The organism is Leptothrix mechoopdaensis (SeqCode), assembly GCF_053893855.1.
Window position 1 is genome coordinate 4649847 of sequence record NZ_CM132699.1, and the last position, 57671, is coordinate 4707517.

At 70.6% G+C, this 57671-nt stretch carries 49 protein-coding genes (2 of these 49 cut by a window edge); 40 read left to right on the forward strand and 9 right to left on the reverse strand.

The window, feature by feature from the left end:
• The 3 genes from upp to ACWA7K_RS20340 form a co-directional block, all read left to right on the forward strand.
• A protein-coding gene (gene upp / locus ACWA7K_RS20330; protein WP_456168887.1) for a uracil phosphoribosyltransferase crosses the window boundary here: on the forward strand, positions 1-298 show its 3' portion. Its footprint begins 278 nt before the window's first position; only the last 298 of its 576 coding nucleotides appear in the window; its start codon lies beyond the left edge, outside the window; its stop codon occupies positions 296-298.
• A 1105-nt stretch (positions 299-1403) separates the two neighbouring features.
• Complete coding sequence (locus tag ACWA7K_RS20335) at positions 1404-3002, forward strand: GGDEF domain-containing protein (RefSeq protein WP_456163719.1); 1599 nt, start codon at positions 1404-1406, stop codon at positions 3000-3002.
• Between the two features lie 164 nt (positions 3003-3166).
• Entirely contained in the window at positions 3167-3787 is a 621-nt protein-coding gene (locus tag ACWA7K_RS20340; protein WP_456163721.1) for a glutathione S-transferase N-terminal domain-containing protein, read from the forward strand.
• Positions 3788-3816: 29 nt separating this feature from the next.
• Here the strand turns inward: ACWA7K_RS20340 and ACWA7K_RS20345 are convergent, their stop codons facing one another.
• The gene (locus tag ACWA7K_RS20345; RefSeq protein ID WP_456163723.1) at positions 3817-4413 is read right to left on the reverse strand and encodes a hypothetical protein; all 597 of its coding nucleotides are present in this window, start codon (positions 4411-4413) and stop codon (positions 3817-3819) included.
• A 286-nt stretch (positions 4414-4699) separates the two neighbouring features.
• Between ACWA7K_RS20345 and metX the strand changes: the two genes are divergently transcribed.
• The 15 genes from metX (at position 4700) to ACWA7K_RS20420 (ending at position 27040) form a co-directional block, all read left to right on the forward strand.
• Complete coding sequence (gene metX / locus ACWA7K_RS20350; protein ID WP_456163725.1) at positions 4700-5833, forward strand: homoserine O-succinyltransferase MetX; 1134 nt, start codon at positions 4700-4702, stop codon at positions 5831-5833.
• Complete coding sequence (gene metW / locus ACWA7K_RS20355; protein WP_456163727.1) at positions 5830-6414, forward strand: methionine biosynthesis protein MetW; 585 nt, start codon at positions 5830-5832, stop codon at positions 6412-6414. The genes metX and metW overlap by 4 nt, the downstream gene beginning before the upstream one ends.
• Positions 6415-6669: 255 nt before the next feature.
• Positions 6670-7278: a hypothetical protein gene (locus ACWA7K_RS20360; RefSeq protein ID WP_456163729.1), complete on the forward strand. Its 609-nt coding sequence runs from the start codon at positions 6670-6672 to the stop codon at positions 7276-7278.
• Positions 7275-8771 (forward strand): M20 family metallopeptidase, encoded by a 1497-nt coding sequence (locus ACWA7K_RS20365; protein ID WP_456163731.1) that lies wholly within the window; start codon positions 7275-7277, stop codon positions 8769-8771. The genes ACWA7K_RS20360 and ACWA7K_RS20365 overlap by 4 nt, the downstream gene beginning before the upstream one ends.
• Positions 8772-8775: 4 nt before the next feature.
• Positions 8776-10251, forward strand: a complete 1476-nt coding sequence (locus ACWA7K_RS20370; RefSeq protein ID WP_456163733.1) for a hypothetical protein — start codon at positions 8776-8778, stop codon at positions 10249-10251.
• 115 nt (positions 10252-10366) lie between these two features.
• Positions 10367-10948 (forward strand): NnrU family protein, encoded by a 582-nt coding sequence (locus ACWA7K_RS20375; RefSeq protein ID WP_456163735.1) that lies wholly within the window; start codon positions 10367-10369, stop codon positions 10946-10948.
• Between the two features lie 19 nt (positions 10949-10967).
• Positions 10968-13031 carry an ATP-dependent helicase gene (locus ACWA7K_RS20380; RefSeq protein WP_456210241.1) on the forward strand — a complete coding sequence of 688 codons (2064 nt, stop codon included), beginning with the start codon at positions 10968-10970 and terminating at the stop codon, positions 13029-13031.
• Between the two features lie 349 nt (positions 13032-13380).
• Positions 13381-15255: a S8 family peptidase gene (locus tag ACWA7K_RS20385; protein ID WP_456163739.1), complete on the forward strand. Its 1875-nt coding sequence runs from the start codon at positions 13381-13383 to the stop codon at positions 15253-15255.
• 297 nt (positions 15256-15552) lie between these two features.
• The gene (locus tag ACWA7K_RS20390) at positions 15553-17403 is read left to right on the forward strand and encodes a S8 family peptidase (RefSeq protein ID WP_456210243.1); all 1851 of its coding nucleotides are present in this window, start codon (positions 15553-15555) and stop codon (positions 17401-17403) included.
• A 278-nt stretch (positions 17404-17681) separates the two neighbouring features.
• Complete coding sequence (locus ACWA7K_RS20395; RefSeq protein ID WP_456168889.1) at positions 17682-18824, forward strand: S8 family serine peptidase; 1143 nt, start codon at positions 17682-17684, stop codon at positions 18822-18824.
• Between the two features lie 192 nt (positions 18825-19016).
• Positions 19017-20909, forward strand: a complete 1893-nt coding sequence (locus ACWA7K_RS20400) for a S8 family peptidase (protein ID WP_456163743.1) — start codon at positions 19017-19019, stop codon at positions 20907-20909.
• A gap of 116 nt (positions 20910-21025) precedes the next feature.
• Positions 21026-21349 (forward strand): preprotein translocase subunit YajC, encoded by a 324-nt coding sequence (gene yajC, locus ACWA7K_RS20405; RefSeq protein ID WP_456163745.1) that lies wholly within the window; start codon positions 21026-21028, stop codon positions 21347-21349.
• Between the two features lie 110 nt (positions 21350-21459).
• Positions 21460-23358 (forward strand): protein translocase subunit SecD, encoded by a 1899-nt coding sequence (gene secD, locus ACWA7K_RS20410; protein ID WP_456163747.1) that lies wholly within the window; start codon positions 21460-21462, stop codon positions 23356-23358.
• 24 nt (positions 23359-23382) lie between these two features.
• Entirely contained in the window at positions 23383-24420 is a 1038-nt protein-coding gene (gene secF, locus ACWA7K_RS20415; protein WP_456163749.1) for a protein translocase subunit SecF, read from the forward strand.
• Positions 24421-24472: 52 nt separating this feature from the next.
• Entirely contained in the window at positions 24473-27040 is a 2568-nt protein-coding gene (locus ACWA7K_RS20420; RefSeq protein ID WP_456210245.1) for a DUF1631 family protein, read from the forward strand.
• Positions 27041-27052: 12 nt separating this feature from the next.
• Here ACWA7K_RS20420 and ACWA7K_RS20425 read toward each other — a convergent pair whose 3' ends face one another.
• From ACWA7K_RS20425 to ACWA7K_RS20435, 3 genes are all read right to left on the reverse strand, one after another.
• Positions 27053-27505: a DUF494 family protein gene (locus ACWA7K_RS20425; RefSeq protein ID WP_456163751.1), complete on the reverse strand. Its 453-nt coding sequence runs from the start codon at positions 27503-27505 to the stop codon at positions 27053-27055.
• Positions 27506-27592: 87 nt separating this feature from the next.
• The gene (dprA, locus tag ACWA7K_RS20430; protein WP_456163753.1) at positions 27593-28747 is read right to left on the reverse strand and encodes a DNA-processing protein DprA; all 1155 of its coding nucleotides are present in this window, start codon (positions 28745-28747) and stop codon (positions 27593-27595) included.
• 37 nt (positions 28748-28784) lie between these two features.
• The gene (locus ACWA7K_RS20435) at positions 28785-29978 is read right to left on the reverse strand and encodes a LysM peptidoglycan-binding domain-containing protein (RefSeq protein ID WP_456163755.1); all 1194 of its coding nucleotides are present in this window, start codon (positions 29976-29978) and stop codon (positions 28785-28787) included.
• 249 nt (positions 29979-30227) lie between these two features.
• Between ACWA7K_RS20435 and def the strand changes: the two genes are divergently transcribed.
• The 11 genes from def (at position 30228) to ACWA7K_RS20490 (ending at position 42530) form a co-directional block, all read left to right on the forward strand.
• Positions 30228-30743: a peptide deformylase gene (gene def, locus ACWA7K_RS20440; RefSeq protein WP_456163757.1), complete on the forward strand. Its 516-nt coding sequence runs from the start codon at positions 30228-30230 to the stop codon at positions 30741-30743.
• A gap of 35 nt (positions 30744-30778) precedes the next feature.
• A complete protein-coding gene (fmt, locus tag ACWA7K_RS20445; RefSeq protein WP_456168891.1) occupies positions 30779-31747 on the forward strand; it encodes a methionyl-tRNA formyltransferase in 969 nt (322 codons plus the stop codon).
• A gap of 91 nt (positions 31748-31838) precedes the next feature.
• A complete protein-coding gene (locus ACWA7K_RS20450; RefSeq protein WP_456163759.1) occupies positions 31839-32342 on the forward strand; it encodes a hypothetical protein in 504 nt (167 codons plus the stop codon).
• Between the two features lie 93 nt (positions 32343-32435).
• On the forward strand, positions 32436-33212 hold the full coding sequence (locus ACWA7K_RS20455) for an AzlC family ABC transporter permease (protein ID WP_456163761.1): 777 nt from the start codon (positions 32436-32438) through the stop codon (positions 33210-33212).
• Between the two features lie 30 nt (positions 33213-33242).
• Positions 33243-33572, forward strand: coding sequence for an AzlD domain-containing protein (locus ACWA7K_RS20460; RefSeq protein WP_456163762.1), 330 nt, complete (start codon positions 33243-33245; stop codon positions 33570-33572).
• A 112-nt stretch (positions 33573-33684) separates the two neighbouring features.
• Positions 33685-34878 carry a phosphoglycerate kinase gene (locus tag ACWA7K_RS20465; protein WP_456163763.1) on the forward strand — a complete coding sequence of 398 codons (1194 nt, stop codon included), beginning with the start codon at positions 33685-33687 and terminating at the stop codon, positions 34876-34878.
• 173 nt (positions 34879-35051) lie between these two features.
• Positions 35052-37346, forward strand: coding sequence for an NADP-dependent malic enzyme (locus tag ACWA7K_RS20470; protein WP_456163765.1), 2295 nt, complete (start codon positions 35052-35054; stop codon positions 37344-37346).
• A 155-nt stretch (positions 37347-37501) separates the two neighbouring features.
• Entirely contained in the window at positions 37502-38932 is a 1431-nt protein-coding gene (gene pyk / locus ACWA7K_RS20475) for a pyruvate kinase (RefSeq protein ID WP_456163767.1), read from the forward strand.
• Positions 38933-39232: 300 nt separating this feature from the next.
• A complete protein-coding gene (fba, locus tag ACWA7K_RS20480; protein ID WP_456163768.1) occupies positions 39233-40297 on the forward strand; it encodes a class II fructose-bisphosphate aldolase in 1065 nt (354 codons plus the stop codon).
• Between the two features lie 113 nt (positions 40298-40410).
• On the forward strand, positions 40411-41349 hold the full coding sequence (locus tag ACWA7K_RS20485; protein ID WP_456210247.1) for a phosphoribosylaminoimidazolesuccinocarboxamide synthase: 939 nt from the start codon (positions 40411-40413) through the stop codon (positions 41347-41349).
• A gap of 44 nt (positions 41350-41393) precedes the next feature.
• Positions 41394-42530, forward strand: a complete 1137-nt coding sequence (locus tag ACWA7K_RS20490) for a hypothetical protein (RefSeq protein WP_456163772.1) — start codon at positions 41394-41396, stop codon at positions 42528-42530.
• A 25-nt stretch (positions 42531-42555) separates the two neighbouring features.
• On the opposite strand, the gene ACWA7K_RS20495 is transcribed toward ACWA7K_RS20490, so the two are convergent.
• Complete coding sequence (locus ACWA7K_RS20495; protein WP_456163773.1) at positions 42556-43497, reverse strand: tetratricopeptide repeat protein; 942 nt, start codon at positions 43495-43497, stop codon at positions 42556-42558.
• Between the two features lie 186 nt (positions 43498-43683).
• Between ACWA7K_RS20495 and purE the strand changes: the two genes are divergently transcribed.
• From purE to ACWA7K_RS20515, 4 genes are read left to right on the forward strand one after another with little or no spacing between them, the layout of a single operon-like run.
• Positions 43684-44145, forward strand: a complete 462-nt coding sequence (gene purE, locus ACWA7K_RS20500) for a 5-(carboxyamino)imidazole ribonucleotide mutase (protein ID WP_456168893.1) — start codon at positions 43684-43686, stop codon at positions 44143-44145.
• Positions 44145-45320 (forward strand): 5-(carboxyamino)imidazole ribonucleotide synthase, encoded by a 1176-nt coding sequence (locus tag ACWA7K_RS20505; protein ID WP_456163774.1) that lies wholly within the window; start codon positions 44145-44147, stop codon positions 45318-45320. Before purE ends, ACWA7K_RS20505 begins: the two co-directional genes overlap by 1 nt.
• Positions 45321-45346: 26 nt before the next feature.
• Positions 45347-46402, forward strand: coding sequence for an L-threonylcarbamoyladenylate synthase (locus ACWA7K_RS20510; protein ID WP_456163776.1), 1056 nt, complete (start codon positions 45347-45349; stop codon positions 46400-46402).
• A gap of 45 nt (positions 46403-46447) precedes the next feature.
• A complete protein-coding gene (locus ACWA7K_RS20515; RefSeq protein ID WP_456163777.1) occupies positions 46448-47458 on the forward strand; it encodes a hypothetical protein in 1011 nt (336 codons plus the stop codon).
• Between the two features lie 7 nt (positions 47459-47465).
• On the opposite strand, the gene dacB is transcribed toward ACWA7K_RS20515, so the two are convergent.
• The gene (gene dacB / locus ACWA7K_RS20520) at positions 47466-48911 is read right to left on the reverse strand and encodes a D-alanyl-D-alanine carboxypeptidase/D-alanyl-D-alanine endopeptidase (protein WP_456163778.1); all 1446 of its coding nucleotides are present in this window, start codon (positions 48909-48911) and stop codon (positions 47466-47468) included.
• A 102-nt stretch (positions 48912-49013) separates the two neighbouring features.
• Here dacB and tsaB point away from each other — a divergent pair, with 102 nt between their 5' ends.
• From tsaB to ACWA7K_RS20535, 3 genes are read left to right on the forward strand one after another with little or no spacing between them, the layout of a single operon-like run.
• On the forward strand, positions 49014-49742 hold the full coding sequence (gene tsaB, locus ACWA7K_RS20525; protein WP_456163779.1) for a tRNA (adenosine(37)-N6)-threonylcarbamoyltransferase complex dimerization subunit type 1 TsaB: 729 nt from the start codon (positions 49014-49016) through the stop codon (positions 49740-49742).
• A gap of 7 nt (positions 49743-49749) precedes the next feature.
• Entirely contained in the window at positions 49750-50295 is a 546-nt protein-coding gene (gene rimI, locus ACWA7K_RS20530; protein WP_456163781.1) for a ribosomal protein S18-alanine N-acetyltransferase, read from the forward strand.
• Positions 50282-51082, forward strand: coding sequence for a uracil-DNA glycosylase (locus ACWA7K_RS20535; RefSeq protein WP_456163783.1), 801 nt, complete (start codon positions 50282-50284; stop codon positions 51080-51082). Before rimI ends, ACWA7K_RS20535 begins: the two co-directional genes overlap by 14 nt.
• Here ACWA7K_RS20535 and hemB read toward each other — a convergent pair whose 3' ends face one another.
• A complete protein-coding gene (gene hemB / locus ACWA7K_RS20540) occupies positions 51083-52093 on the reverse strand; it encodes a porphobilinogen synthase (protein ID WP_456163785.1) in 1011 nt (336 codons plus the stop codon).
• Between the two features lie 353 nt (positions 52094-52446).
• Between hemB and ACWA7K_RS20545 the strand changes: the two genes are divergently transcribed.
• Positions 52447-53649 (forward strand): ISL3 family transposase, encoded by a 1203-nt coding sequence (locus ACWA7K_RS20545; RefSeq protein WP_456168895.1) that lies wholly within the window; start codon positions 52447-52449, stop codon positions 53647-53649.
• Positions 53650-53746: 97 nt separating this feature from the next.
• Here the strand turns inward: ACWA7K_RS20545 and ACWA7K_RS20550 are convergent, their stop codons facing one another.
• Positions 53747-54553, reverse strand: coding sequence for a DUF2726 domain-containing protein (locus ACWA7K_RS20550; protein WP_456163787.1), 807 nt, complete (start codon positions 54551-54553; stop codon positions 53747-53749).
• A gap of 130 nt (positions 54554-54683) precedes the next feature.
• A complete protein-coding gene (gene ffh, locus ACWA7K_RS20555; RefSeq protein ID WP_456163789.1) occupies positions 54684-56063 on the reverse strand; it encodes a signal recognition particle protein in 1380 nt (459 codons plus the stop codon).
• A gap of 99 nt (positions 56064-56162) precedes the next feature.
• Between ffh and ACWA7K_RS20560 the strand changes: the two genes are divergently transcribed.
• The 3 genes in view from ACWA7K_RS20560 to ACWA7K_RS20570 are tightly spaced (at most 15 nt apart) and all read left to right on the forward strand, a layout consistent with a single transcriptional unit that may run on beyond the window.
• Positions 56163-57008, forward strand: a complete 846-nt coding sequence (locus ACWA7K_RS20560; protein WP_456210249.1) for a cytochrome C assembly family protein — start codon at positions 56163-56165, stop codon at positions 57006-57008.
• Positions 57005-57277, forward strand: a complete 273-nt coding sequence (locus ACWA7K_RS20565) for a PP0621 family protein (RefSeq protein WP_456163792.1) — start codon at positions 57005-57007, stop codon at positions 57275-57277. The genes ACWA7K_RS20560 and ACWA7K_RS20565 overlap by 4 nt, the downstream gene beginning before the upstream one ends.
• A gap of 15 nt (positions 57278-57292) precedes the next feature.
• A protein-coding gene (locus tag ACWA7K_RS20570) for an ATP-binding protein (RefSeq protein ID WP_456163794.1) crosses the window boundary here: on the forward strand, positions 57293-57671 show its 5' portion. 1847 nt of this gene lie beyond the right edge of the window; 379 of the gene's 2226 nt are visible here — the first part of the coding sequence; the start codon lies at positions 57293-57295; its stop codon lies off the right edge, out of view.

The following is a 57671-nucleotide window of genomic DNA, read 5'->3' on the forward strand; positions in this document are numbered from 1 at the left end:
CGTCGAGTACTACTTCAAGATGCCCGGCGACATGCACGAGCGCGATGCCATCGTGCTCGACCCGATGCTGGCGACCGGCAACTCGGCCGCCGCCGCGGTCGAACGGTTGAAGGAGACGCGGCCGCGATCGATCCGGTTCGTCAGCCTGCTGGCGGCGCCGGAAGGCCTGTCACGCTTCCACGCCCACCATCCCGACGTGCCGGTCTACACGGCGGCGATCGACCGGCAACTCAACGACCACGGCTACATCGTGCCGGGCCTGGGCGACGCGGGCGACCGCATGTTCGGCACGCGCTGACCGCGTCTGCCGGTCGGCGCCGACCAGCTCCCGCGGGTGCTGCAAGCCGGCGCCTGCCAGATGGGCGCGCAGCCCTGCGCGAAGGCTGGCCAGCTGATCGGCCGATGGCGCGCCGCTCAGGCGACACCAGTCGGCCCCCGCCGCCAGCGACCGGACGATGTCCTCGACCGTGCCGTGGTGCCCGGCGCAGCCGACGCGGATGCGCTCGCGCAGGCCGACGCCGGCCAGCGTGTCGTGCACCCGCCGCAGGTCGTCCAGGTCGGACGACGTGGGTGCCGATGACGTTGCCGATGCCGAAGCCGTCTCGACGACGATGAAATCCGGCACGACCCGCGTCACCTGCATGGCCTTGACCAGCGCGAACCAGGCCTTGGGCTGGCGCATCGGGGCCGAGAGCCCGGTCGGCTTGCCGCCCGACAGCCGGCGCAGTCGTTCGATCGACAGCATCAGCTCCAGCGAGGTCCCGCACGGCACCGGTTCGTGTTCCGCCGACCCTTGCCAGGGACGCAGCTCGATCATCCCGACCGGACGGCTGGCGGCACGTTCGGCATAACGCTGCAGGTCGAACCGGCCGTGTGCATCGCGGCAGGCCTGGTCGTGGGCGTCGAGCGTCCAGACCGACGGGCCCGTGGCGGCGGTTTCCCCGCGCCATTCGATCACCGGAACCTCGAACGGATGACGGCAGGCCGATGGCGCGCCGATCCGGGTCCGGAAACCGCAGTCGACCGCTGCCTGGCCGGCATGTGGTGACGGCGCGATTGCCGGCCGCGACGGGGTCGACCGGCCGGCGGCCCGTCGCAACAGGGATCGGACCGGCAGCAGGCGGTCCAGCGTCAACAGCCAGGCGGGCATCGCGGGCTCCGGCAGTGGAGGGTGCAGTCGATCCTAGGACCCCGATCCGGCCGGCCAACGTGGCAACAACAGGGTGCGGGTGGCGCTGTTCGTGGCCGAACGGCTGTGGCGTGAAACCCTTCTTGTTACGGCTTCGAACGCCTTGAATGAAAAAACTGCGCAGCAGTTCGCGGACCCATCCGGGCACCCCTGCGGATACTGCAACGCAGTTTTCAAGACGACACACGCCGAGACACCCACCGGGCCCGCCGCCATGTACCGACTCCTCAGCCTCGACGAACTCGACACCGCCTGCGTCGCGCAATGGCGCCAGGGCGCGGTGGAGCGATGCCGCAGCACGGCGCTGATGCTGCGCGGGCGGGCGCAGGACGTCGGCGACCTGCTGCACGAGGGGCGCGCCGAGATGCATCTGGCGCAATGCGCCCAGCGTGAGGCCCGGTACCGCACCGCGATCAGCCATGCGCGTCGGGCGATCGGGCTGGCGCGGCATGAACGCGATGTGGCGCTCGAGATCGAGGCGCTGTCGGTGCTGGCCGCCTCGGCCGCCGTCTCCGGACAGGAAACGGCCGCCGATGAGGCCGGCCAGCTGGCGCGTCGACTGGCCCGCCAGATGGCCGAGCCGCTGGTGACGGTGCAGGCCTGCGACAGCCTGGGCATCGCCCAGCTCTGGATGGAGCAGGCCGAGGCCGCCCGTCAGAGCCTGGCGCAAGGCATCGCGCTGGCGCGCGAATCCGGTCGGGTCGACTGGGAAAGCCACCTGATGATCCACGCCGCCTTCGCCGAGGCGATGTTGCTGGCGCGTGGCTGGGACCTGGCGCAGGGCCTGCCCTCGCTGGCGCGGCGTCGTCAGGTCGAGGTCGCCCACCAGGCCGCGTTGTCGCGCTGCGAGGCGGCGCCGGGCGTCATGGCCGCAGGCACCCAGCGCAGCGGGCGCTTCCTGCTGGCCTGGGTCGACTTCATGCTGGCGATCTGGCGTGGCGAGCCGGCCGATGCCGAAGCCGACCTGCAACGTCTGCAGGCCCTGCTGCCCCAGGAGCGCGCCTGGATGGGCGGCCTGATGCGCTGGGCCCAGGTGGTGCATGCGCTGGCCCTGCGCGAGAACGCCCGTGCCGAAGCCCAGGCGCGGCTGCTGATCGAGACGGCGCACGACATGGGGCACCAGCCGCTGACCGACATCGGTCGGCGTTGCTGGCTGCTGGCGCAGAGCCGGCTCGGCCGCTTCAACCCGATGGAGCTGGCGACGCTGCGACTCGGCGTGCGGCCGGCGGACGAGCCGCTGTCCGGACAGACCGAGGACATGCTCGATTTCGAGCTGCGCATGCGCGATCTCGCCCTGCGCGACGCCGCCCAGATGCCGGTCTGGCGACGCGAGGACAGCCTGACCGGGCTGGCCAGCCGCGACCACTTCCAGTCGCAGACCGAAGAGCTGCTGCAACGCACCGACCCGACCCGCGCGCAGGTTTCGGTGCTGGTGCTGGCGCTTGATCCGGGCCAGGTGCTGGCGGCCCATCACAGCCCGCTGGTGCGCGACCGGGTGCTGTGCACGCTGGCCGCGCTGATGCGGCAGGTGCTGCGCGCGGGCGATCTGCCGGCGCGCTGGAGTCACGACGAGCTGGCCGCGCTGCTGCACCGGGCCAGCGGCGAGGACGTCGCCCGGGTCTGCGAACGCATCCAGACGGCGGTGCGCGAGCACGACTGGTCGACCATCGCAAGCGGGCTGGACGTGCGGGTCTGCCTGGGCCATGCCAGCGCCCGTGTCGGCGACACGCTCGACGCGCTGATGCGGCGCTGCGAGTCGTCGCGCTTCGCCAGCCTGCGGCGCGAGTACCGCAAGGTCGTGCACGCGGCCTGAGCAGCCCGGGCGCTGCCTGCCACAAACCGGCTCCCGATGGCGGTTGGCCGCGAGAGGTGTCGCGTGCCTGCCGCTGCGCCGCCGACCGGGACACGGCCGGAAAGGCCGATGGATAGAATGAATTCTCGAGGTCCGGACCGCCGGATCCACCTGCCGTACCCGCCATGAGACTCATCGCTTCGCTGACCAGCCCCTATGCCCGCAAGGTGCGCATCGTGCTGGCCGAGAAGAAGCTCGACTACAAGCTCGAGCTCGACGACCCGTGGTCCGCCACCCCCGCCGTCATCGCCCACAACCCGCTCGGCAAGGTCCCTTGCCTCCTGTTGGAGGGCGGTGATGCGCTCTACGACTCGCGGGTCATCGTCGAATATGTCGACACCCTCTCGCCGCTGGGTCGCCTGATCCCCGAACGGGGCCGCGAACGCGCCGAGGTGCGGACCTGGGAAGCGCTGGCCGATGGCGTGCTGGACGCCGCCGTCGCCGCCCGCATGGAAAGTGTCTGGCCGAAGCGCGAGGCCCATCAGCGCAGTTCCGCCTGGATCGAGCGCCAGAGGGCCAAGATCGACGTGTCGGTCGCGGCCATGGCCGATCACCTGCAGGACAAGGCGTGGTTCTGCGGCCTGCACCTGTCGCTGGCCGACATCGCGATCGGCTGCGCGCTGGGTTACCTGGACTTCCGTTTCCCGGACGTGAACTGGCGCGAGCGCCACCCCGGCCTCGTCCGCCTGATGGACAAGCTGAGCCAGCGCCCGAGCTTCGTCCAGACCCTGCCGCCGACGACCTGACCGGACCAGCCCTGACGCGTCAGGCCTCGTCAGGCCGGACGTGTCAGCGGCGCCGACATCGGCAGCACCAGCTCGACCTGCAGCTGCTGGCCTTCCTGGGCGATGTCCAGTTGCGCGCCCAGCCGCGTGCAGAGCTGTCGCAAGCGCCGTTCGCAGCGTGGATGGGGGCTGGCGCGCGTTGCCAGTCTCAGGCGCAGATGAGCGCCGGTCTCGCCGTCCAGGCGGTCCAGGTCGACCCGCACGATCGTGTCCGCCCGTGGCTCATGGCCCGCGAGCAGCTGCACGGCGGCATCGAGGGTCCGGTGCAGCAGGTCGGCCTGCGGCTCGCTCAACCGGGCATCGCGCACCGCCATCTCGACGTGTCCGGACCAGTCTCCCGGCAACCGTGCGCCGGCCACCTGCGAAGTGCCCAGTCGCGCCGGGACGACGACCCGCTGGCGAACCTGCAGGTTCGAGGCCCGGCACATCGCCAGCGCGACCAGCAGCAGCGTGGTCAACACCAGCGCCGCCTGCGCCCAGCCGTCCTCGCTGCGCAGACGGGCCAGCAACGGCAACCCGATGCCGAGCGCGAGCACCGCCGCCACGACCGGCAGGCGCGGGCGGTTCGTGCGCAGCAAGGAGGACACGGGGCAGGGCTTCAAGGCTGTGGAATCTGCGGCGGAAGTCGGTGCAAACCTGCATGAAATTGTCCCGTCGCCGTCAGGGGCCGCACACCCCAGGGACACGGGGGCGCCGGGCGCCTTCCCGCACGCGCAAAACCCAGGCGGCGAGGCCGGCAGGCCGGCGTTAAACTGCCTGCAGCGCCGATTTGGTCCGGCTTGCGGGCGCTCTAGAAATTCCGCTAAAGGGGGACACCCGCGAACCCGGTGTCCGCTTCGAGGCGGCGCCGGGTTTTTTTGTGGATCGGGATCGATGCAGACACTCGGGCACGTGACGCCCCAGACCATGGCCTTCGACGAGCCGCTGCCGCTGCGCAGCGGCGCGACGCTCGGGCCCTACGAGCTGGTCTACGAGACCTACGGCACGCTCAACGCCGACCGCAGCAACGCGGTGCTGGTGTGCCACGCGCTCAACGCCAGCCACCACGTCGCCGGCACCTATGCGGGGCAGGACCGCAGCCAGGGCTGGTGGGACAACCTGGTCGGGCCGGGCAAGCCGCTGGACACCAACCGCTTCTTCGTCATCGGCGTCAACAACCCGGGTTCGTGTTTCGGCTCCACCGGACCGACCCACCGGAACCCGGCCACCGGTCAGCCCTATGGCGCCGACTTCCCGGTCGTCACGGTCGAGGACTGGGTCGACGCGCAGGCCCGCCTGATCGACCGGCTCGGCATCGGCCAGCTGGCGGCGGTGATGGGCGGCAGCCTGGGCGGCATGCAGGCGCTGAGCTGGACGCTGCGCCACCCGGATCGCGTGCGGCATGCGCTGGTGATCGCCAGCGCGCCCAACCTGTCGGCCCAGAACATCGCCTTCAACGAGGTCGCGCGGCGCGCCATCGTCACCGACCCCGACTTCCACGGCGGCCACTTCTACGCCCACGGCGTCGTGCCCAAGCGCGGGCTGACGGTGGCCCGGATGATCGGCCACATCACCTACCTGTCGGACGACTCGATGGAAGAGAAGTTCGGCCGCGCACTGCGTGCCGCCGAACTGGCCTACAGCACGCAGCAGATCGAGTTCCAGATCGAGAGCTACCTGCGCTACCAGGGCGACAAGTTCAGCGAGTACTTCGACGCCAACACCTACCTGCTGATCACGCGTGCGCTCGACTACTTCGACCCGGCCGGCGAGTTCGGCGGCAACCTCAGCGCCGCGCTGGCGCGGGCCCGCGCGAAGTTCCTGGTCGTGAGCTTCACGACCGACTGGCGCTTCTCGCCGCAGCGCTCGCGCGAGATCGTCAAGGCGCTGGTCGACAACCGCCACGACGTCAGCTACGCCGAGATCGCCGCGCCGCACGGCCACGACGCCTTCCTGCTCGACGATCCGCGCTACCACGCGGTCGTGCGCAGCCGCTACGACCGCATCGCCCAGGAGATCGGGGCATGACCCGGCGCCAGACCCTCGACACGATCGCCCGCCTGGTGCCCGAAGGCAGCCGCGTGCTGGACCTCGGCTGCGGCGGCGGCGCGCTGCTGGCGCTGCTGCAGCGCGAGCGCGGCTGTACCGGCTATGGCGTGGAACTCGACGACGCCAAGCTGCACGACTGCGTCCAGCGCGGCGTCAACGTGCTGCAGCTGAACCTGGAAGAGGGCCTGGCCCTGTTCGAGGACAACAGCTTCGACGTCGTCCTGCAGCTCGACACGCTGCAGAACCTGCGCAACACCGAGGCGATGCTGCGCGAGACCGCACGGGTCGGCCGCATCGGCATCGTCTCGTTCCCGAACTTCGCGCACTGGCCCAACCGCCTGTCGGTGCTGCGCGGGCGCATGCCGGTCACCAAGACGCTGCCTTACCAGTGGTACGACACGCCCAACATCCGCGTGGGCACCTACGCCGATTTCGAGGTGCTGGCCGAGCAATGCGGCCTGCGCATCCTCGAATCCTTCGGCCTGCACGAGGGCCGCGTCGTCACGCGCCACCCGAACCTGATGGCCAGCACGGCGGTGTTCAAGTTCCAGCGCGGCTGAAGCCGCCGCGTTCGTTACCGGGTGTTTCGGCCGGTCGCCGGCTGCAAGCGCAGCGCAATCGGTTGATGGGCCGGAAAGGCCGATGGGCACGGGCTTGTCGCGCGATCGGATGCCTGCGAACGGTGGCTGGAAAGTTCCCGATCTGGCAAATCCGCGCGTCGTTTACGGCTTGATACAGGCGCTTCGTGCGGTCCGGCACACGATGACGCCAAGCTGACGCGATGCCGCTTCGCGTCGAACACCGGAGAGTCCCTCATGGTTCGTCACCTGCTGTCCCAGACCGCCGATGCCGCCCGCGAAGTCGCCCGTGTCGGCCACGCCTCACCCGAGGCGGCCGGTACCGCCATCCCCTGGCGCAGCTGGCTGACCGGCTGCATGGCGGTCGTGATGCTGGCGGCCGGGGCGGTCCGGGTCGAGGCCTACGAACAGCGGCGTCGCAGCAGTCACGGCGACGCCGCGCGGACGATCGAGCGCCTGAAGAGCGCCGCCGGCGTTCACGGCCTCGCGGTCGTCGCCGTGATCCCGATGCCCGGGCACGCCGACCTGGTCGTGCTGGGGCCGCATCCGGGCGAGACCGCCGTCGTCCAGCACGACCACGTCCACGAGGCGTCCCACGAACTGGCCTTGCCGCTGGCGCTGCATGTGCGGCCGACCGAGGACGGCCACGCCGAGATCAGCTTCCACGACCTGGGCCTGCCCGGCGCGCAGACCCTGCCGGGCGAGCTGCGCGATGGCCTGGCGGTGTTGCCGGCCCTGGTCGGCACGGCGCTCGCCGAGGGTGATCGCGGGGCGCACGGGCCGGCACGGCGTCTAGACTGGTCCTCCGGACGGCCGCATGGCGCTGTCCCGAGGACCCCCGCATGAGCCACGTCATCGACCGCGCCCCGGCGCTCGACCTGTCGCGCCTGGCGCGCGAGCTGTCCCTGACCTGGGACGCCGACATCCTGCCCGAGCTGCGCGACTACATCGCCGTGCCGGCCAAGAGCCCCATGTTCGACCCGCAGTGGTCCGAACACGGCCACCTCGACACGGTGGTGCGGCGCGCGGCGGCCTGGGCCGAATCGCGCCGCGTGCGCGGGCTGAAGCTGGAGGTCGTGCGGCTGAACGACGCTGCCGGCCGGCCCCGCACGCCGGTCATCTTCTTCGAGGTCCCCGCGACCCGCGCCGAACCGGCCGGCTCGGCTGCGCCGACCGTGCTGATGTACGGCCACCTGGACAAGCAGCCCGAGTTCACCGGCTGGCGCCACGATCTCGGTCCGTGGACGCCCAAGGTCGACGACGACCGGCTGTATGGCCGAGGCGGCGCCGACGACGGCTACGCGATCTACGCCAGCATCGCGGCGATCGAGGCGATCCAGGCCCAGGGTGTGGGCCATCCGCGCCTGGTCGGCCTGATCGAGACCTGCGAGGAAAGCGGTTCGCACGACCTGCCGCCGTATCTCGATGCGCTGCGCGACCGGCTGGGCGAGGTCAGCCTCGTCGTCTGCCTCGATTCCGGCGCCGGCAACTACGACCAGCTGTGGCTGACCACCAGCCTGCGCGGCAACGTCACCGGCACGCTGCGCGTCGAGGTGATCGAGGAGGGCGTGCATTCCGGCGAGGCCAGCGGCGTCGTGCCGTCGAGCTTCCGCGTGCTGCGCCAGGTGCTGGACCGGCTCGAGGACAGCCACACCGGCCGCCTGCTGCCGGCCAGCCTGCATGCCGAGATCCCGCCCGAGCGCATCGCCCAGGCGCGCGCGGCGGCCGGCCGGCTGGGGGATGCCGTCTGGAAGGGCCTGCCCTGGTCCTGCGGGCTGGACGGCAACCCCGTGCTGCCGACCACCACCGACCCGGTCGAGGCGCTGCTCAACCGCACCTGGCGCCCGACCCTGTCGGTGACCGGCGCCGAAGGCTTCCCGGCCATCGCCAGCGCCGGCAACGTGCTGCGGCCGTGGAGCGCCTTCAAGCTCAGCCTGCGCCTGCCGCCGACGGTCGACGGGCCGGCCGCCGGGCGCGAGCTCAAGCGGCTGCTGGAGCTCGATCCGCCCTACAACGCCCGCGTCACCTTCGTGCCCGATGGCCGCGCCGGTGCCGAAGGGGCCACCGGCTGGGACGCGCCGAGCCTGCAGCCGTGGCTGGAACGCAGCCTGGAATCGGCCTCGCAGGCCCACTTCGGCGCGCCGCTCGGCTACATCGGCCAGGGCGGCACGATCCCGCTGATGAACCTGCTGGCGCAGGGCTTCCCGAAGGCGCAGATGCTGGTCTGCGGCGTGCTCGGCCCGAAGAGCAACGCACACGGCCCGAACGAGTTCCTGCACCTGCCCTATGCCCGGCGCCTGACGGCGGCGGTGGCGCAGGTGATCGCCGAACACCCCTGACGGGATGCGCTCGCTGAACCGCGCGCTGGCCTGGTCGGCCGCGCTGGCGCTGGGCGTGTCGACCGCCTGGGCAGCCGCGGCCGCCGAGATCCCGACCCGCAGCAGCCTGGGCTTCGAGCGTGTGACCTTGCCAGGCGGCGAGGGCATGGGCCTGCTGTCCGGTGCGCTGCTGTTCGAGACGGCCGACGGGCTGTGGGCCGGCCCTGCCGTCCACGGCGCGGCCAGCGGCCGGCGCGGCGGCCTGTTCGTCGGCGGGGTGCAGGTCGAACGCGACTGGCGCCTGGGCCAGGGCCGGACCCTGACGGCTGGCCTCTACGCCGGTGGCGGCGGTGGCGCGGCGGCACCGGTCGGCGGCGGGCTGATGCTGCGGCCGGCGCTGACGCTGTGGCAACGCACCGGCCCGGGCTGGCAGATCGGCTTGAGCGGCTCGCAAGTCTCTTTCCCCAGCGGCGACATCCGCAGCCGCCAGTTCGGCGTGGCGCTGGCCTGGGACGGTGCCTTCCGTCACCTCGGCCCGACCGGTGACGAGGTGCTCGCGCCCGGCCAGCGCAGCGGCCTGGGGCTGGACCGCATGGCCGGTACCTGGCTGGACGTCTCGATCGCGACGGCGGCCGGCCCGCGCCGCCGCATCGGCCTGCTGGGCGCGCGGGCCGAGCGGCTCGACGCCGACAGCGGCCTGAGCTGGGGCATCGAGTCGGCCGCCGCCGCACGCGGCGATGCCGCCGGCTACATGGAGATCCTCGCCAGCGCCGCCGCCAGCATCGCGCCGCTGCCGCAGCTCGCGCCGTCGCTGCGCGGCAGCGTGCGCCTGTCGGCCGGTCTGGGCGGCGGTGGTTCGGTGCCGACCGGTGGCGGGCCGATCGGCCGGGTCGTCGCCGGCCTGCAGGCGAGCCCGGCCGACGGCTGGCATGCGGGGGTCGAGGCGGGTGTGCTGCGCGGGCTGGACAGCCCCTTGCGTGCGCGCGTCGCCGGGGCCTGGCTGGCCTTCGACCTGGAGCGCCTGGGCGCCGCCGCGAGCCTGCCGCCCGGACCGCCGGTCCGCACCGACGCCTCCGCCGCGCTGCTGCACTACACCGGCGTGCGCCGCAACGACGGCCGCACGCTGGCGCTGGACACGATCGGGCTGAAGCTCAACCGCTACCTCGGCGAGCACCTGTACCTGAGCGGCCAGGCGCACAGCGCCTTTGCCGGCCAGGCCGGCGCGTTCTCGATCGGGCTGATCGGTGCGGGCCTGTCGGCGCGTCCGGCACCCGGCTGGCAGATCGGTGCCGAGGCGCTGGCCGGTGCGGCCGGCGGTGGCGGTGTCGCGACTGGCGGTGGCCTGCTGCTGCAAGGCATCGCCTGGGCCGGCTGGCAGCCGGACGGCGCGACCGGTGAATGGCGCGCCGGCATCGGTCAGGCGCGTGGCCGGCAAGGGGGCGTGTCGACGCCGGTGGTCGAACTCGGCTGGGCCCGGCGCTTCGAGCTGGGCGGGCGCTGAGACGCCGTCTGCATCCGGCTCGACCAGCGACAGGGACGGCACGAAGCGACTGCCATCGGGCTGGCCCGACAATGCGCGCCTTCGGCCGCGCGGGTGGCCGCTGGAGCTACGAGCCATGACGATCCTGATCCTCGGAATGCTGCTGTTTCTCGGTGCCCATTCGGTGCGCATCGTGGCCGACGACTGGCGTGCGCGCCAGATCGCCCGGCTGGGCGAAGGTGCCTGGAAGGGCGGCTACACGGTGGTCTCGCTGCTCGGCTTCGGCCTGATCATCTGGGGCTACGGGCTGGCGCGGCTCGAACCCGTGGCGCTGTGGACACCCTGGATCGGCGGGCGTCACCTCGCGGCGCTGCTGACGCTGATCGCCTTCGTGCTGCTGGTGGCCGCCTACGTGCCGGGCAACGCGATCAAGGCGCGGCTGGGGCATCCGATGGTGCTGGCCGTCAAGGTCTGGGCGCTGGCCCACCTGCTGGCCAACCACACCTTGGCCGACCTGGTGCTGTTCGGCGGTTTCCTGGTCTGGGCCGTGCTGGACTTCCGCAGCGCGCGTCGCCGTCCGGCTGCCGCGCCGGTGGCCACCAGCGGCTTGCGCACCGCCCTGGTGGTGGTCATCGGGCTGCTGGCCTGGGCCGGCTTCGCGATGTGGGCGCATGGCGCCTGGATCGGCGTGCGCCCGTTCGGCGGCGCAGCGGCCTGACGGCATCGTCCAGCGGAACATGGCCGAAGCCCCGTCGACCCTCAACCCCGCCCAGATGGAGGCGGTCAACCACCTAGCCACGCCCTGTCTGGTGCTGGCCGGGGCCGGTTCGGGCAAGACGCGCGTCATCACCCAGAAGATCGCCCGGCTGCTGCAGGTGGGCCTGCGGCCCGAGCAGATCGCCGCCATCACCTTCACCAACAAGGCCGCGCAGGAGATGCGCGAGCGGGCCCGCCAGCTGGTCGGCGCGCGGGCGGCGCAGAAGCTGGTGATCGCGACCTTCCACTCGCTGGGCGTGCGCATGCTGCGCGAGGACGGCGAGGCGCTCGGGCTGAAGCCGCAGTTCTCGATCCTCGATGCCGACGACGTGCTGGGCGTGCTGCGTGATGCCGGCGGCACCACCGACGCGGCCGTGGCGCGGCGCTGGCAATGGACCATCAGCCTGTGGAAGAACCAGGGCCTGACCTGGGAACAGGCCGAGGCTGCTGCCAAGGACGCCGACGAGGTCCAGGCCGCGCGCGTCATGAAGCTCTACCACGAGCGCCTGTCGGCCTACCAGGCGGTCGATTTCGACGACCTGATCGGCCTGCCGCTCAAGCTGCTGCTGACGGTCGACGCGGCGCGGCTGAAGTGGCAGACCCAGCTGCGCCACGTGCTGGTCGACGAGTACCAGGACACCAACGCGACGCAGTACGAGATGCTCAAGGCGATCGTCGGCCCCGACGGCGTCTTCACGGCGGTGGGCGACGACGACCAGAGCATCTACGGCTGGCGCGGCGCGACGATCGAGAACCTCAAGCGCCTGCCGCAGGACTACCCCAAGCTCAAGGTCATCCCGCTGGAGCAGAACTACCGCTCGACCGGCGCGATCCTGAACGCGGCCAACAACGTCATCGCGCTGAACCCGAAGATCTTCCAGAAGAAGCTGTGGAGCGAGTTCGGCGAGGGCGAGCCGGTGCGGGTCATCCAGTGCGACCAGGAGGAGCACGAGGCCGAACGCGCGGTGGCGCGCATCCAGGGCATCCGCGCCAACGCGACCGGCGCCTACACCGGCACGACCGAGTGGCGCGACTTCGCCATCCTCTACCGGGCCAACCACCAGAGCCGCAAGCTCGAGGAGGCGCTGCGCAAGGCCCAGATTCCCTACAAGGTCTCGGGCGGCCAGAGCTTCTTCGACCGCGCCGAGATCAAGGACCTCTGCGCCTGGCTGCGCCTGCTGGTCAACCAGGACGACGACCCGGCCTTCCTGCGCGCGGTCACCACGCCCAAGCGCGGCATTGGCCACACGACGCTCGGTGCGCTGGGCGAGTTCGCCGGCAAGTGGAAGGTCAGCCTGTTCGAGGCGCTGTTCCAGGAGTCGCTGGCCGCCGTGCTGGGCGCCAAGGCGATCGGCTCGCTGCACGAGTTCGGTCGCTACGTGAACGACCTGCAGCACAGCGCCCGCCACACCGTCGGCGGCGAGGCCGCCAAGCCGATGCTGATGGCCTGGCTGAAGGAGATCGGCTACGAGCAGTTCCTCTACGACGGCGAGGAAAACGAGAAGGTCGCCGCCGCGCGCTGGAACAACGTCATCGACTTCGTCGACTGGATCGCGCGCCGCTGCGGCGGCCAGATCGAGAACGACGGCGGCGTCACGACCGAGACCGAGCGCAAGAGCGTGCTCGACATCGCGCAGTCGATCAGCGTGATCCTGAGCCTGGCCGAACGCGGCGAGGACCAGAACATGGTCACGCTGTCGACGCTGCACGCCAGCAAGGGCCTGGAGTGGCCGCACGTCGTGCTGGTCGGCGTCAACGAGGGCACGCTGCCCTTCAAGCGCGACGAGGAGGACATGACGGTCGAGCGGCTCGAAGAGGAGCGCCGCCTCATGTACGTGGGCATCACCCGCGCCCGCCGCACCCTGCTGGTCAGCACCCTGCTGCGCCAGAAACGCGGACGCGAGATCCGCAAGGCGATTCCCAGCCGCTTCATCGCCGAGATGAAGCTCGACGAGCGCACCGCGCGCGAAGACCCGCGCGAGAAGCTCAAGGCGCTGCGCGCCGAGTTCGCCGCCCGCGCGGCGCAGGCCGCCAAGCCGGTCTGAACGTCATCGACAAACGGTCGACAGACCCGTTCTTGTCCAAGACCCTTTGAGATTCAGGGTCTTGCGGCCATCCCGACGGCCGGTTCCCCCAACTTTTTTTTCGTGACCCATTTCCGCCCCAGGCGGGGATTGGGTGGGTGGTCACCCGTCTTTTCCGGCGTTGAGGCAGATCAAGTCCATGCGATCTTCCACTCTGGGCGCAACGTGGGTGACAGCGGTGGGTCATTTGCTTCAAGTTGTTCCCAGTTGGGTGTAATGGCCGAAACAGGCCGTGAATCCGTCTCACTTCATGGCTTGATTCGTCATAAAGGTGGGATAAAGTCCCATCCAACAAAACGAGGGACCCACCATGAATGCGACTTTCTTCACGAACAGCGGCCGACTGACTTCGGCTGGCTGGGTGCTGGCACCCGTCGCAGCGTGGGCCGTCGCCGGGCTGCTGGCGACGCCGGCGCAGGCCTTCCAGTCGGATGACGCGGCTCGACAGACGCCGCGCAGCGCCCGCATCGCGGTGGCCGAGCCGGAGGCCGAAACCGACCGCCTGATCGTCAAGTACCGCAGCGCCGCCAACCGCGACGACCTGAGCGTGCGGGCCCAGGACGGCCTGCGCGTGGCCGGCAACCGGGCCGGCCTGCTGCTGGAGCGGGTGCGCGGGCATTCGTCGGGCGGGCATGTGGTGAAGGCGAACCGCAAGCTCAAGATCTCCGAGATGCGCCGTCTGGCCGACGACCTGCGCAACGGCGATGCCGACATCGAATACGTCGAACCGGACCGGATGCTGCAGGCCCAGTTCCTGCCGAACGATCCGCAGTTCGGCACCCAGTGGCACTACACCGACACGGTGGCCGGCATCCGCCTGCCGGCTGCCTGGGACAAGAGCACCGGCGCGGGTGTGCGCGTGGCCGTCATCGACACCGGCGTGCGCCCCCATGCCGACCTGGCCGCCAACCTGCTGCCGGGCTACGACTTCATCACCGACAAGGTCGTCGCCAACGACGGCAACGGCCGTGACAGCGACCCGTCCGATCCGGGCGACTGGCGCGTGGCCGGCGAGTGCGGCACCTCCTCGCCGGCCGCCAACAGCAGCTGGCATGGCACGCACGTGGCCGGCACGATCGCCGCCGTCACGAACAACGGCACCGGCGTGGCGGGTGTCGCCTACGGCGCCAAGGTCGTGCCGGTGCGCGTGCTGGGCAAGTGCGGCGGCTACACCTCGGACATCGCCGACGCGATCGTCTGGGCCTCGGGCGGCACCGTCACCGGCGTGCCGGCCAACCCCTACCCGGCGCGGGTGCTGAACCTGTCGCTGGGCGGACTCGGGGCCTGTGACGTGACGACCCAGAACGCCATCAACAGCGCCCGCAGCCGCGGTGCGGTGGTGGTCGTCGCGGCCGGCAACGCCGGCACCGACGCGGGGCTCTACAGCCCGTCGAGCTGCAGCGGCGTGATCGTCGTCTCGGCCGTGGGCCGCACCGGCGCCCTGGCGTCCTACTCGAACTTCGGCGCGGCGGTCGACGTGGCGGCGCCGGGCGGCGACGGCACCGACACGATCCTGTCGACCCTGAACACCGGCACCACCAAGCCCGGCACCGACACCTATTCCGGCTATCGCGGCACGTCGATGGCGACGCCGCACGTCGCCGGTGTCGTCGCGCTGATGCTGGCGCGCAATGCGGCGCTGACGCCTGACCAGGTCGAGACGCGCCTGAAGAGCAGCGCGGCAGCGCGCGGCTTCCCTCTCGGCTGCTCGCAGTGCGGGACCGGCATCGTCGACGCCAGCGCCGCGATCGACGCCGCCCTGGGCATCGCGACGCCGACGCCCACGCCGACCCCGACCCCGACCCCGACGACCACCACCAACGTCGCCGAGGTCGAACCCAACGAGACGCTGGCGACGGCGCAGTCGGTCACCGGCAACCCGGTGCAGGTCAACGCCAGCCTGGGCAGCCTGACCGACATGGACCACTTCAAGTTCACGATCGCCGCCGGCAAGACCCTGGCCCTGACGCTGCAACCGGGCGCCAACTCCGACTTCGACCTGCAGGTCTACAACAGCGGCGGGACGATGGTCGCGCAGAGCAACAACGGCACCGGCACGGCCGACTCGGTCACGCTGCTGAACTCCGGCACGGCCGCCATCACCGTCGTTGCCCGGATCGTCTACTACAGCGGCAACGTCGGCGCGACCACCGGCGGCGCCTACACGCTGAAGGCGAGCCAGTGACGCCCTGACGCGCACCGGGCGGCTGTCGGCCGCCTGACCCTGGACCCCTGAACCGGCCCGTCGCGCCCTGCGCGACGGGCCTTTTCTCTTTTTGTCCGCCGATGTCGTGCGACGCCGTCGATATTTCCCAAGCGATATTCAGCTTGAATGGTTTTCAAACCCCGCCAATACTGGATTGGCAGGGGTTTCAGAGGTTTTCTCTGTTCCCTTGTGGGTGTTTTGTTCCATCTCTTCTTCGGGTATGTCTGAAGGGGTTTGATGGACATACGTCAATCCATGACCTTCAAGGCAACAATGATGAATAAAACTTCTCCCTATTCTGGTCATCCGCGGCACGGCGGCCGCTGGAAGGCGGTCGTCTTCGCCCTGTCGATGCTGGCGCTGGGCCATGCCGAGGCGGTGCAGCGTGGCGGCCCGACCGCGAACCCGGCGAGTCCCCAGGCAACCTCCCAGGCGAGCCTCCAGGCGGAGGGCGGGCTGTCCGACCGGCTGATCATCAAGATGCGCGACGGCGCAGCGGCGGCCGTTCCGGATCCGAGTTCCCGTGTCGGCGTGAACGTGGCCAGCAACCGGGCCGGCATCCGCATGTCCCGGCTGCGAGGCATGGCCGGCAATGGCGCGCACGTCATGAAACTCGACCGTCGCCTCGACATGGCGTCGCTGCAGAAACTGGCCGACGAGATCAAGGCGTCCGACAGCGCGATCGAATATGTCGAACCCGACCGGCTGATGCAGCCGCAGTGGTTACCCAACGACCCGATGCTGGCGCAGCAGTGGAATCTCACCGAGGCGGTCGCCGGCCTGAACCTGACGTCCGCCTGGGATCTGGGCACCGGCGCCGGCGTGGTCGTCGCGGTGATCGACACCGGCGTGCGTCCGCATGCCGACCTGGTGGCCAACCTGCTGCCGGGTTACGACTTCATCAGCTCGACCGCCATCTCGAACGACGGTGACGGCCGCGATGCCGACGCCAGCGACCCGGGCGACTGGAACGCCGCCGGCGACTGCGGCACCGGCAGCACGCCGAGCCCCAGCAGCTGGCACGGCACGCACGTCGCCGGCACGATTGCCGCCGTGGCGAACAACGGCATCGGCGTGGCCGGCGTTGCGCCGGGCGCGCGCATCCTGCCGCTGAGGGTGATTGGCCGCTGCGGCGGCTACACGTCCGACATCGCCGACGCGATCGTCTGGGCGGTCGGCGGAGCGGTGCCGGGCCTGCCGGTCAACCCGAACCCGGCCAAGGTCCTGAACCTGTCGCTGGGCATGGCGCGTTCGTGTGAACTGGTGACGCTGGGCGCAATCGGTGTGGCGCGCCTGAAGGGCGCCGTGGTGGTGGTGTCGGCCGGCAATTCGGCCGCCGACGTCTCCGGCTTCAGTCCGGCGGGCTGCCCGGGCGTGATCTCGGTCGCGGCCGTCGACCGCAAGGGCGCACGCGCCTGGTATTCGAACTACGGCGCCTCGGTGGCGGTCGCCGCGCCGGGCGGTGACAGCGTCGAGGAGATCCTCTCGACCTGGAACCTGGGTGCCGCAGGGCCGGCCGCCGACGGCTATCACGCCTACAGCGGCACGTCGATGGCCGCGCCGCACGTGGCCGGCGTGGTCGCGCTGATGCTGGGTCGCAACCCGACGCTGAACTCGGTCGAGGTCGAGCAGCTGCTGAAGACGAGCGCCGCGGCCCGCGGCTTCCCGGTCGCCTGCAGCCAGTGCGGCGCCGGCATCGTCGATGCCCGCCGGGCGATCGAGGCGGCCGGCGGCACGGCCACGCCGCCGGCACCCGGCGTCACGGCGGTCGCCGAAGTCGAGTCCAACGACACGATGGCCAAGGCCCAGACGCTGACGGCCTTGCCGGTCCAGGTCAACGGCACGATCGCGTCGTGGACCGACGTCGACCACTACCGCGTGGTCGTCCCGTCCGGCAAGACGCTGACCGCGTCGCTGACGTCGAATGGCGCGTCCGACTACGACCTGCTGGCCGTCGACACCGGCGGCTTCCGCTTGGCGCAAAGCATCCTCGGCAAGGGCAAGGTCGACACCGTGCGCCTGTCCAACACCAGCGCGAACCCGAAGACGATGGTGCTGCGGGTCTACCGCTTCATCGGCCTGACCGGCTCGGCCGGCACGTACTCGCTGGTGGTCTCGCAGGACTGACCTGAGCGATCTGTGCAACACCCGCCGACGTGGCCGCGACCGCGTCGGCGTACCGGCATCACCTGCCGGTTCCCGACAAGGAACTTCGATGAACAAGCGATCTGCCCGATCCCGGGGCCTGTCCCGGGACGCGGTGACGTGCGGCCGCCGGATGCTGGCGGCCTTCAGCCGACCTGCGCGCCAACCTGCTGCCGGGCTACGACTTCGTCAGCTCGGTCGAGAAGGCCAACGATGGTGACGGCCGCGATGCCGATGCCAGCGACCCGGGCTACTGGACCCTGGACGGCCAGTGCGGCGAAGGAGTCAAGGGTGGCGACAGCCGCTGGCATGGCACGCACGTCGCCGGCACGATCGCCGCGTCGACCCACAACGGCATCGGCGTGGCCGGGGTTGCACCGGGTGCCCGCATCCTGCCGGTCCGCGTGATGGGCCGGTGTGGCGGCTACACCTCGGACATCCTCGATGCGATCGTCTGGGCGACCGGCGGCACGGTTGCAGGCGTGCCGGTCAACCCGAACCCGGCCCAGGTGCTCAACCTCTCGCTGGGCGGCGCCGGCCTGTGCGACCTGAGCTGGCAGAACGCGCTCAACATCGCCCGCAGCAACGGCGCGGTGGTGGTGGTGTCGGCGGGCAATGCGAGCGTCGATGCGGCCCGCTTCACGCCAGCCTCTTGCAAGGGCGTGGTCTCGGTGGCGGCGACCGGTGGTTTCGGCGCGCGAGCGTCGTACTCCAATTTCGGCGCGTCGGTCACGCTGGCAGCACCCGGCGGCGACGGCGACTTCGGCGTCCTGTCGACGCTCAACACGGGCACGACCACGCCGAAGGCCGATACCTATGGCACCCGCCGGGGCACCTCGATGGCGGCTCCGCACGTGGCAGGCGTGGTCGCGCTGATGCGGGGCCGCAACCCGTCGCTGACGCCCGACCAGATCGAGGCGCTGCTGAAGTCGGGTGCCGCCACGCACGGCTTCCCGTTCGGCTGCAGCCAGTGCGGCAGCGGCATCGTCGACGCGCGGCGTGCGATCGAGGCGGCAGCTGCGGCGGCCGCGTCGATCCCGGCCGTCGCGGAAGTCGAACCCGACGACACGTTCGCCACCGCCCAGGCGGTGTCGGCCCTGCCGGTCCAGCTCAAGGGCACGATCGACTCGGCCAGCGACATCGACCACTACCGGGTGACCGTGCCGGTCGGCAAGACGCTGGTCGCCACGCTGGCCCCCAACGAGTCTGCCGATCTCGACCTGCAGGCCTGCACCAGCGGCGGCATCCTGCTGGCGAAGAGCGCGCTCGGCACCGGTCTGGTCGAACGTCTGCGGTTGCCCAACGTGCTGGCCCAGCCCATGACGCTGGTGTTGCGCGTGACCCGCTTCAGCGGTCCGACCGGCACGGCAGGTGCCTATGCGCTGACGCTCGCCGTCGAGTGACGAGAGGTCCGGCCTGTCGCATCCGCAGGCCGTCCACCCACCGGAACGCAAGACATGTGCGGGCGCGTGACGGGTGCATCGAGCCGTGACCGTCCGGCGGTCACAGTCGCATCACCTCGTTTCAGGCCTCAAGTTCCGGGTCGGACCTGTCGAAGATGCAGATCACACCGCTTCTGCCCGTGAGGTCTGCCCATGAACGCCGCGTCCCTGTCGAAGAACCCGATGAACTGGAGAGGGGTGCTGCGCGACTGGTTGATCGGCATCGCGATCGGCTTGCTGCTGCTGGCCGCCGGTGGCGCCTGGGCCATGCAGCGCGAGGGCAACGGGCTGGCCACGCGCGCGTCCGCCTTGTCTGCCGCTGCAGCGGCGGCGGACGAAGGGCCGCCGTCCGACCGGCTGATCATCAAGCTGCGGGATGCGCAGGCCGGCATCGTCGACCCGAGCGGTCGGACCGGCGTGCGGGTGGCCGGCAACCGCGCCGGTGTCCGCCTGTCGCGCCTGCGTGGCATGGCGCAGCCCGGGGGGCATGTGCTGCAGCTGGACCGCCGCCTCGGCGCGGCGGCGCTGCGCCAGCTGGCCGACGACATCCGCAACGGTGACAGCGCCGTCGAATACGTCGAGCCTGACCGCATCCTGCTGCCGCAATGGCTGCCCAACGACCCGCAGCTGGCCAGCCAGTGGGACTTCACCGAGGCGACCGCCGGCATCAACCTGCCGACCGCCTGGGACCTGGGCACCGGCACCGGCATCGTGGTGGCCGTGATCGACACCGGCGTGCGCCCGCATGCCGACCTGGTGGCCAAGCTCGTGCCTGGCTACGACTTCATCAGCATGACCACGGTGTCGAACGACGGCGACGGCCGCGATGCCGATGCCAGCGATCCGGGCGACTGGAACGCCGCAGGCGCCTGCGGCACCGGCAGTGCGGCCAGCAACAGCAGCTGGCACGGCACGCACGTGGCCGGCACGATTGCCGCATCCACCAACAACGGCGTTGGCGTCGCGGGCGTCGCGCCGGACGCGCGCATCCTGCCGCTGCGGGTGCTGGGCCGCTGCGGTGGCTACACCTCGGACATCGCCGATGCGATCGTCTGGGCGGCCGGTGGCACCGTCACCGGCGTGCCGGCGAACCCGAATCCGGCCAAGGTCCTGAACCTGTCGCTGGGCGGCCGCGGGGCCTGTGACCTGACGACGCAGAACGCGATTAACGCCGCCCGGGCGCGCGGCGCGGTGGTGGTGGTGGCGGCCGGCAACTCGGCGGCGGACGCATCGGGCTTCTCGCCGGCGTCCTGTGCCGGCGTGATCTCGGTGGCGGCGGTGGGCCGCACCGGCGCACGCGCGTCCTATTCGAACTTCGGCGCCTCGGTCGACGTGGCCGCGCCGGGGGGTGACGGCGCCAACGGCATCCTGTCGACCCTGAACGCCGGCACGACCACCCCGGGCGCCGACACCTACCGCAGCTACATGGGCACCTCGATGGCCGCGCCGCACGTGGCCGGCGTGGTGGCGCTGATGCGCGCCCGCAACCCGGCGCTGACGCCCGACCAGGTCGAGACGCTGCTGAAGTCGAGCGCCGCCGCACGGGGCTTCCCGGTCGCCTGCAGCCAGTGCGGTGCCGGCATCGTCGATGCCCGACGCGCGATGGAAGCGGCCGGCGGGACCGCCACGACGCCCACGCCGACGCCGACCCCCACGCCTACGCCGACGCCGACGCCCACGGTCACCCAGGTCGCCGAGGTCGAGGCCAACAACACGATCGCCACCGCGCAGAAGCTGACGGTCTACCCGTCGCTGGTCAAGGCCACGATCGGTTCGACCACCGACACCGACTTCTTCAACGTCGTCATCCCGGCCGGCAAGACCCTGGCGGTGGCGATGACGCCCAACGCCAGTTCCGACTACGACCTGCTGGCCTACAGCACCGGCGGCGCCTTGCTGGCCTCCAGCGTGGCCGGCACCGGCCAGGTCGACCGGCTGAGCGTGCGCAATGGCGGCACCGCCGCGCTCACGCTGGTGCTGCGGGTGGTGCGCTACACCGGCCTGACCGGGACGACCGGCACCTACACGCTGTCGTTGTCGATGTGATGCCGGCCTGCGGGCCATGACACCGCCCCTGCGGGGGTGGGCAAGGGTTTGGCGGCCCCGGACGGGGCTGCGACCTACAATCGAGCGCTTTGTGTCCTGCTCGAGGAGCCCAGAAGGTGTTCATTTCCAATGCGTTTGCGCAAGCCCCCGCCGCGGCCCCCGCTGGCGGCTCGTCCCTGATGAGCCTGCTGCCCCTGGTGCTGATGTTCGTGGTGCTCTATTTCGTCATGATCCGCCCGCAGCAGAAGCGCCAGAAGGAGCACCGCGCGATGATCGACGCGCTCGCCAAGGGCGACGAGGTCGTGACCGCCGGCGGTCTGCTGGGCAAGGTCACCAAGGTCGGCGAGACCTACATCTCGATCGAACTGGCCACCGGCGTCGAGGCGCAGTGCCAGCGCAGCTCGATCGTCCAGGTCCTGCCCAAGGGCACCCTCAAGTAAGACGCTGACGCCTCCCGGGCCTCTCCGGCCCGGGCGTCACACCCAGGCCCGCCACCGGGCCTCCTGCCCGCGCCTGCCGCATCCGGGGCCCCCGCTCCGAGGATCCGACGATGAACCGTTATCCCCTGTGGAAGTACCTGATCCTGGCCTTCGCGGTCGTGATCGGGCTGCTCTACACCTTGCCCAACTTCTTCGGCGAGGCGCCTGCGGTGCAGGTGTCCAGCGGCAAGGCGACGATCAAGGTCGACGCCGACCTGGTCCCGCGCGTGCGCCAGGCGCTCGAGGGCGCCGGCCTCAAGCCTGACTTCGTCCAGCTGGAAGGCACGTCGGTGCGGGCCCGCTTCGGCGACACCGACACCCAGCTGAAGGCCCGTGACGCGGTGGTGCGTGCGCTGAACCCGGATCCGGCCGATCCCGGCTACATCGTCGCGCTGAACCTGGTGTCGCGTTCGCCGCAGTGGCTGACCTCGCTGCGCGCGCTGCCGATGTACCTGGGTCTGGACCTGCGCGGTGGCGTGCACTTCCTGATGCAGGTCGACATGCGCGCGGCGCTGACCAAGAAGGCCGAGTCGCTGACCGGCGACCTGCGCACGCTGCTGCGCGACAAGAACATCCGCCACGCCGGCATCGTGCGCAACGGCGAGACCGTCGAGGTCCGCCTGCGCGATGCCGAAGGCCTGGGCCGCGCCACCACCGAGCTGCGCACCGCGCTGCCCGACCTGACCTGGGTCGAGACCAACACCGGCAGCGAGTTCAAGCTGGCCGGCACGCTCAAGCCCGAGGCCGCCCGCAAGGTCCAGGAACAGGCGCTGCAGCAGAACATCAACACGCTGCACAACCGCATCAACGAGCTGGGCGTGGCCGAGCCGGTGATCCAGCAGCAGGGCGTCGACCGCGTGGTCGTGCAGCTGCCGGGCGTGCAGGACGTCGCCAAGGCCAAGGACATCATCGGCCGCACGGCGACGCTCGAGATCCGGCTGGTCGACGAAAGCACCGAGGCCCAGGCCGCCGCCACCGGCGCTGGCGCCGTCCCCTTCGGCACCGAGCGCTACAACGAGCGCGGCGGCCGCCCGATCATCGTCAAGCGCCAGGTCATCCTGACCGGCGAGAACCTGACCGACGCGCAGGCCGGCTTCGACGAGAACCAGCAACCCGCCGTGCACCTGACGCTCGACGCCCGCGGCGCGCGGATCTTCCGCGACATCACGCGCGAGAACATCAACAAGCGCATGGCCATCCTGCTGTTCGAGAAGGGCAAGGGCGAGGTCGTGACCGCACCGGTGATCCGCACCGAGATCGGTGGCGGACGGGTGCAGATCTCCGGCGCGATGACGCCGGTGGAGTCGGCCGACACCGCGCTGCTGCTGCGCGCCGGTTCGCTGGCCGCGCCGATGGAGATCATCGAGGAACGCCTGATCGGCCCCAGCCTGGGCGCCGAGAACATCGCCAAGGGCTTCGACAGCGTGCTGTACGGCTTCATCGCGATCGCGATCTTCATGTGCGCGTATTACCTGCTGTTCGGCGTCTTCTCGACGCTGGCGCTGGGCGTGAACCTGCTGCTGCTGGTGGCGATCCTGTCGATGCTGCAGGCCACGCTGACCCTGCCGGGCTTCGCCGCCATCGCGCTGGTGCTGGGCATGGCGATCGACGCGAACGTGCTGATCAATGAACGCGTGCGCGAGGAACTGCGCAGCGGCGCCTCGCCGCAGACCGCCATCCACGCCGGCTACGAACGTGCTTGGGCGACCATCCTGGACTCGAACGTCACCACGCTGATCGCCGGTGTCGCGCTGCTGGCCTTCGGTTCCGGCCCGGTGCGCGGCTTCGCGGTCGTGCACTGCCTGGGCATCCTGACGTCGATGTTCTCGGCGGTGATGTTCTCGCGTGGCCTGGTGAACCTCTGGTACGGCCGCAAGAAGAAGCTGGCCAAGGTCTCGATCGGCCAGGTCTGGCGCCCGGAAGGCGACGCCACCCGTCCCGACGAAACCCCCAAGGCCGAACAGGCCTGAACGCGGTCGCACGCAGGAGCATCCATGGAATTCTTCCGTTTCCGCCGCGACATCCCGTTCATGCGGCATGCGCTGGTCTTCAACCTCATCTCCTTCCTGACCTTCGCGGCAGCGGTGTTCTTCCTGATCACGCGCGGCCTGCACCTGTCGATCGAGTTCACCGGCGGCACGGTCATCGAGACCGAATACGCCCAGAGCGCCGACATCGCCCGGGTCCGCTCGACGGTCGAGGCGATGAACCTCGGCGAGGTCCAGGTGCAGAAGTTCGGTACCTCGCGCGACGTGCTGATCCGCCTGCCGCTGCGTGAAGGCGTCAAGCAGAACGAACTGGTCGGCAAGGTCTTCGTCGCGCTGTGCGCCGCCGAGCAGGGCAAGGTCTCGACGCGCCAGGTCACCACCGAGAAGGGCGAGCAGATCAGCCGCGAGGTCTGCGAGGCGGCCGGCGCCGAGCCGGTCAAGCTCTCGCGCAGCGAGTTCGTCGGCCCGCAGGTCGGCAAGGAACTGGCTCAGGACGGCGCCAAGGCACTGGGCTTCGTGATCGTCGGGATCATGATCTACCTGGCCTTCCGCTTCGAGTGGAAGTTCGCGGTGGCGGCCATCATCGCCAACCTGCACGACGTCATCATCATCCTGGGCTTCTTCGCCTACTTCCAGTGGGAGTTCTCGCTGTCGGTGCTGGCGGCGGTGCTGGCGGTGCTGGGCTACTCGGTCAACGAGTCGGTCGTCATCTTCGACCGGATCCGCGAGGCCTTCCGCAAGTACCGCAAGATGAGCACGGTCGAGGTGATCAACCACGCGATCACCAGCACGATGAGCCGGACCATCATCACGCACGGCTCGACCCAGATGATGGTGCTGTCGATGCTGATGTTCGGCGGCCCGACGCTGTTCTATTTCGCGCTCGCGCTGACGATCGGCATCTGCTTCGGCATCTATTCGTCGGTCTTCGTGGCCGCCGCGATCGCGATGTGGCTGGGCGTCAAGCGCGAGGACCTCGTGGCCGCGGGCGGGACGCGCAAGGATCACGATCCGAACGATCCGAATGCCGGTGCCGTGGTCTGATGCTGGTGTAGAGTTCCTCTAACCCAACCAGCCGAGCGCGTCGTCCCGATCCATGGCGCCTGCCATCCATTCACCGGCTCTCGCCTCGCAGGCCCGACGGTTCTATTTCGAGCTGCTGCTGCGCGAGTTGCCTCGTGCCATCAAGGCGGTGCACCAGGCCGCGCGCGAGCAGATGAGCCAGAGCGGCTCGCCCGAGCTGCTTTCGCGTCGGCGTGACCTCGTGCTGGATCTGCCGCGTCTGGCGCCGCGCTGGCATCAGGTGATGGTGCAGTCGCTGCGCAACGCGGTGACGCCGCCGCCGCCCGGCACGCCCCGCTCGATGACCACGCACAACGCGACCAAGGCCAGCGAGCTGGCACTGGTCGACGACGACACGATCGAGCTGGAGATCGTCGCCTCGCGCATGGCGCTGGCGATCATGGACAAGGTGTCCTGGGAGTTCTCCGACCTGCGCTATCGCATGTCGGCGCTGGAGCGCCGCGAGGAGCTCGATGCGGGCGACATCCTGCGGCCCAACGTCGTCGCGCGCGCCGCGATCGACGGCTGGCGCGCCGCCGGCCTGTCGCTCGAGAACTGGCGCACCGCGCAGTCCCAGCTGCACGACGAGTTCGGCGCGCTGGTGCATGAGGGCTACCACGAGACCAACCGCTGGCTGATCGGGCAGGGCGTCTGCACGGACGTCAACCTGCGTCCCTTCATCCGTCGTGCGCTCGGGTCCAGCAGTGCGCTGGCCAGCCAGACGGGCTGCGACACGACCGGCTCGGGGGCGCCGCTGTCACCACAGGGGACGCCCAGCACCGTCTCGCCGACAACGCCGGCCGCGCCGCCCCCCGGTGGCCCGCCCGGCCAGCGGTATCCGACGCCGACCGGTGTCACGAAGGACAAGGACAAGTTCCAGCCGACGCCCGAGACCGCCCACCTGTTCGCGCCGACCGTGGTCGCCGGCCTGCCGCCGCAAGGCCGGCCGCAGGGGCCCAGTTCGACCAGTCCGGGCAACCTCTCGGCGGCCGGTGCCAGTTCGGGGCGTGGCGACATCCACGAGGAAACGCGCCTGATGACCCGCTCGCCGGGCCTGTCGCGGTCCTATGAGCAGGCCGAGGTCGTGCTCGGGCGGCTGAACCAGTTCGTGTCCCGCCAGGTGCCCGAGTTCAACCGTTCGACCATCCAGCAGCCGCATCCGGCGTCGCCGGGGCTGCGCGCGGCGATCCACGATGCCCAGGTGGCGGTGCGGCAGCGTTTCGACGCCGGATCCGCGCCGATGGGTGTTGGCGGCGTGCCGCCCGGCACCGGCCAGCCGCCCGTGCTGGGCACGTCGCAGATGGTCAGCGCCCCGGCGCTCTTGCAGGAACTCCAGCAGCGCAAGCAGGCGCTGAAGCAGGCAGCGACCACGCCAGTCGAGCGCGCGACGATCGAGATCGTCGCGCTGATGTTCCAGAGCCTGCTGACCGAGGAACGCATCCCGACCTCGATCCGCGTCTGGTTCGCCCGCCTGCAGATGCCGGTGCTGCGCGTGGCCGTTGCCGAACCCGACTTCTTCGCCACCACCGACCACCCTGCGCGCAAGCTGATCGACCGCATGGGCGCCTGCGTGATGGGCTTCGAGGTGGGCAGCGCCGGTGTCAGCGACGAGCTCGAGAAGGAGATCAAGCGCGTCGTGCAGGTCGTCGAGGCCTACCCCGACACCGGTCGGCGGGTGTTCCAGACCGTGCTGACCGAGTTCGAGCGTTTCCTCGAGAACTACTTCAAGACCACCCACGCGGCGGCGAGCAAGGGCGTGAGCCTGGCCCAGCAGATCGAGCAGCGCGAGACGCTCGCCATCCAGTACACGATCGAGCTGCGCAAGATGCTCAACGAGGTGCCCGTGCACGACGGCGTGCGCGAGTTCCTCTTCCATGTCTGGGCCGATGTGCTGGCGACCACCGGCGTCAAGGCCGGCCAGGGCAGCGACGCGACCAAGCAGATGCAGCGCGCCGCAGCCGACCTGATCTGGCTGGCCAGCGCCAAGGTCTCGCGCGAGGAGCGCTCCGAGGCCATCCGCCGCCTGCCGCCGCTGCTGAAGAAGCTGCGCGAGGGCATGGCTTCGGCCGGCGTCCCGCAGGCCAAGCAGGACGAGTACATCCAGGCACTGAACAACTCGCTGGCGGCGGCCTTCTCGGCCCGCACCGCGACCATCCCGTCCGAGCGGCTCGACGAGCTGATGATGCAGATGGAGACGCTGGAGGAGTTGCTGCCCGACGCCGATCACATCGAGATCGACGAGTCGATGGTGCGCGACCTGTCGGGCCAGGACGAGGGCGATCTCGAGGTCGTGGCCGAAGGCGGCTCGATGCCGACGCCGGCAATGCTGGCCTGGACCGCCGAGCTGCAGGTGGGCGCCTGGTTCAAGCTCGACTACCGCGGTCGGGTCGACCCGGTCCAGCTGGCCTGGCAGGGCCTGCGCAAGCAGCTGGCGATGTTCGTGACGCCGACCGGCCGCGGGATCATGTTCCAGAAGCACCGACTCGCCGCGTTCCTGCAGGCCGGCCTGCTCGTGCCGGTCGAGGAAGAGTCGCTGACGGTGCGCGCCACCCGCAGCGCCCTGGCCAAGCTCGACGCCGATCCGACGCGGCTGCTGCAGTAGCGCTTCGGCGCTTCAGTGGATCAGCCGGTCCTCGGCATCGACGAACAGCTCGTCGAGGATCAGCGCATCGGGCTCCTCGCCCAGGCTCCAGAACACCATCAGCACGATGATCTTCAGGTCTTCGAGCGGGACCGGTGCGCCGTCCAGCGCCATCGCGCGGTCGACGACGATCTCGCGCATCGACGGTGGCAGCACGCCGGCCGATTCGAGGAAGCTCAGGAAGGAGATCGACGCGACGCCCAGATGCTCCTGCTCGTTGGGCAGGTAGACGCGCACCGACAGGTCGTGCTGGTTGGCGACGTAGGACTCGGCGACGCTGGCCAGCCCGTCTAGCCAGGTCAGCGCATCGGCGATTTCCTCGCTCTCGAAACCCACCGCGCTGAGCTTCTTCGACAGTTGCTCATGGTCCGGGCAAGCGTCCGGACGCCAGTAGTTTTCGTACAGGTACACGAGCACGTCGAACATGGATTGACTATACCCCAGCGATTTCTGCAGGCTTGTGGTGCCACCCGTGTGCGGGATCACGCCGGACGCCTCGGCGTGGTTGCCGGTTCAGGCTGAGGCGCGGCGCTGGAAGACGCCGCCCGGCAGGCGCAGGACGTCGCCGCCCAGTTCGAGCTCCAGCAGCCGCACCGCCAGCGTCGACGCGCTCCAGCCGGTGCGTGCCTGCAGCACGTCCAGCGTGGCCGGACTCCAGCCGAGGGCCGCGAGCAGCGGATCCTCCGTGTCGTCTCCGGCCGGGGCGGGCAGGGCGGTGTCGACCGGTTCTGCGACGTCGCGTGGCGTTGGCGACGGGGCGGTGAGGTGCAGTTCTTCCAGCACGTCCTCCAGGCTCTCGACCAGCTTGGCGCCGTGGCGGATCAGTGCGTGGCAGCCGCGCGACTGGGGGTTGTGGATCGACCCCGGGATCGCGAAGACCTCGCGCCCGGCCTCGACCGATAGCCGCGCGGTCAGCAGCGAACCCGAACGCACCGCCGCCTCGACCACCAGCGTGCCGAGTGCCAGCGTGGCGATCAGCCGGTTGCGCTGCGGGAAGTGGGCCGGCAGGGGTGAGGTGCCGAGCGGCATCTCGCTGATCAGGAGACCTTGTTGTGCGATCCGCCGTGCCAGGTCCAGGTGCGAGCGCGGGTAGACGCGGTCCAGCCCGCTGCCCGGCACCGCGATGGTCCGGGCCAGTCCGGTCAGCGCGCCTTCGTGGGCCGCGCCGTCCACGCCGATCGCCAGTCCGGACACGACGGTCAGCCCGGCCTCGCTGGCCGCCGCCGCGAAACCGTGGGCGTGCGCGAGACCGTCCGGCGTCGGGTGCCGGGTGCCGACGATGGCCAGCATCGGCCGTTGCAGCAGCGACAGGTCACCCTCGGCATGGACCAGCAGTGGCGGGTCGGCGCTGTCGAGCCATCCGCGTGGGTAGTGGCCGGCCTGATCCAGCGTCAGGATGTGGCGATCCGGCGCGGCGTGCAGCCAGGCCCAGGTCGTCTCGACCCGTTGGGCCAGCCCGGGTACCGCGGCGTGCAGCCCGGCGGCCAGCGGCTTGCCGACCTGCGCGGCGAGTGCCTCGAATGGCGCTTCGCGAACGGCTCCCGGGCTGCCGAAGGTCGCCAGCAACCGGCGCGCGGCCGTGCGGCCGATGCCCGGGGTTTCGAGCAGATGAAGCCAGTCGGCAAGTTCCGACCGGTCTGGCTTGGGTAAGGCGTCGGGGAGGTTCATGGCGCGGGTTCCGGGGAGGCCGTCCGCGCCATGCGCGTCAGGGTTGCGAGATGCGGTCGCCTCGGCGCACCGGCGTCTCGGACGCCAGGATCAGGCCATAGGACACCCGCTCGAAGACGCGGAAGACGTAGATGTGGCCGTTGCGCTCGTCGGGCAGGCGCACGGCGGTGCGTTGTTCGTCTTCCCGATCGCGCACCGTGCTGCCGGCGCGCCAGATGCTCAGCACGTGGCCGGGCTCGACGCCGCCGCTGCGGCCGCGGTTGATCGCGATGATCTGGTTCTGACCCGCCTGCAGGCCTTCGCCGTAGACCGACACGACGCTGGCGTCCAGCGGCGAGCTCGGTGCGTGCGGGACATGCCGGCCGTCGTCGCGCGGCTGGGGTGCCGTCAGGCGATCACCGACACCTGCCTCCTGTCGCAGCGTCTTCAGGCTGACGGTGGCCGGCACGATCTCGGGGCTGCCGTCGGCCTGGGTGCGCTGCTCGCCGGGTTGCAGGTATTCGGCGGTGCCGACGTAGGCGGCCTCGAAGCCCAGCACCTCGCCGGTCTGCGGATCGGTCAGCGGCTGGGCGCGGCGGAAGATCTGCCAGTCGCGCCTCGGTGCCATCTCGCCACGCACGTAGGCCACGTCGCCGCGGCCCAGCAGCACGCGGCCTTCACGCCCGGCGACGATGCGCGGCGCGTCGGCCAGCTCGTTGGTGTCGAGCACGACCGCGTCGGTCAGGAAGGGCTGGATCAGCGTCAGGTTGATCGCGCCGATCGGGCCGCGGTCCATCGCCGTCTCGCGGGCGCGCGGCGACAGCTTGTCGGTGCCGCCGCTGCCGTCGAGCAGGCGCCCGACCTGCAGCTGCGCCCGGCCGCCGCTCTTGACCAGCACCAGCATCTGGCCGGGGTAGATCAGGTGCGGGTTGCGGATCGCGTCGAGGTTCATGCCCCACAGCTCGGGCCAGCGCCACGGGCTGCGCAGGAACAGGCTGGAGATGTCCCACAGCGTGTCGCCACGCTTGACGGTGTAGCTGTCGGGCGCGTTCGGCGCCAGTTCGCTGAGCGGCACGCCGCCCTGGGCCACCTTCTGCGCGGTGCCGCGCTGGGCGTTCGTGACGGGATAATTGGGTTCGGCGGCCTGGCCGGTGGCCGTGCCGGCGAGCAGTGCCAGACCGGTCAATGCCGCCGCCAGCGGGCCGGGGGACGCGAACCGAAGGCGGGAAACCGTGGCGTGACGCAGAAACATGGACCGCTGCTCCGTGGATGCTGAATCGGCAGTCTGCCGGCGTTGGAGGGGATGCGATGCCATCCTCTGCAGGCGGCCCGGCCTTGCGCGAAAATCTTCATTCAGTTTCATAAATTCTGCCTGTAAACCCTTGATGCCGCAACGAAAACGGGCTGTCAGCCGGTATCTGCCGGTGACCGTCGACAGCCCCTTCGTCGTGCCCCATCAACACCCCTGCGGCGACGACTGGCGCCGCCGTTGCGAGTCACCATGAGCCTGCTGCCCATCTTGCGCTATCCCGATGCGCGCCTGAACAAGATCGCCAAGCCGGTGGCGGAGGTCGACGACCGCATCCGCCGGCTGGTCGACGACATGTTCGAGACCATGTACGCCTCGCGCGGCATCGGCCTGGCCGCGACCCAGGTCGACGTGCACGAGCGGGTCATCGTCATCGACACCTCGGAAGACCGTTCCGAGCCGCGCGTGCTGATCAACCCGAAGCTGGTCGCCGTCAGCGACGAGATGATGGTCGGTGACGAGGGCTGCCTGTCGGTGCCGACCATCTACGACAAAGTCGAGCGCCACGCCCGCGTCACCGTCGAGGCGCTCGACCGCGACGGCAGGACCTACCGCTTCGAGGCCGAGGACCTGCTGGCCGTCTGCGTCCAGCACGAGATGGATCACCTGATGGGCAAGGTCTTCGTCGAGTACCTGTCGGCGCTCAAGCGCAATCGCATCCGCAGCAAGATGATCAAGCGCTCGCGCGACGACGAGCCGGTGGCATGACGGGAGCCGCCGACCACGCCGTGACCACCACCGGCCTGCGTGTCGCCTACGCCGGCACGCCCGAGTTCGCCGCCGCCGCGCTGGCCGCCATCCTGGCCGCCGGCCACACGGTTCCACTGGTGCTGACCCAGCCCGATCGCCCGGCCGGCCGGGGCATGAAGCTGCAGGCCTCGCCGGTCAAGCAGCTGGCGCTGCAGCACGGCGTGCCGGTCGCCCAGCCCGTCAGCCTGAAGCTCGACGGCCGTCACCCGGCCGATGCCGCCGCCGCCCGCGACGCCCTGCTGGCCGCCGCGCCCGACGTGCTGGTGGTGGCCGCCTACGGCCTGATCCTGCCGACCTGGGTGCTCGAACTGCCGCGCCTGGGCTGCCTGAACATCCATGCGTCGCTGTTGCCGCGCTGGCGCGGTGCGGCGCCGATCCACCGGGCGATCGAGGCCGGCGATGCCGCCACCGGCATCACGATCATGCAGATGGACGCCGGCCTGGACACCGGCCCGATGCTGCTGCGTGCCGAGACCGCCATCCGCCCGGACGACACCACCGCGACGCTGCACGACCGGCTGGCCGCGCAGGGCGCCACGCTGGTGCTGCAGGCGCTGGACGACGCGGCGCGCGGCCGGCTGCAGCCGGTGGTCCAGCCGACCGACGGCGTGACCTACGCCCACAAGATCGAGAAGGCCGAGGCCGCGATCGACTGGCGCCAGCCCGCCGCCGAGATCGAGCGCCGTGTGCGCGCCTTCGACCCTTTCCCGGGGGCGACCTGCCTGCTGCCGGCCGACGGCGGCGCCGAGACGCTCAAGGTCTGGTCGGCCCGGCTGGCCGATGCCGGTGTGCCGGCCGCTGCGCCGGGAACGGTGGTGGCGGTGGAGCCCGACGGCCTCTGCGTGGCCTGTGGCGACGGCGCGCTGTGGCTGGTCAAGCTGCAGCGGCCGGGCGGCAAGCGCGTCTCGGCGCGTGAATTCCTGCAGGCGCGACCGCTGCCGGTGGGCACCGCGCTGGGCTGAAGCCCGTTCAATCGCTCGAAAAGCGGGGTCCGCCTCAAGCGGGGCCGGCGCCGGTCGATAGCACGGGGGAGACTTCCTCCCCGAGCCGACCATGCGCCGTTTCCTCACCCTCTTCTCCCTGCTCCTGGCCGCCGGCCTGATGGTCGGCTGCGATGCCCTCGGCATCGAGAGCGGCACCGCCACCGCCGCCCGCAAGGAGGCCGACGGCATGGCCATCGGCAGTGCCTGCCGCCACGCCTTGCGGGCGATCGAGGACTGCTACACGCTCAACCCGAAGGCGACCAAGGCGGCGGTCTACGCCGGCTGGCGCGAGATGGACGAGTACATGCGCGAGAACAAGATCGAGGGGATCGTCCCGGTCATCCCGCGCAAGACCGCCAAGCCGGCCGCCGAGGCGGCATCCGCTGCCGAAGGGTCTGATGCGGCCGGTGCCGAGGCTGGCGCGGACAAGTCGGACAAGGCCGACAAGGCCGATGCCCACGACGCCGGCGGCGCCGCCAAGCCGCGCAACAGCCACGGCGATGCCGGCGCCACGGCCGCGCCGCCGGTGCGCGAGGCGCGCGCCCACACGCAACGCCAGCCGACCACGCACTGACCGGTCCGCGCATCGACACCCCGGCGTCGACCTGTACCCGGGACGTACCGCCGCGAGGGTGTCCGGCGCACAGGCCGATGTGACAATCGGCGGATGTCCCGACTGGCCGCCTGGCGCACCGACCTGACCCACCTGCTGGCCGAGCCGCAGTTCCGGCGCGGCGTGCGCGACATGCTGCCGATGCTGCCCGGCATCTCGGCCTGGGGCCTGGTGACCGGCGTGGCGATGATCAAGAGCGGGCTCGACATCCCGCTCGCGCTGCTGATGAGCCTGGTGGTGTTCGCCGGCTCGTCGCAACTGGCCTCGCTGCCGCTGCTGGCGGTCGGCGCGCCGATGTGGGTGATCTGGCTGACGTCCTTCGTCGTCAACCTGCGCTTCGTGATCTACAGCGCGCAGTGGCGCTGGTACTTCGGTGGCCTGAGCCGCCCGAAGCGGCTGGCGATGGTCTATTTCGCCGCCGACCTGAACTACGTCGTCTTCCTGAAGGCCTGGCCGGAGCCCGAGCCCGCGCCGGGCCAGGTGCCGTATTTCCTCGGCGGCGTGGCGCTGATGTGGTTCGGCTGGCAGATCCCGTCGATCGCCGGCATCGTGCTGGCCGACTCGGTGCCGCCGGCCTGGGGCCTGGGCTTCGCCGGCACGCTGGCGCTGGTCGGGCTGACCTGCACGCTGCTGGTCGACCGCGCCACCTGGGTTGCGGCGGCCGTGGCGGCGCTTGCGGCGGTGGCCGCGTTCGCCTTGCCCTACAAGCTGCACATCATCGTGGCCGTGGCCGCCGCCGTGGCCGCCGGCCTGATGCTCGACCGCGATGGCGGCGCCGGACCGCGCGCCCGCGCTGTCCCGCTGCCGCCGCAGCACGATCCGGCCGCCTGAGCCCTCCGCACCCCTCGAATCGCCAACGCCATGGACGCCTGGAACACCGCCATCACGATCATCGGCATGGGCGTCGTCACCGTCGTGGCGCGTGGCCTGCTGCTGATCCCGAAGCACGAGGTGCCGCTGCCGACCTGGAGCAAGCGGGCGCTGAAGTTCGCGCCGCTGGCCGCGCTGGTCGCCGTCGTCGTGCCCGAGGTGCTGCTGACCCAGGGCGTGCTGATCGGCACGCTGGCCGATGCCCGGGTGATCGGCGCGGCCGCCGGCATCGCGTGGTTCGTCGCCCGGCGCGGCATGCTGGGCACCATCCTGGTCGGCATGGCCGTGTTCCTGCCGCTGCGCATCGGCCTGGGCTGGTGAGGCCCGAACCCGCGCGCCGGCCCGACCCCTTCCAGAACAAGCCCCCGAGAAACCGGACGCCCGCCGTCCATCCTTCCAACGTCCTTCCAACCTGTTCAAAGAGGCCAGTCCCATGAAGATCAAGCGACTCTCCGACCTCATCGCCGCCGGCCAGCTGGCTGGCCAGCGCGTGTTCATCCGCGCCGACCTCAACGTGCCCCAGGACGATGCCGGCCGCATCACCGAGGACACCCGCATCCGCGCCTCGATCCCCTGCATCGAGATGGCCCTGAAGGCCGGCGCCGCCGTGATGGTGACCAGCCACCTGGGTCGCCCGACCGAGGGCGAGTTCAAGCCCGAGGACAGCCTCGCGCCGGTCGCCGCCCGCATGGGCGAGCTGATGGGCCGCGAGATCCCCGTCGTCGCCAACTGGACCGACGGCGTGCAGGTCGCGCCGGGCCAGCTGGTGATGCTGGAGAACTGCCGCCTCAACAAGGGCGAGAAGAAGAACAACGAGGAGCTGGCGCGCAAGATGGCGGCGCTGTGCGACGTCTTCGTGCACGACGCCTTCGGCACCGCGCACCGTGCCGAGGCATCGACCTACGGCATCGCCCAGTTCGCCAAGGTTGCCTGCGCCGGCCCGCTGCTGGCCGCCGAGATCGACGCCATCTCGCGCGCGCTGGCCCAGCCCAAGCGCCCGCTGCTGGCGATCGTCGCGGGCAGCAAGGTCAGCACCAAGCTGACCATCCTGCAGGCGCTGGCCAGGAACGTCGACGGGCTGATCGTCGGCGGCGGCATCGCCAACACCTTCATGCTGGCCGCCGGCCTGAAGATCGGCAAGAGCCTGGCCGAACCCGATCTGGTGGGCGAGGCCCGCGCCGTGATCGAGGCGATGAAGGCCCGTGGCGCGGCGGTGCCGATCCCCGTCGACGTGGTCTGCGCCAAGCGCTTCGCGGCCGACGCCGAGGCGACCGTCAAGGCCGCCGATGCGGTCGAGGACGACGACCTGATCCTCGACATCGGCCCGAAGACCGCGCAGATCCTGGCCGACCAGCTGGCGGCGGCCGGCACCATCGTCTGGAACGGCCCGGTCGGCGTGTTCGAGTTCGACGCCTTCGCCGGCGGCACCGAGACCATCGCGCGCGCCATTGCCAGGAGCAGCGCCTTCAGCATCGCCGGCGGTGGCGACACGCTGGCGGCGATCGCCAAGTACGGCATCGAGAAGGACGTCAGCTACATCTCGACCGGCGGCGGTGCCTTCCTGGAAGTGCTGGAAGGCAAGACGCTGCCGGCCTTCGAGATCCTCGCCAAGCGCGCCGAGGGCTGATCGACCCCGGACAGCCGGGCCAAAACCCATGCGACTTGTGCATGGTCCTTGCGCCCAGCTGACATGAAGCCCGGAAACGGCCCTCCAGCGGCCGTTTCCGGGCATGCCACGTGTGTGCCTGCGCTGTAACCTTCGCGCCCCGCGAAGAACATCCGCCCCCGGAGACACACACCATGGCCGCTCTCACCCCCGCCGAACAAGCCCTGCGCGAAGCCGCGCTCGAATATCACCGCTCGCCCGTGCGCGGCAAGATTGCCGTCACGCCGCTGAAGCCGCTGATGAACCAGCGCGACCTGTCGCTGGCCTATTCGCCGGGCGTCGCCTATGCATGCCTGGACATCCAGGCCGACCCGAGCAAGGCGGCCGAATACACCTCGCGCGGCAACCTCGTCGGCGTCGTCACCAACGGCACGGCCGTGCTGGGCCTGGGCGACATCGGCCCGCTGGCCGGCAAGCCGGTGATGGAAGGCAAGGGCTGCCTGTTCAAGAAGTTCGCCGGCATCGACGTGTTCGACATCGAGCTGGCCGAGCGCGATCCGGACAAGCTGGTCGAGATCATTGCCGCGCTGGAGCCGACGCTGGGCGGCATCAACCTCGAGGACATCAAGGCGCCCGAGTGCTTCTACATCGAGAAGAAGCTGCGCGAGCGCATGCAGATCCCGGTCTTCCACGATGACCAGCACGGCACCGCGATCATCTCGGGCGCGGCGCTGCTGAACGGCCTGGAGCTGGTCGGCAAGCGCATCGGCGAGGTCAAGCTGGTGGTGTCGGGCGCGGGCGCGGCGGCCATCGCCTGTCTGGACCTGATGGTCGGCCTGGGCGTGAAGATCGAGAACATCTTCGTCTGCGACTCCAAGGGCGTGATCCGCGCCGGCCGGGGCGACAAGCTCGACGAGTCCAAGCAGCGCTACTGCCAGTCGACCGAACTGAAGACGCTGGCCGACGTCATCGTCGGCGCCGACGTGTTCCTGGGCTGCTCGGCCGCCGGCGTGCTGTCGCCGGAGATGGTCGCGACGATGGGCGACAAGCCCATCATCCTGGCGCTGGCCAACCCGGAGCCGGAGATCCGCCCCGAGCTGGCGCGCCAGGCCAAGCCCGACTGCATCGTCGCGACCGGTCGTTCGGACTACCCGAACCAGGTCAACAACGTCCTGTGTTTCCCCTACATCTTCCGCGGCGCGCTCGACTGCGGCGCGACCCGCATCACCGAGGCGATGAAGCTCGCCTGCGTGCGCGAGATCGCCGCGCTGGCCAAGGAGGAGACCAGCGACGAGGTGGCCGCCGCCTACGCCGGCCAGGAGCTGCAGTTCGGCCCCGAATACATCATCCCCAAGCCCTTCGACGCCCGCCTGATCCTGCGCATCGCGCCGGCCGTGGCGCGCGCGGCGGCCGAGTCCGGCGTGGCCACCCGCCCGATCGAGGACATGGACGCCTACCGCGAGTCGCTGACCCGCTACGTCTACCAGACCGGCATGTTCATGCGCCCGGTCTTCGCCGCCGCCAAGCGCGCGCCGGCCCGTGTCGTCTATGCCGAGGGCGAGGACGAGCGCGTGCTGCGCGCGGTCCAGGCCGTGCTGGCCGAGGGCATGGCCAAGCCGATCCTGGTGGGCCGCCCGAACGTGATCCAGATGCGCATCGAACGCGCCGGCCTGCGCCTGAAGGCCGGCACCGACTTCGAGGTGGTCGACCCCGAGGACGATCCGCGCTTCCGTGCCTGCTGGGAGGACTACCACCGCCTGATGGGCCGCGACGGCGTCTCGCCCGAGGCCGCCAAGGCGGCGGTGCGGCGCTCGACCACGCTGATCTCGGCGCTGCTGCTGCGCCGGGGCGATGCCGACGCGATGCTGTGCGGTCTGCATGGCCGCTTCGACAGCCACTACGAACACGTCAAGGCGGTGATCGGTGCGCAGGCCGGCGTGCAGACGATGGCGACGATGAACGCGCTGATGCTCGAAGAGCACAACCTCTTCATCACCGACACCTTCATCAACGAACAGCCGACCGCCGAGGAACTGGCCGAGATCGCCCGCATGGCCGCCGAGGAAGTGCGCCGTTTCGGCGTGCCGCCCAAGGTGGCCTTCCTGTCGCACTCGATGTTCGGTTCGTCCAGCCGCCCGTCGGCCAAGCGGGTGCGCGCGGCGCGCGACATCTTCGTGGCCCGCAACCCGCAGATCGAATGTGATGGCGAGATGCACGGCGACGCCGCGCTGTCGGAGAAGCTGCGCCAGAACATCCTGCCCGACAGCCGCCTGAGCGGTTCGGCCAACCTGCTGGTGCTGCCCAACATCGACGCCGCGAACATCCTGTTCAACGTGCTGAAGATGACCTCCGGCAAGGGCGTGACGGTCGGCCCGATCCTGCTCGGCGCGGCCGCGCCGGTGCACATCCTGACGCCGTCGGCGTCGATGCGCCGGGTCGTCAACATGACCGCGCTGGCGGTGGCGGACGCGGCGGCCTCGCGTCGCTGAGCCCGGTCGGGCCGATGCCACAAGGGAACCGCGCGGCTCGTAACCGCGCTGTTCCAGTCTCAGGCTGATAATCCGCCGCCACGCCGCCCCAGCCCCTTGCAGCCTGTCGCTGACGAGGTCCTGACGCGGTGACCGACCCCCTAGGAGACTGCCCCATGCCCCGCCATACCAAGATCGTTGCAACCCTCGGCCCCGCCTCGTCGGATCCCGAGGTGCTGGAGCGGATGATCCGTGCCGGGGTCGACGTCGTGCGGCTGAACTTCAGCCACGGCAAGGCGCAGGACCACATCGACCGCGCGACGCTGGTGCGCGAGGCCGCCCGTCGCGTCGGCAAGCCGGTGGCCATCATGGCCGACCTGCAGGGCCCGAAGATCCGCGTCGGCAAGTTCGCCGAAGGCAAGGTGATGCTCGAACAGGGCCAGCCCTTCGTGCTGGACGCCGGTCGCGCCGAACCGGGTGACCTGGGCGGTGTCGGCCTGGACTACAAGGAACTGCCGCGCGACGTGAAGCCCGGCGACACGCTGCTGCTCAACGACGGCCTGATCGTGCTGGTGGTCGATGCGGTGCGCGGCGAGCAGGTCCACACCGTCGTCAAGATCGGCGGCGAGCTGTCCAACAACAAGGGCATCAACAAGCAGGGCGGCGGCCTGACCGCGCCGGCCCTGACGGCCAAGGACATGGAAGACATCAAGACCGCGATGTCGTTCCAGTGCGAATACCTCGCCGTGAGCTTCCCGAAGAACGCCACCGACATGGAAATGGCGCGCCAGCTGGCCAACGTGGCCGGCGAGCCGTGGCGTCACAAGCCCGGCATGATCGCCAAGATCGAGCGCAGCGAGGCCATCCCCGTGCTCGACCAGATCCTCAAGGCCAGCGACGGCATCATGGTTGCGCGCGGTGACCTGGCCGTGGAAGTGGGCAACGCGGCGGTGCCGGCGCTGCAGAAACGCATGATCCGCATGGCCCGCGAGATGGACAAGGTCACCATCACCGCCACGCAGATGATGGAGTCGATGATCCAGAACCCGGTGCCCACCCGCGCCGAGGTCAGCGACGTCGCCAACGCCGTGCTCGACGGCACCGACGCGGTCATGCTGAGCGCCGAGACGGCCGCCGGCAAGTACCCGGTGGAAACCATCGAGCAGATGGCCGCCATCGCGCTGGCCGCCGAACGTGCCGAGGACTTCCAGCTCGACGCCAACTTCACCAACAAGAAGTTCGCCCGCATCGACCAGTCGATCGCGATGGGCGCGCTGTTCACGGCGCACCACCTGGGCTGCAAGGCGATCCTGGCGCTGACCGAGTCGGGCTCGACCGCGCTGTGGATGAGCCGCTACCGCATCGACGTGCCGATCTACGGCCTGACCACGCAGGCCAAGTCCGAGCGCGCGATGGCGCTGTATCGCAACGTCCGGCCGATCCTGATGGGCAAGTTCGACGACCGCGACACCGCGCTGGCCGCTGCCGAGCGCCTGCTGGTCGACAAGGGCGTGCTGCGCCCGGGCGACACCTACGCGATCACCTGCGGCGAGCCGATGGGCTACCCGGGCGGCACCAACATGCTGAAGGTCTGCCGCGTCGGCTGACGCGTCGGATCGGCGCCACGCGCCACGCCTCGAAGGCCGCCCACCCGGGCGGCTTTTTTCGTTGATGGTTGCGCATCTCGGGCGCTGCAGGTCGTCCGTCGGGTGGGCCTGGCCCGGACGCGTGATGGGCCGACCCTAGAATCCCGCGAGTTACAAGGCGGTTTCAAGCTGCGCGCGCGAGGCTCCGAAGCGGGGTTGTCCCCGAGTCGTCGAGCCGACTGCGCCGATAACGTCCAGCGTTGTCCGCTGCGGCCCTGCCCCGATCCCCCCAGCTTCCATCCACTCCCTGAGGTTCCGACCATGCCACTCGTCTCGATGCGCCAGCTGCTCGACCATGCCGCCGAAAACGGCTATGGCATCCCGGCGTTCAACGTCAACAACCTGGAGCAGGTCCAGGCCGTCATGGCCGCGGCCGACGAGGTCGGTGCGCCGGTCATCCTGCAGGCCAGCGCGGGCGCCCGCAAGTACGCCGGCGAGAGCTTCATCAAGCACCTGATCCAGGCGGCCGTCGAGGCCTATCCGCACATCCCGCTGGTCATGCACCAGGACCACGGCACCAGCCCGAAGATCTGCGAGGGCGCGATCAACCTGGGCTTCGGCTCGGTGATGATGGACGGCTCGCTGCGCGAGGACGGCAAGACCCCGGCGGACTTCGCCTACAACGTCGAGGTGACCCGCAAGGTCGTCGACATGGCCCACCGCGTGGGCGTGACGGTCGAAGGCGAACTCGGTTGCCTGGGCTCGCTGGAGACTGGCGAGGCTGGCGAGGAAGACGGCGTCGGCGCGGTCGGCAAGCTCGACCACAGCGCGCTGCTGACCGACCCGGAAGAGGCCGCCCAGTTCGTCAAGGCGACCCAGCTGGACGCGCTGGCCATCGCCATCGGCACCAGCCACGGCGCCTACAAGTTCAGCCGCAAGCCCACCGGCGACATCCTGGCGATCAGCCGCGTCAAGGAGATCCACGCCCGCATCCCGAACACCCACCTCGTGATGCACGGCTCGTCGTCGGTGCCGCAGGAGCTGCTGGCGATCATCAACCAGTACGGCGGCAAGATGAAGGAGACCTACGGCGTGCCGGTCGAGGAGATCCAGGAGGCCATCAAGCACGGCGTCCGCAAGATCAACATCGACACCGACATCCGCCTGGCGATGACCGGTGCGGTGCGCCAGTTCATGGCCGAGAACCCCGACAAGTTCGACGCCCGCGAATGGCTCAAGCCGGCCCGCGAGGCCGCGCGTCTGGTCTGCCGCCAGCGCTACATCGAGTTCGGCTGCGAAGGCCAGGCCGGCAAGATCAAGGTCGTGCCGCTGGACCAGATGGCGGCCCAGTACGCCGCCGGCGCGCTCGCGCAGCAGGTGCGCTGAAGGCCGGGCGGCCCGGGCGATTCGTCGCTTGGGCCCCTCGTTTCCCCGTCCGCCACCCGTAGGAAGGCCCGCATCGCGCGGGCCTTTTGCGTTGGAGGGCCCCCCTACAATTCGTGAAACTTTTCATCGAACCCGCCGTGACCGCTGCCGCCGCCCTCCAAGAATCCAGCCTCCGATCGCTTCCGCTGCTTGCGCGCGGCAAGGTCCGGGACAACTACGCCGTCGGCACCGACCGCATCCTGATGGTCGCCAGCGACCGCATCTCGGCCTTCGACGTGATCATGGGCGAGGGCATTCCCGGCAAGGGCGAACTGCTGACGCGCATGGCGCAGTTCTGGTTCGACAAGCTCGGCCACATCGTCCCCCATCACCTGACCGGCGAGGATCCGACCTCGGTCGTCGCGCCCGACGAGGCCGATCGCGTGCGTGGCCGCTCGATGCTGGTCAAGCGCCTGAAGCCGGTGCCCGTCGAGGCGGTCGTGCGCGGCTACCTGGCCGGCAGCGGCTGGAAGGAGTACCAGGAAAGCCGCTCGGTCTGCGGCGTCTCCCTGCCGGCCGGCCTGCGCAATGCCGATCGCCTGCCCGCACCGATCTTCACGCCGGCGACCAAGGCCGAGATGGGCGATCACGACGAGAACATCAGCTTCGCCCGCATGGCCGAGATCATCGGCGGCGACCTGGCCGAACGCATCCGCAGCATCTCGATCGCGCTGTACCAGGCGGCGGCGGAACACGCGCTGACCAAGGGCATCATCATCGCGGACACCAAGTTCGAGTTCGGCCTCGACACCGACGGCACGCTGACGCTGATGGACGAGGTGCTGACGCCCGACTCGTCGCGCTACTGGCCGGTCGAGCACTACCAGCAGGCGCTGGCCGAAGGCCGCAACCCGCCCAGCTACGACAAGCAGTTCCTGCGTGACTGGCTGGAGGCCGCACGCGTCGACGGCCAGCCGTGGAACAAGCAGGCGCCGGCCCCGGCCCTGCCCGCCGACGTCATCGCCCACACGGCGGCGACCTACCGCGAGGCGCTCGAGCGCCTCACCGCCTGACGGCAGCCGTCGCGGCGCCGTAGACCCACCGACTGCGAAGCGCCATGCACCGTCTGCTGCGCAACCTCGACGACGCCATCGAGCGGGCCCGCATCCCGCGCGAGCTGCCCTTCCTGAGGGCCGAACGGGCGGTGGTGCATGCGCGGCTCGGCGAGGTCGAACGGGCCCGGCGCGAGATCGCGCAGCTGCGCCAGCTCGGCGACACGCACACGCAGACCGTGCTGGGCGCCTGGCTCTGGCTGGCCGAGGGCCTGGCCGACTACTACGAGAACGTCAGCCTGCGGGCTCGCGAACGGGTCGGCCGTGCCGTCGTGCAGGCGGCGCAGATGCGCGCGCCCCGGGCCCATTCGCTGGCGGCCGCCTGGCTGGCCCACCTCGACTTCCGCGTCCACGACTACCCCGCGACGATCGAGCACGTGGGCATCGCGCTGAAGGTCGCGCCGGCCACCCACCACTCGGCCCGCTCGCGTGCCTGCACGGTCGTCGCCGGGGCCTACCACTACGCCGGCCGCGAGGACCTGGCGCAGCCCTGGTACCTGCAGGCGCGGGCCCATGCGACCGCCGAAGGTGACGGGGCCGCGCTCAGCTCGCTCATGTACAACATGGCGGCACTGCGGGTCATGGAGGTCCGCCTGAACGAGCGTTTCGGCACCGCCGATGGCCTGAAGGTCAAGCGCGCCCGGCTGGGCACCGACTCGTCGCGACAGCTCGACCTGAACGTGCGCACCAAGGCCCTGAGCCATCACACGCCGATGCAGCAGGCGCTGGTCCTGTCGGCGCTGGGCGAACACGCCGCTGCGCTGGCGCTGTACGACGCCCATCTCGAAGGCGCGCTGCGCGAGGGGCTCGGGTTCTCCGAATGCCTGTTCGAGGCCGACCGGGCCACCTGCCTGCTGGCGCTGGGGCAGGGTGACGAGGCCTTGCGGGCGGCACGGCGAGCGGAATCGGCCTTCATGGGGGCGACCGAACCCGAGGAAGAGGCCATCGCGCATGCGCTGCTGGCCCCGGTCATGGAACGCCTCGGCCTGCCCGACGTGGCCGCCCGGCACCTGGCCGCCGCCGAAGCGCCGCTGCAGCTCTACCGCAGCCGCAGTGCGGCGTTGCTGGACATGCTGGCCGACGCCGATCTGGAGCGCTGGCGGCTGGGGCCGCAGCTGGCCGAGTCCAAGGCGGCGGCCTGACCGGACGGCCGCGCGTCGCGCCGCGTCAGAACAGGACCATGCTCAGCTTGCGCCGGTACTGGTCCAGCAGCGGATCGCTGGCGACCGCGGCGGTCTTGCCGGCGATCTCGACGGCGCCCTTGGCCTCGGCCACGGCGGGCTTCGGTGCCGGCTTGGTCATCAGCTCCAGGATCGCGACATAGGTCTTGCGCGCGCGGCCATCGGACCAGCCCTTGTCGCGCATCAGGATCTCCAGCAGCTCGTCCATCGCGGCGGTGTGTTCCTGCAGCGCGAAGAGCTGTCGGGCGCGGTCGAAGCGGGCGTCGTAGTCGCGCTTGTTGGCGGCGATGGCGGCGTCCAGCTCGGTCATCGGGCGCGCGGTGGCCATGGCCTCGCAGGCTTCCAGCCAGGCGCCGAGCGCGGCGATGCGCTGGTCGACGATGGCCTTGCCGGCGACCGGCTCCCAGGCGCGGCGGGCGTCGCTGACGCGGCCTTCCTGCAGCAGCAGCTTGATGTAGTCGTAGCGGGCCGTCTCGTTGGACGGGTCGATCGCGACGGCCTCCTGCAGCTTGGCCAGCGCGGCCTCGGCATTGCCGTCCTCGGCCAGCGCCTCGGCCTGCTCGACCTCGGCTTCCGCCTCGATCTCGGCTTCGCTGGGCACGTGCTTGTCGAGGAACTCGCGGATCTGCGCCTCGGGGATCGCGCCGACGAAGCCGTCGACCGGCTGGCCCTGGCTGAACATCACGCAGAACGGGATCGAGCGCACGCCGAACATCTGGCTGAGCTGGCCGGCGATCTCGGGCACCTCGTCGCTGTTGAGCTTGGCGAGCGTGAAGCGGCCCTCGTAGGCCGTCTCCAGCCGCTCCAGCATCGGTCCGAGCTGGCGGCACGGGCCGCACCAGGGCGCCCAGATGTCGAGCAGCACGGGCTGGCGCAGCGAGGCCTGGATCAGTTCGGTTTCAAAGTTTTCGAGGGTGATGTCGATCATCGCGGCACCTGAGGAAGACGGGCGGAAGGGAAGGCCTGAGCCGGGTGGCGACCCGGTGCTCGGCCGGACGGGACTTGGGGGCTGGGCCGGCGAACACAAGCGGTGCGGCAGGTGCCGCCTAAAATCCCGCCTTTGTCTCGCCCGGAGCCTGCAGTGAACAGCGCCTCGCCCGTGGTCGGCATCGTCATGGGTTCCAACAGCGATTGGGACACCATGCGACAGGCGGCCCAGATTCTCACCGAGTTTGCCGTGCCCTTCGAGGCGCGCGTGGTCTCGGCCCACCGCATGCCCGACGACATGTTCGCCTACGCCGAGGCGGCGCGCGGACGTGGCCTCCAGGCCATCATCGCCGGCGCTGGCGGGGCCGCTCATCTGCCCGGCATGCTGGCGGCCAAGACGCCGGTGCCGGTGCTCGGCGTGCCGGTGGCGAGCAAGCACCTGCAGGGCGTCGACTCGCTCCACTCGATCGTCCAGATGCCCAAGGGCATCCCCGTGGCGACCTTCGCAATCGGTGCGGCCGGCGCGGCCAACGCGGCGCTGTTCGCGGTCGCGCTGCTGGCCAACCGCGATGCCGATCTGGCCGCCCGCCTGGATGCCTTCCGGGCCCGCCAGACCGAGGTGGCGCGCGCGATGACGCTGGACGACTGATGGCCAACCCTGCCGTGATCCTGCCGGACGGCCGCGCCACCCTGGGCGTGATGGGCGGCGGCCAGCTCGGCCGCATGTTCGTCCACGCCGCGCAGCAGATGGGCTACCGCACGGCGGTGCTGGAGCCCGACCACGCCAGCCCGGCCGGCTGGGTCGCCCATGAACACGTGCGCACCGGCTACGAGGACGTGGTCGGCCTGACCGCGCTGGCCAACGTGGCGGCGGCGATCACCACCGAGTTCGAGAACGTGCCCGCCGCCTCGCTGCGTCGGCTGGCCGCGCACCGCCCGGTCGCACCGGCCGGCGACGCGGTCGCGGTGTGCCAGGACCGCGCCGCCGAGAAGGCCCACTTCGTCGCCAGCGGCGTGCCTTGCGCGCCGCATGCGCGCATCGAGTCCGAAGCCGACCTGGCCGGCGTCGACACGAGCGTGCTGCTGCCGGGCATCCTGAAGACGTCGCGCATGGGCTATGACGGCAAGGGCCAGCGCCGCGTGCGCGATGCCGCCGAACTGGCGCAGGCCTGGTCGGACCTGGGCCGTGTGCCTTGCCTGCTCGAGAAGATGCTGCCGCTGGCGGCCGAGCTCAGCGTCGTCGTGGCGCGCGGCGCCGACGGCCAGTGCGTCCACTTGCCGGTGCAGCGCAACCTGCACCGCGACGGCATCCTGGCCGTGACCACCGTGCCGGCCGAAGGCATCGACGCGGCGACGCAGGACGCGGCCATCGCCTCGGCCGGCCGCATCGCCGCCGAGCTGGCCTATGTCGGTGTGCTGTGCATCGAGTTCTTCGTGCTGGCCGATGGCAGCCTGGTTGCCAACGAGATGGCGCCGCGCCCGCACAACTCCGGTCATCACAGCATCGACAGCTGCGACGTCTCGCAGTTCGACCTGCAGGTGCGCACGCTCGCGGGTCTGCCGCTGGTCGCGCCCCGGCTGCATTCGGCCTGCGTGATGCTCAACCTGCTGGGCGACCTGTGGTTCGACGCCAGCGGCCTCGAGCGCACGCCCGACTGGGCCGGCGTGCTGGCCTTGCCCGGCACCCACCTGCACCTGTACGGCAAGGCCGAGGTCCGGCGTGCCCGCAAGATGGGCCACCTGACCATCACCGCCGCGACGCCGCAGCAGGCGCGTGCCGTGGCGTTGCAGGCGGCGGCCGTGCTCGGTTTCGAGCCGTTCTGATCGGCCATCCCGTCGTGCCTGTCCTGTTGCCCACCGCGACCGAGGCCGAACGTGCGGCCAGCCTGGCCAGCGCCGTCCAGCGTCTGGCCGAAGGCGGGCTGGTGGCGCTGCCGACCGAGACCGTCTACGGCCTGGGCGCCCGCGCCGACGATGCGCAGGCCGTCGCGCGCATCTTCGCGGCCAAGGGCCGGCCGAGCGACCACCCGCTGATCGTGCACGTGGCCGATGCGGCCGGCGCCGAGGCCTATGCGGCCGGGATCCCCACGCTGGCCCGTCGCCTGATCGACGCCTTCTGGCCCGGGCCGCTGACGGTGATCGTGCCGCGTCGACCCGGCATCGCGGCCGAGGCGGCTGGCGGCCAGTCGAGCGTCGGCCTGCGTTGCCCGTCGCACCCGATCGCGCAGGCGCTGCTGCGGGCGGCAGCGGCGGCGGGGGTCAGCGGCGTCGCTGCGCCGAGCGCGAACCGCTTCGGCCGCGTCAGCCCGACACGCGCCGCCCACGTGATGGACGAGTTCGCCGGCCAGCCCGAGGCGGCCGGCCTGCTGGTGCTCGACGGCGGCGACTGCGAGGTCGGCATCGAGTCGGCCATCGTCGACTGCAGCCGCGGCCATCCGGTGCTGCTGCGGCCAGGCGCACTGGGCCGGGCTCTGATCGAGGCGGCGGCCGGTGAGCCGCTGCTCGCGCCGGACGCCACGGCGCCGCGTGCGTCCGGCACGCTGGCCGCGCATTACGCACCCAGCGCCAAGGTCCGCCTGATGGAGGCGAAGGCCTTGCGCCAGGCCCTGGAGATGCTCGCCCCCAGCCTGTCGGAAGCCGCCGCAACGGCGTCACCAAGCGGCACGGCGGCGTCATCGAAGGCGCCGACGCTGGCGGTATATTCGCGCCTCCCGAAACCGCCCGGCTTGCGCGGCGTGGTCTGGCGGACCCTGCCGGCCGACCCGGCCCAGGCGGCGCACGAGCTGTTCGGTGCCCTGCGCGATTTCGACGACGCCCGGGTGTCGCTGATCTGGGTCGAGCAGCCACCGCCCGACAGCGCCTGGGATGGCGTGCGCGACCGCCTGCAGCGGGCGGCCGCAGCCTGATCGCCGTCCCTTTCAAACCAGCCCCGTTTCCCCGTTGGAGACTCGATGAAGCCCCAGTCCCTGCTTGCGCGCGTGCTGCGCTCCGCCACCGTCCTGGCCGTCGCGCTGGCGGGCCTGGCGGGTTGCGACAGCTCCAGCCGGATCAATCCGTACGTGCCGACGCGCCTGATGTCCTTCGGTGACGACCTCAGCGCGGTCCGCGCCGACGGTCTGAAGGTCAACGTCAACGGCGGCGACTGCAGCGTCAACCCGCTGTGGAACCAGCAACTGGCGACCGCGATGGGCCTGACGCTGCCGAACTGCCCCGTGGGCGGGTCGTCCAACGGCGTGATGGGCGCGGCGATCAACGCCAAGGTCGCCGACATCGTGGCCCAGGTGGCCACCGCCCGGGCCGCCAACCCGGGCGCCTTCGTGTCGTCGACGCTGGTCACGCTGCAAGGCGGCCTGTGGGACGTCATCGAGGCCTATAACACCTGGAAGACCGACGCGACCCAGTACAACGCGCTGCTCGCCCAGATGGTCACCAAGGGCCACGCGATGGGTGACCTGGTCAACTCGATCGCCGACAACGGCAACGGCCCACGCGTGATCTACGGCACCGTGCCCGACCTCGGCTGTTCGCCGCGCGCCTATGCGGATGGGCTGATCACCGGCTCGCAGGTCTGCCAGAACCAGGCATCGCGCACCGATCCGCTGACCGTCTTCACGGCCACCTTCAACGACGCGCTGCGCAACCGCGTGCTCAACGACGGCCGTTATGCCGGCCTGGTGATCTTCGACGACAAGCTGCGCTCGATGACGACGACCACGCCGAACCCGCTGTTCTTCTCGATCTACGGCCTGGCCAACGTGACCGGATCGCTCAACTCCTCGTCGTGCAACACCGGCACGCCGGCCACGCCGACGACGACCTGCACCACCTCGACGCTGGTCACGAACGCGACCAGCACGAACTGGCTGTGGGCCTTCGACGTGATCCCCGGCCCGGCCTTCCACAACCAGATCGCCGCCGGCACCGGCGGGGCGATCTTCCGGGCCCGCAACAACCCGTTCTGAACGCGCTTCAGCGCGTGGCGGGCGCACCCGCCGCGAGCCGTTCGGCGCCCCAGGCCAGCACGGCATCCAGCACCACCCGGCCACCGTCGCGGCTGGCCAGCGGGTGGTTCAGGATGACGACGGCGACCGCGCGGCGGCCGTCGAGACCGTCGATCAGGCCGGCTACGCCGGCTACGTCGGCCAGCGAGCCGGTCTTCAGGTGGGCACGCCCGGCCACCGAGTAGGCCCGCCGCGCGGTCGCCTCGCCGGCCAGCGGCAGGCTCGACAGCAGGTCCGGCATCCACGGCTGGCGCCATGACCAGCGCAGCCATTGCGCCAGGCAACGCGGCGTGATGCGCTCCTCGCGCGACAGGCCCGAGCCGTTGTCCAGCTTCAGCTCGTCGGCCGCACAACCCACCCGGGGCAGCAGCCCCATGACGACCGCGCGGCCGGCCTCCCAGGTCGCCGGTGGCGGCCCGGACAAGGCCAGCAGCGTCTGCTGCGCGATGGTGTTGTTGCTGAACAGGTTCATCGGCCGCAGCACGTCGGCCAGCGGTGGCGAGCTGAAGGTCAGCAGCGGCACCGCCTCACCACCGTTTCCGCCCGACCGGACCTTGCCTTGCAGCGTGCCGCCCATCGCGCGCCACATCGCCTCGATCGCACGGGCCGTGTGGCTCGCCGGCTCCGGATAGGCCACCGGCCAGCTGCGTTCGCCGCAGCTGCGCGGCAGCCCGCCGGCGAAGGTCCACGTGGCGGGCGAGCGGAAGTCGCCTTGCAGCCTGGCGCGCCAGTCGTCGCAGGGGCCGTCGAGCAAGGGCACCCGATCGGCCACCCGCCAGCCCGCCAGCGCAAGGTCTGACGAGACCTCGGCCCAGGGCTGCGTCGGGTGCGGCCGGAAGGTCAGCGTGACGCTGCGGAAGTTCACCATCAGCGCATCGGGCCGCACGTTGTACGGGCGGAAGGGCTCGTTGTCGAAGGCGGCCGGATCGACCTCGGGAACGGCGTAGGCGCTGCGGTCGAGCACGATGTCGCCGCGGATCTCGCGCACGCCGCGCTGGCGGATCTGGTCGAGCAGCAGCCACAGCCGCTCGGCCACCAGGCTCGGGTCGCCACTGCCGCGGATGCGCAGCGAACCGGCCAGCACGCCGTCGCGCGGCAGCGCGTCGACGCTGACCTGGGTCTGCCACTGGAAGCTGCGGCCGAGTGTCTCCAGCGCGGCGGCCGAGGTCGTCAGCTTCATCAGCGAGGCCGGGTTGACCGGCAGGCTGGCGCGGTGCGCGAGCCAGGGCTCGCCGCCGTCGACCGGGCCGACCCAGACGTGCAGGGCCTCCGCCGGCAAGCCCGCCTGGGTCAGCGCCGACAGCACGCCCGGCGGCAGGCGCGGGGTCGGTTGAGCGGGGGCCGCCAGCGGCAGCAGGGAGCCGAGCAAGGCCAGCGTCGACAGGGGGCGGAAGGGGGCAGGAGGCGCGCGCATCGGCGTCGATCATAGGAGCGCCCGACGGCCGACAAGGCCGATCGCATCGGCCTTGTCGGGCATGTCGACCGCTACACTGACCGGCCTTTCCCGCCCGAGCCCATGACCCCGACCTGCCTCCTTGCACTCGATGCCGCGACCGAGACCCTGCACCTCGCGGTGTGGCGTGACGGCCTGCTGCGCACGCGTGCCCTGGCCGGCGGCGCGCAGGCCTCGATGAACCTGTTGCCGGCGATCGCCAAACTGGTCGCCGAGGCCGGCGCGACGATGGCGGACCTCGATGTCATCGGCCATGGCCGCGGTCCCGGCGCCTTCACCGGGCTGCGCACCGCCTGCTCGATCGCGCAGGGCCTGGCGATCGGACTGGACCGGCCGCTGGTGGCGCTGGACACGCTGGCACTGGTGGCCGAATCGGCCCACCGGCAGGCCGGTTTCGAACGGGTCTGGACGGTGCTGGACGCCCGCATGAACGAGGCCTATGCCGCCTGCTGGCAGCGTCACGGCGAGGCCGACTGGCAACTTGCCACGGACGCATCCGGCACGGTCATCGCCGCCCCGTCGCTGCTGCGGCCCGAGGCGCTGCGCGAGCGCGTGTCGGCCCATCCGGCGGCGCTGGCCGGCCCGGGCTGGACGGTGCATGCCGCCGCCGCCGAAGGCCTTGGCCTGCCGATGTGCGCCACGGCCTTGCCCGATGGCGAGGCCCTGGCCGCGCTGACGTTGAAGGCCCATCGGGCCGGGCAATGGATCGACCCCGCGCTGGCGCTGCCGCTCTACGTGCGCGACAAGGTCGCGCAGACCACGGCCGAACGCGCGGCCGTCCCGGCCCGGTGAACACCCGATGAGCGCCCGACCGGCTGTCCGGCCTGCGCATCTGGCGCGGGCGATGCCGCTGGTGGTGCGGCCGATCACGGTCGACACGCTCGACGCGCTGCTGGCCATCGAGGTGCGCTGCTACTCGCATCCGTGGAGCCGCGGCAACTTCATCGACGCGCTGGCCGCCGGCTATCTCGCCCAGGGCCTGCAGACGCCGGCCGGCGAACTGGTCGCCTACATGGTCGCGATGGCCGGTGTCGACGAGTGGCACCTGCTGAACATCACCGTCGCGCCCGAACACCAGGGCCGCGGCCATGCGGTGCGCCTGCTGCACGAGCTGGACCGCCATGCGCGGGCCACCGGCTCGGACTGCGTCTGGCTGGAGGTGCGCCCGAGCAACGTGCGCGCCCGCGAGATCTACGCCCGGCACGGCTACGTGCAGGTCGGCGTGCGACGCGGCTACTACCCGGGCGCGAACGGCGAGCGCGAGGACGCGCTGGTGCTGCGCCTGTCCATCGACCCGGACCGCCCGGTTCGCCACAAGCCGGAGGAGGGTCATGGTCTGGTCTGAACGTCAGGTCGCGATGCTCGCGGAGATGGGCGTCCACCTGCGGCTGCCGACGGGCGAAGCCGTGGTCGAACCGGTGGTCGAACCGGTCGCCATCGATGTCGCCGAACCGGTGGTGGCGCCGGCGCCTGCACCTTCGCCTGCACCGGTCGTGTCGCCCGTCACCTTCGTGCCAGCCGCGGCGGTGGCGCTCGACCCGGCCAGCCCGGTCGCGACGATGGGCTGGGACGCGCTCGAATCGGCCGTCGCCGGCTGCCGCGCCTGCGAGCTGTGCGACAGCCGGCGCCACACCGTCTTCGGCGTCGGCAACCGGCAGGCGCGCTGGATGCTGGTCGGCGAGGCGCCCGGCGAGAACGAGGACCGCACCGGCCAGCCCTTCGTCGGCGACGCCGGCCAGCTGCTCGACAACATGCTGCGTGCGACCGGCCTGACGCGTGCCGATGACGGCGGCGAACGGCAGGTCTACATCGCCAACGTGCTGAAGTGCCGCCCGCCGCGCAACCGCAACCCCGAGCCGCACGAGGTCGAGCGTTGCGAGCCCTTCCTGAAGCGGCAGGTCGAGCTGGTGAAGCCGCGCCTGATCCTGGCGCTGGGGCGCTTCGCGGTGCAGTCGATCCTGCGCAGCGCCGAGCCGATCGGCCGGCTGCGCGGCAAGGTCCACCAGTACCACGGCGTGCCGGTGGTGGTGACCTACCACCCCGGTTACCTGCTGCGCAACCCGGTCGACAAGTCGCGTGTCTGGGAAGACCTCTGCCTGGCGCGCGAGGTCATGGACGGCCTGGGCGGCTGATCAGTCGCGCGACTGGCGCAGCACCCGTGCCGCGTCGAGCGCGAAGTAGGTCAGGATGCCGTCGGCGCCCGCGCGCTTGAAGGCCAGCAGGCTCTCCATCATCACGGCGTCGTGGTCCAGCCAGCCGTTGCCGGCGGCGGCCTTGAGCATCGCGTACTCGCCGCTGACCTGGTAGGCGAAGGTCGGCACGCGGAACTCGTCCTTCACGCGCCGGACCACGTCCAGGTAGGGCATGCCGGGCTTGACCATCACCATGTCGGCGCCTTCGGCCAGGTCCAGGCCGACCTCGCGCAGCGCCTCGTCGGTGTTGCCCGGGTCCATCTGGTAGACCTTCTTGTTGCTCTTGCCAAGGTTGCCGGCCGAGCCGACCGCGTCGCGGAACGGGCCGTAGAAGGCGCTGGCGTACTTGGCGCTGTAGGCCATGATGCGCGTGTGGATCAGGCCTTCGGCCTCCAGCGCGCGGCGGATCGCGCCGATGCGGCCGTCCATCATGTCGCTGGGCGCGACGATGTCGACGCCAGCCCGCGCCTGGGTCAGGGCCTGCCGGACCAGCACCTCGATGGTCTCGTCGTTGAGCACGTAGCCGGTGTCGTCGATCAGGCCGTCCTGGCCGTGGGTGGTGTAGGGGTCGAGCGCGACGTCGGTCATCACGCCCAGATCGGGGAAGCGCCGCTTCAGCTCGGCGACGACCTTCGGCACCAGGCCGTCCGGGTTGGCGGCCTCGCGGCCGTCGGCGGTCTTGTGGGCGCCGCCCAGCACCGGGAACAGCGCCATCACCGGCACGCCCAGCTCGACGCACTGTTCGGCCACCGGCAGCAGCCGGTCCAGGCTCAGGCGCTGCACGCCGGGCATCGAGCCGACGTCCTCGGTGCGGCCCTCGCCTTCCAGCACGAAGACCGGGTAGATCAGGTCACTCGGGTGCAGGCGATGCTCGCGCACCAGCGCGCGGGTGTAGGCGTCGCGACGCAGGCGACGCGGACGGGCCAGGGGGTAGGGCGGCGGGACGTGCATGGGGCGGCTCTTGGCTGTCGGCGAGCCGCGATTGTCGCGCCAGGGCCGTCTTCAGCTGCCATCCAGTCTTGTCCGATGTCAGTAGCCAACCCGATCCAGCCGCACAAATGCCGCTGCTACACTCAAACCCGAGCGATTGGCCGCAAGGTCGTCGTTCCCTGCTTTTCCTCCCTGAGCAGGTGCCTTACCGTGTTGACAGCGTTAAGGCTTTGCAGCCCCAGCCCATTGCTGGGGCTCTTTTTTTTGGTTCATCACGGAAGTCCGGGAGGACGATCCAGAACGAGGTAGGGCAGTGACATCCCGCGAGAAGATGGTTGTGCGAAGACACACCGACTCGGGAAAGCACTGCCCCAATGAACAAGGATACAAGCGAGCTCCCGTTCTGGGAGGGCTTCAGCGTGCGACGGCTGGTCCGCAAGGAGTCGGCCGTCGAGATCGAACTGGAGGTTGAGGAAGGCTCGGTGCCTTTGTGCGGACGCTGCCGTCAGGCGTGCGCGCAGGTTCACGAGCGGGTGCAACGGCGCATCCGTGACCTGCCCATGCTGGGCTGTCCGGTCACGCTGGACGTGCAGTTCCAGCGACTGGCCTGTCCGACTTGCGGGCATTGCCAGCAGTTCGTGTCATGGCTGGATCCGCACGCCAGGCTGACGCGCCGGCTGGCTCAGGCGGCCGCTGAGCTGTGCGCGAGGATGACGGTGGCGCATGTGGCCGAGCTGTTCGGCCTGCACTGGAGCACGGTGCGAGAACTGGATCGACGTCGCCTGCAAGCGCTGGTCGAAGGCTTGCCGCCCGCGCAGCCGAGGCGACTGGCGATGGACGAGTTCGCGGTGTTCAAGGGTCACCGCTACGCCAGCGTCATCGTCGATGCCGATACGCGTCGCGTGCTGTACGTCGCCCAGGGCCGCACGCGCCGATCGATCCGCCCGTTCTTCGAGCAACTCGGCGCCGAGGGCTGCGCGCGCGTCGAGGCCGTGGCCATGGACATGAACTCGGCGTTCGACCTCGAGGTGCGCCATCACTGCCCACGCGCGCGCATCGTCTATGACCTGTTCCACGTCGTCGCCAAGTACGGCCGCGATGTCGTGACCCGCGTCAGGGTCGAGGCGGCCAACAAGCTGCGACAGGACAAGCCCGCGCGTCGCCTGGTCAAGCAGGCGCACTGGCTGCTTCTGCGCAACCGAGACCGGCTCAGCCACTCACAGCAGGTTCACCTTGACGAGGTGCTTGCCGCCAATCAGCCCATCTTGACGGCCTACCTCATGCGCGATGAGCTCAAGACGCTCTGGACGGCAAGCTCAGCCTGGGAATGGCGGCAGCGATGGCGGCAGTGGCTGGCGCACGCCCAGCAAAGCGCCATCCCGGCCTTGCAACACTTCGCCCGCAGCCTCAAGCCCTACTGGCGCGGCATCGTCTCTCGCGTTCGATGGCCCATGCACACCGGCCAGATTGAAGGCATCAACAACCGCATCAAGGTCATCAAGCGCATGGCCTACGGCTACCGCGACACCGACTACTTCTTCCTCAAGATCAAGGCAGCGTTTCCCGGGAATCCGTGATGAACCTTTTTTTTTGTCGCGCGAAAACGAGGAAGCCGCCCGGGATGGGGCGGCTCCGTGGTGTCCTGGATCGGCCCGCAGGCCGCCGGGATGCGCCTCAGCGACTCAGTCCGGCGATGCCGTGCACGGGTGGCTTGATGCCGCCGAGCGAGCCGCCATCGGTCACCTCGCTGGTGCTGACCTGGGCCGGATCGAGCGGTGCCGGGCGGGTCGCGTTCAGGTCGTCGAACCAGGTGGTGCGGGGCGGCTCGCGGTCGCCGCCGACGTCCGATCCGGCGGCGCGGCTGCGCCCCTGGCGGTAGAGCACCGGCTCCATCGGACTGGTCTCGGGACCTTCATCGCTCAGCGGCTCGGCGACGGCCTGCGGCACGAAGATCTTGCGGACGGCGGCAGGGTCCGGCAGCAGCGATTCGGTCCAGACATGCAGGGGGATGCCGCCGGCGCGCAGCACGCGCTCGACGCGCTGGTGGCGCTTGCGGGCCCGTTCGGTCTCGACCCGGTCGGCCGGGCGGACCTCGATCACCGCGATCACGTTGGACGCCGCGTCGCAGACCATCAGGTCGACGCAGACGTGGCCGACCCGGCGCATCCATTCGACGTAGGAGTTGCGCGTGGGCACGCGCACGAAGTGGGAGATCGGCACCTGCGCCAGCACCAGATGGTCGGGCAGGGCCCGGCGCAGCACCTCGAAGGCGCGCTGGTGGCGCAGCGTCAGCACGCGCGTCGCCTCGGGCGGCCAGCCGATCACGGTGTCGACCGCGTCGAGCGCACGCGGGCGACCGACGCTCGGCTTGCGGGGTTTGTCCGCCTGGCTGCGACGCCAGGACCAGACGACCACCGCAGCGCATAAGCCGGACAAGGCCACCAGGGCGATCGGATTGGCGGCCAACAGTGTGAGATCCATCACGACAAGTTAGCGCGCACGAACTGGATCGTCAATGAAGCCCAAGCGGGTTCGTTGTAACAGTCTCACCCACCGGGGGGATGCATGAACGGCGATCTTGATGCAGCACAGCTTCATGCACCAGAACGGGTCAGAAACCCATCCCGCCCATGCCCGGCGGGAACTTGCCCTTGCCGCCGCCCATGCGCTTCATCATCTTCATCAAGCCGCCGCCCTTCATCTTCTTCATCATGTCGCGCATCTGCTCGAACTGGTTGAGCAGCCGGTTGACCTCCTGGACCTGAACGCCGGCGCCGGCGGCGATGCGGCGCTTGCGGCTGGCCTTGAGCAGGTCGGGCTTGCGGCGCTCCAGCGGCGTCATCGAGTTGATGATCCCCTCCATGCGGCGCACGTCCTTCTCGGCCTTGCCCATGTCGGCCTGACCGGCCTTGGCGGCCAGCTCGCTGGGCAGCTTGTCGAGCAGGCCGGACAGGCCGCCCATCTTCTTCATCTGGCTGAGCTGGGCCAGGAAGTCGTTCAGGTCGAAGCCCTCGCCGCTGCGGACCTTGTCGGCCAGCTTCTGCGCGGCCTGGATGTCGACGCCCTTCTGCACCTCCTCGACCAGCGCGACGATGTCGCCCATGCCGAGCACCCGGCCGGCGTGGCGATCGGCGTCGAAGACCTCCAGGCCGTCGATCTTCTCGGACACGCCGGCGAACTTGATCGGCGCGCCGGTGATCTGCCGCACCGACAGCGCCGCGCCGCCGCGCGAGTCGCCGTCCAGCTTGGTCAGCACGACACCGGTCAGCGGCAGCGCGTCCTTGAAGGCCTTGGCGGTGTTGACCGCGTCCTGGCCCTGCATCGCGTCGACCACGAACAGCGTCTCGATCGGGTTGAGCGCCGCGTGCAGCTCGCGGATCTCGGCCATCAGCGCCTCGTCGATCGCCAGCCGGCCGGCGGTGTCGACCAGCAGCACGTCGAACAGGTGACGCCGCGCGTGGTCCATCGCGGCCAGCGCGATGTCGCGCGGCTTGTCGGTCGGCTGGCTCGGGAACCACTCGGCGCCGGCCTGCTTCGTCACGGTCTTGAGCTGCTCGATCGCGGCCGGGCGGTAGACGTCGGCCGAGACCGTCAGCACCTTCTTCTTGCGGCGTTCGATCAGGTGCTTGGCCAGCTTGGCGGTGGTGGTCGTCTTGCCGGCACCCTGCAGGCCGGCCATCAGGATGACGGCTGGCGGCTGGACCGCGAGGTTCAGGTCCGCGACACCTTCACCCATCGTCGCGGCCAGTTCCTTGTGGACGATGCTGACCAGCACCTGGCCCGGATTGAGCGAGCCGACCACCTCCTGGCCGAGCGCCTTCTCCTTCACCCGGTTGATGAAGTCGCGCACCACGGGCAGCGCGACGTCGGCCTCGAGCAGCGCCATGCGCACCTCGCGCATCATGTCCTGCACGTTCGATTCGGTGATGCGGGCCTGGCCACGCATCGACTTGACGAGCTTGGACAGGCGGTCGGAGAGGGCTGAGGCCATCGGGGATTCCAGGGAGTTCTGTGACCGATGCGGTCGGTCGGGCGGGCAGGACGGCCCGTGCTGCGTCGTCACGACGGGGGCCGTCAGTACACTGTGCGGGTGATTCTATCGACCGACTTTTCAGCCTCGTTTCCGGCTCCGCTGTCGCCCTGGTCCGTGGTGCCGGCGGTGCTGGCGCTGGTGGCCTACGCGCTGGCCTGGCCGACGGGTGATTCGGCGCGCGCCCGACGTGCCTTGCCGTTGGCCTGGATCGCCCACGGCACCGCGCTGTTCGCGCAGTTGCTGGGCATCGGCCTGCCGGGCGATGGCATCCGGTTCGGCTTCTCCGCCGCGCTGTCGTCGACGGTCTGGCTGGTGCTGGCGGTGCATGCGGTCGAGAGCCGTTTCGTGCCCGTCCCGGCGATCCGGCGGCTGCTGGCCGGACTGGGCGGGCTGGCCATCGTGATCGGCCTGGCGTTCCCGGGTGAAGGCGCCATCCATGCGGTCTCGCCTTGGGCCCCGCTGCATTGGCTGATGGGCTTCGCGTCCTACGGTCTGTTCGGTGCGGCCGTGCTGCACGCGATCTGGCTGGACCGGGCCGAGCGCGCGATGCGTTCGCGCCGGGCGCCGGCCCCGGGCGGTGCGGGCCTGCCGCTGCTGCTGCTCGAACAGCTGACCTTCCGCTTCGTCGCCGCCGGCTTCGTCGTGCTGTCCGGCGCGATCGTGCTGGGCAGCTGGTTCATGGCCTCCTGGCGCTGGGACCACAAGACCGTCTTCTCGGTGCTGGGCTGGGCGGTCTTCGCCGGGCTGCTCGGCGGGCGCCGGGCCTTCGGCTGGCGCGGTCGCCGGGCCACCCGCTGGTTGTACGTGGGCAGCGTGCTGCTGCTGCTGGCCTATGTCGGCTCGCGTTTCGTGTTCGAGGTGCTGCTGCACCGCCCGGCCGCGCTGGCGGGGGTGACGCCATGAGGGCGCTGCTGTGGCTGCTGATCGGCCTGGCGGTCTACCTGCTGATCCGCAAGTGGCAGCGGGAGCGCGAGATGGCCAGCACCGAGACCCGTCGCGTCGACGTGCCGCTCCGGCCCGGCGCGACCACGTCGACGCCCGGCCGCATGGTCCGCTGTGCCCATTGCGGCCTTCATCTGCCCGAGTCCGAGGCGGTGCGGGGCGCCGATGCGCGCGACTACTGCAGCCCCTCCCATCTGGCGGCCGGCCCGGGTGCCGGACTGCCAGGCTGAGGCCACGCGACTCCCATGGCCCGCAATCGCCCATCCGGACATCCCGCCGCGCCGCCGTTGCCCTTCCTGGACACGGACCTGCCGGGACGGCGTCCGGGGCGACCTGCGGTGCCGCGCGACTCCTGGTTCGCGGGCTTCGGCAACGGCGTCGAATCGACCCGTCCGGAAGACATCGACGCGCTGATCGCCCCGACCCGGCCGATGGGCAGCGGCTTCGCGCCGACCTTGCCGGCGGAAGGCCGGCGCGGCGCCGACGAGCGCGGTGATGCGGCCGCCCGCAACCGCTTCGAACGGGTCCGGGCCGACCCGTCGACCAGCTCGCGCGCCGCCCCGCCCAGCGGCCTGGCCGACCTGGATGCCGACCGCGGCGCCGACACCGTGCCGGCCGAGGAAT

Coding starts and splice junctions, on each gene's coding strand:
- ACWA7K_RS20335 (WP_456163719.1), top strand. CDS start 1,404: ATGTACCGACTCCTCAGCCTCGACGAACTCGACACCGCCTGCGTCGCG.
- ACWA7K_RS20340 (WP_456163721.1), top strand. CDS start 3,167: ATGAGACTCATCGCTTCGCTGACCAGCCCCTATGCCCGCAAGGTGCGC.
- metX (WP_456163725.1), top strand. CDS start 4,700: ATGCAGACACTCGGGCACGTGACGCCCCAGACCATGGCCTTCGACGAG.
- metW (WP_456163727.1), top strand. CDS start 5,830: ATGACCCGGCGCCAGACCCTCGACACGATCGCCCGCCTGGTGCCCGAA.
- ACWA7K_RS20360 (WP_456163729.1), top strand. CDS start 6,670: ATGGTTCGTCACCTGCTGTCCCAGACCGCCGATGCCGCCCGCGAAGTC.
- ACWA7K_RS20365 (WP_456163731.1), top strand. CDS start 7,275: ATGAGCCACGTCATCGACCGCGCCCCGGCGCTCGACCTGTCGCGCCTG.
- ACWA7K_RS20370 (WP_456163733.1), top strand. CDS start 8,776: ATGCGCTCGCTGAACCGCGCGCTGGCCTGGTCGGCCGCGCTGGCGCTG.
- ACWA7K_RS20375 (WP_456163735.1), top strand. CDS start 10,367: ATGACGATCCTGATCCTCGGAATGCTGCTGTTTCTCGGTGCCCATTCG.
- ACWA7K_RS20380 (WP_456210241.1), top strand. CDS start 10,968: ATGGCCGAAGCCCCGTCGACCCTCAACCCCGCCCAGATGGAGGCGGTC.
- ACWA7K_RS20385 (WP_456163739.1), top strand. CDS start 13,381: ATGAATGCGACTTTCTTCACGAACAGCGGCCGACTGACTTCGGCTGGC.
- ACWA7K_RS20390 (WP_456210243.1), top strand. CDS start 15,553: ATGAATAAAACTTCTCCCTATTCTGGTCATCCGCGGCACGGCGGCCGC.
- ACWA7K_RS20400 (WP_456163743.1), top strand. CDS start 19,017: ATGAACGCCGCGTCCCTGTCGAAGAACCCGATGAACTGGAGAGGGGTG.
- secD (WP_456163747.1), top strand. CDS start 21,460: ATGAACCGTTATCCCCTGTGGAAGTACCTGATCCTGGCCTTCGCGGTC.
- secF (WP_456163749.1), top strand. CDS start 23,383: ATGGAATTCTTCCGTTTCCGCCGCGACATCCCGTTCATGCGGCATGCG.
- ACWA7K_RS20420 (WP_456210245.1), top strand. CDS start 24,473: ATGGCGCCTGCCATCCATTCACCGGCTCTCGCCTCGCAGGCCCGACGG.
- ACWA7K_RS20425 (WP_456163751.1), bottom strand. CDS start 27,505: ATGTTCGACGTGCTCGTGTACCTGTACGAAAACTACTGGCGTCCGGAC.
- dprA (WP_456163753.1), bottom strand. CDS start 28,747: ATGAACCTCCCCGACGCCTTACCCAAGCCAGACCGGTCGGAACTTGCC.
- ACWA7K_RS20435 (WP_456163755.1), bottom strand. CDS start 29,978: ATGTTTCTGCGTCACGCCACGGTTTCCCGCCTTCGGTTCGCGTCCCCC.
- def (WP_456163757.1), top strand. CDS start 30,228: ATGAGCCTGCTGCCCATCTTGCGCTATCCCGATGCGCGCCTGAACAAG.
- ACWA7K_RS20450 (WP_456163759.1), top strand. CDS start 31,839: ATGCGCCGTTTCCTCACCCTCTTCTCCCTGCTCCTGGCCGCCGGCCTG.
- ACWA7K_RS20455 (WP_456163761.1), top strand. CDS start 32,436: ATGTCCCGACTGGCCGCCTGGCGCACCGACCTGACCCACCTGCTGGCC.
- ACWA7K_RS20460 (WP_456163762.1), top strand. CDS start 33,243: ATGGACGCCTGGAACACCGCCATCACGATCATCGGCATGGGCGTCGTC.
- ACWA7K_RS20465 (WP_456163763.1), top strand. CDS start 33,685: ATGAAGATCAAGCGACTCTCCGACCTCATCGCCGCCGGCCAGCTGGCT.
- ACWA7K_RS20470 (WP_456163765.1), top strand. CDS start 35,052: ATGGCCGCTCTCACCCCCGCCGAACAAGCCCTGCGCGAAGCCGCGCTC.
- pyk (WP_456163767.1), top strand. CDS start 37,502: ATGCCCCGCCATACCAAGATCGTTGCAACCCTCGGCCCCGCCTCGTCG.
- fba (WP_456163768.1), top strand. CDS start 39,233: ATGCCACTCGTCTCGATGCGCCAGCTGCTCGACCATGCCGCCGAAAAC.
- ACWA7K_RS20490 (WP_456163772.1), top strand. CDS start 41,394: ATGCACCGTCTGCTGCGCAACCTCGACGACGCCATCGAGCGGGCCCGC.
- ACWA7K_RS20495 (WP_456163773.1), bottom strand. CDS start 43,497: ATGATCGACATCACCCTCGAAAACTTTGAAACCGAACTGATCCAGGCC.
- purE (WP_456168893.1), top strand. CDS start 43,684: ATGGGTTCCAACAGCGATTGGGACACCATGCGACAGGCGGCCCAGATT.
- ACWA7K_RS20505 (WP_456163774.1), top strand. CDS start 44,145: ATGGCCAACCCTGCCGTGATCCTGCCGGACGGCCGCGCCACCCTGGGC.
- ACWA7K_RS20515 (WP_456163777.1), top strand. CDS start 46,448: ATGAAGCCCCAGTCCCTGCTTGCGCGCGTGCTGCGCTCCGCCACCGTC.
- dacB (WP_456163778.1), bottom strand. CDS start 48,911: ATGCGCGCGCCTCCTGCCCCCTTCCGCCCCCTGTCGACGCTGGCCTTG.
- tsaB (WP_456163779.1), top strand. CDS start 49,014: ATGACCCCGACCTGCCTCCTTGCACTCGATGCCGCGACCGAGACCCTG.
- rimI (WP_456163781.1), top strand. CDS start 49,750: ATGAGCGCCCGACCGGCTGTCCGGCCTGCGCATCTGGCGCGGGCGATG.
- ACWA7K_RS20535 (WP_456163783.1), top strand. CDS start 50,282: ATGGTCTGGTCTGAACGTCAGGTCGCGATGCTCGCGGAGATGGGCGTC.
- hemB (WP_456163785.1), bottom strand. CDS start 52,093: ATGCACGTCCCGCCGCCCTACCCCCTGGCCCGTCCGCGTCGCCTGCGT.
- ACWA7K_RS20545 (WP_456168895.1), top strand. CDS start 52,447: ATGAACAAGGATACAAGCGAGCTCCCGTTCTGGGAGGGCTTCAGCGTG.
- ACWA7K_RS20550 (WP_456163787.1), bottom strand. CDS start 54,553: ATGGATCTCACACTGTTGGCCGCCAATCCGATCGCCCTGGTGGCCTTG.
- ffh (WP_456163789.1), bottom strand. CDS start 56,063: ATGGCCTCAGCCCTCTCCGACCGCCTGTCCAAGCTCGTCAAGTCGATG.
- ACWA7K_RS20565 (WP_456163792.1), top strand. CDS start 57,005: ATGAGGGCGCTGCTGTGGCTGCTGATCGGCCTGGCGGTCTACCTGCTG.